Genomic DNA, 46,999 nt, shown 5'->3' on the forward strand with positions numbered 1-46,999 from the left:
GTCGAATCCTTCAACGGCCGGCTACGCGACGAATGCCTCAACGAACACTGGTTCCCAACGCTGCTGCATGCGCGCACCGAGATCGAACGCTGGCGCCGCGAATACAACGAACACCGCCCCAAAAAACAATCGGCGGAATGACGCCGGCGGCCTATGCCCAGCAGTTGGCCAATAGCGAGATCATCAACCCCGGACTCTAAACCCGACTGCTACTCAGGATGGGGGGACGTCGCGCTTGCGGGCTTGCTCCAGAATCGGGCGAATTTGCTCGAACCGCTCACGGCTCACGTCACTTGGATCGTTCTTCTCGCGCATTCGTGGAGTTTGCACGGGTTGAATAAGATCGTGAACAGGTTCTCAGGGCCAGAACGCATCAACAGGCCGCCCGGCAACTCCAGCTTGTCTGCGTGCCCAGCCAGGAGGTTGGCCCAGGCGGCATCGATCGGGGAGCGCCCGTGTGTCATAGCGGCTCGGGCAGCACCGTGTCGGGCTTCAACTTGGGCATGTTCAGCAGCTTGGCCTGGTAGGTCACGAGGTCTTCGTCGGGGATGTCGAAGCGTCGCAGCCATTGCGCGGTGCCGACCACGCCCAGGAAGGGCTCCCCGCCCAGGGTGGCGCCGTGGAAGTCCTTGAGGGTGGTGCTGCGGAAGCGCTTGAGCAGGTGATTGACCAGCACGTAGGTGGCGGGCATGGGGTCGTCGTCGACGCTGGCGATCTGCGGCACGGGGCCGGCCTGGATGACGGTGCCGGCGCCATAGTCGTAGTAGGCGAACCAGTCGCCGGGCAGCTCGTTGCGCAGCGCGTCCAGGCCGGTACCGCCGTCGAGTTGCTGCAACATCGAATGATTGATGGCGGTGAGCCAAGAGACGGTTTTGATGCCGTCTAGGACTTTGCGCGCAATACTCGTCGGGTCGCCGACGTCTGCGCCGTGTAGTTTCTGCGACATGTACGCCTCGGTCGGCGCATCCGCGTCTCCCATAAGTGAGAGTACAAACCCGTAGCCGCCATGCCCATGCTCGGCCCTGAGGCGACGGGCAAAGTCGACGAAAAGATGTTGGAAAGTCGAAGGATGCTGCGCTATAAATTTCAGCGGCACTGAAAAACGCAGGGCATTGAGCCCCCAGCTGCGCTGTTCTTGCCACTGCCGTAAGTTTCCAGTGTAAAACTCGAATGCGCTCGCGTCCTCAGGCTTATTGCCGCCGGTATAGGCGAAGAGCGGTGAGTCGTCTGGGTCCAGTTTAAGCAACCAATCGCGCAAGGGCTTGGAGCGATTGAATTGCACCGGCTTTGTCTCATCCTTGATCAACCAGCGTAACTGGTCGCCAATGGTCGCCACATACTGATCGAAGCAGGCGCAGATCGCCTCACGCACCTGGGTGGTATAGCCGCCCTTGTAGTAAAGCGTGCCAGTGATCGCCAGCACCGTGCCCACGTAATCCCTTGGGCCAGAACGCATCAACAGGCCGCCCGGCAGCTCCAGCTTGCCTTCGTGCTCGGTGAGGAGGTTGGCCCAGGCGGCATCGATCAGGGAGCGCCCGTGCGTCATAGCCGCTCGGGCAGCACCGTGTCGGGCTTCAACTTGGGCATGTTCAGCAGCTTGGCCTGGTAGGTCATGAGCTCTTCGTCGGGGATGTCGAAGCGTCGCAGCCATTGCGCGGTGCCGACCACGCCCAGGAAGGGTTCCCCGCCCAGGGTGGCGCCGTGGAAGTCCTTGAGGGTGGTGCTGCGGAAGCGCTTGAGCAGGTGATTGACCAGCAAGTAGGTGGCGGGCATGGGGTCGTCGTCGACGCTGGCGATCTCCGGCACGGGGCCGGCCTGGATGACGGTGCCGGCGCCATAGTCGTAGTAGGCGAACCAGTTGCCGGGCAGTTCGTTGCGCAGCGCGTCCAGGCCGGTACCGCCGTCGAGTTGCTGCAACATGGCGTGGTTGATGGCGGTGAGCCAGGAGACGGTTTTGATGCCGTCTAGGATCTGTCGGGCAACGCCGCTGGGTCGGCCAACGTCGGCGCCACGTAACTTTTGGGACATATATGCTTCGGTAGGTGCATCCAAATGATTATTCAACAGTGAAAGCACGAAGCCATGTCCTCCGTGTCCGTGTTCGGCCTTTAGCCTGCCCGCGAAATCCACGAAGAGTCGCTGGAATGCAGACGGGTGATCTAGGGCAAATTTCAGCGGCACAGAGAAGCGTAAGGCGTTAAGTCCCCAGCTACGCATTTCCTGCCATTGACGAAGGTTGGCGTCGTAGAACTGGTACGCGCTTGCGTCCTCTGGCTTGTCGCCAGCGGTGTAGCCAAAGATCGCCGAGTCGTCCGGGTCGAGTTTCAGTAGCCAGTCGCGCAAGGGCTTTGCGCGTTTGAACTGCACCGGCTTGGTTTCGTCCTTGATCAGCCAGCGTAACTCGTCGCCGATGGTCGCCACGTACTGATCGAAGCAGGCGCAGATCGCCTCACGCACCGGGGTGGTATAGCCGCCCTTGTAGTAAAGCGTGCCAGTGATCGCCAGCACCGTGCCCACGTAATCCCTGGGGCCAGAACGCATCAACAGGCCGCCCGGCAGCGATAGTTTGCCTTCGTGTTCGGCTAGAAGTTTTGTCCATTCGTCATTGCTCATGAATTGCTTACCTTGCGGGGATTGGGCTGCGGCCGCCGGAAGCCAGGAAGGCTAGCCAGGCAGCTAGAGTTGCCACTGGCGCCAATTGCTCGATCTCTACCGGAGCAACGTGCTTTTGCGGCTGCTCTTGCTTGCTGCATTTGCACTCCGATGACTCAAGCAGTATCGGATCCTTACCCGCGATGCGCCTGTAGTCTTCTCGCTGAGCGTCACTCATCTCATCCCCCGGAAACTTTATCTCGATCACGTCCTCCAGATTGTCCTGGGTCGGTGGCCGGGTGGGGTCGATGACGGTCACCACGTCCGGGCGGCGGATCAGCCCGGCGCGCGGGCGGAACGGTGGACGGTCCTTGCCCGGCTCGTCCCAATACTTGTCGATCCAGCCCTTGAGCCAGTCGTGCGCCTTGGTGGCCAGGCCGCTGTCCATGATCGGCGCGGGCGGCTGCTGGGTCATGTCGTAGTTGACCTCGGGCTTGTAGCGGGACAGGTGGTTCCAGTCCAGGCTGCGCAGTTTGCTGGAGACGCACAGTTGATAGAGCTTCTGCCCGGCCACGCCGGTCAGCGGGTCGTGCAGGCAGCTGCAGATGATCGGGCACAGCACGGCCATGTCCTGCGGCTTGGCGCGGCCGACGCCGGCTTGGTTGGTGCGGCCATCGACGGCCAGGCTGCCCTGGTCCTGCGGTAGTGCGGGCTCGTTGCTCATGGCGCGATGTCCTCGTCGGCATCCAGCAACTGGAACATCAGTGGCTCGTCGATGTCGCTGGCCAGCCAGTCGGTCATGCCGTGTGCGTCGGTCACGCAGTCCAGCTGCTTGCCGCTGGGCGTGCTCAGGCGCACGCGCCGGCCGGCGACCGGTTGCCGGCTGGCTTGGTCCAGCAGTTCGAAGCGGCCGGAGAACGGCGGGGCGCTGTCATGGCGTTGCAGCGCGTTGGCGAGCAGGCCGGCGCCGATCGCGCTGCCGGCCTGCTGCAGGCCGGAGGCCGCCGCGGCCGCGCCTCCGGCGTGTGGTGCGGTGGGGGTGACATCGAAGCTGGCGCCCAGCGTGCTCAGGGCATGGCAGCCGCAGGCCAGCCGGTGCCCCTGCAGCACGATGCCCAGGTCGTTGAAGGTGCTGCTGTCGTCGGCTTCGACAAAGTGGTGTGCGCGCAACAGTAGCCCAGGGCGTCGCCCACCGACAACCGCGTGTCGCGCCGGCAGGCTCCCAGCGCTGCGAGCGATATGCCTGATCAGGCAGTGCTAACCGCTGGGCATTTCCCCCAGGTGCGCCGTCGTGTGCGCCAGCGACTGCATGCGGCGCCTGGCCTGCAGATGGTTTGCCGCGCAGGCCAACGCTGGCGGTGGTGGCGATGCGATCACGCCGCCTTTGGACGGACGCAGCCAGCGGGTGCGTCCAGCCTGACATCGCGCACCGTGCGGCACGAAAAACCCCAGCCGTCCCCGGCTGGGGTTTCTTTAGTTCTACTGCGTACGTCCGACGCTCAGGCTTCGGCATCTTCCTTATACGCATCCACCGGGATCTTATACGCATCCACCGGGATGCACGCGCACATCACGTTCTTGTCGCCATACACGTTGTCCACGCGCGCCACCGGCGGCCAGTACTTCTGCTGCTTGAGGCTGGGCAGCGGGAAGGCGGCCAGTTCGCGCGGGTAAGCGTGGGTCCACTCGCTGGCCGACACCTGCGTTGCGGTATGCGGTGCGTGCTTGAGCGGGTTGTCCTCGCGGTCCAGACGGCCGTCTTCGATGGCGCGGATCTCTTCGCGGATCTGGATCATCGCGTCGATGAAGCGGTCCAGTTCGTGCTGCGATTCGCTTTCGGTCGGTTCCACCATCAGCGTGCCGGCGACCGGGAAGCTCAACGTCGGTGCGTGGAAGCCGAAGTCGATGAGCCGCTTGGCGATGTCTTCGGCGCCGATGCCGCTGGTCTTTTCCAGAGGGCGCACATCGAGAATGCACTCATGCGCCACCAGCCCGTTGCGGCCGGTGTAGAGCGTCTTGTAATGCGGTGCCAGACGCTTGGCGATGTAGTTGGCGTTGAGCAGTGCCACCTGCGTGGCCTTGCGCAGACCGGCGCTGCCCATCATGGTCACGTACATCCAGCTGATCGGCAGGATCGAGGCGGAGCCGTAGGCGGCCGCGCTGACCATGCCGCCGATGCGCGAGGAGTGTCCACTCCCGCTTCCGGAGTTGAATCCGCCGCCATGGATGGCGGCAGTTTGACCTTCGCCGGCATGGAGGCCGGCACGCGGCAGGAACGGCGCCAAATGCGACTTCACCGCACACGGGCCTACGCCCGGGCCGCCGCCGCCGTGCGGGATGCAGAAGGTCTTGTGCAGATTGAGGTGCGATACGTCCGAGCCCCACTTGCCGGGCTTGGCCACGCCAACCAGCGCGTTCATGTTGGCGCCGTCGGTGTAGACCTGGCCGCCATGGGCATGCACCGCTTCGCAGATGGCCACCACGTCTTCTTCGAACACGCCGTGCGTGGAGGGGTAGGTGATCATCAACGCCGCGAGACGGTCGGAATATTTCTCCGCCTTGGCGCGGATGTCATCCACGTCCACGTTGCCGTTGGCGTCGCACTTGGTCACCACCACGGTCATGCCGCACATCTGCGCCGAGGCCGGGTTGGTGCCGTGCGCGGATTCGGGAATCAGGCAGATATCGCGATGCGCTTCACCGCGCGAACGGTGATACGCGCGGATCGCCAGCAGGCCGGCATATTCGCCCTGCGCACCGGAATTGGGTTGCAGGCTCACCGCGTCGTAGCCGGTGCACTCGACCAGCATCGCTTCCAGTTCGTCGATCAGCTGCGCGTAGCCGGCCGATTGTTCTGCCGGTGCGAGCGGATGGATGGCGCCGAACTCGGGCCAGGTCACCGGAATCATTTCAGCGGTGGCATTGAGCTTCATGGTGCAGCTGCCCAGCGGGATCATGGTGCGATCCATCGCCAGATCCTTGTCGGCCAGCGAGCGCATGTAACGCAGCAGTTCGTGTTCGCTGTGGTGGGTGTTGAACACCGGGTGCGTCAGGAAGGCACTGCTGCGCAGCAGGCCTTGGGGCAGGGCATCGGCGGTGGCCGCATCGAGTGCGTCCACATCGGCCATGGCACCGAACAGCTGGGCCAGCGCAACCACGTCGGCGCGCGTAGTGGTTTCATCCAGGCTGATGCCGACCGCTTCGCTGTCGATGGCGCGTAGATTGATACCGGCCGCACGCGCACGGGCGTGGATGGCATCGGCATCGATCGCCTTGACGTGCAGCGTATCGAAGAAATGCTCGCCCACGGTAACGCCAGCGCCACGCAATGCGGCAGCCAGAATGGCGGCCAGGCGATGGGTGCGACGCGCGATGCGGGTCAGCCCATCGGGGCCGTGATACACCGCATACATCGACGCCATCACCGCCAGCAGCACCTGCGCAGTGCAGATGTTGGACGTGGCCTTTTCGCGGCGGATATGTTGCTCGCGGGTCTGCAGGGTCAAGCGATACGCCGGGTTGCCGGCGGCATCGATCGACACGCCGATCAAACGGCCGGGCATCGAGCGCTTGTAGGCGTCGCGGCAGGCCATGAAGGCGGCATGCGGGCCACCGAAACCGAACGGCACGCCGAAGCGCTGCGAGTTGCCGACCACGATGTCCGCACCCCATTGGCCCGGGGCGGCGATCAAGGTCAGCGCCAGCAGATCGGTGGCCACTGCGACCAGTCCGCCTTGTGCGTGCACGGCTTCTGCCAGTGCAGCGTGATCGCCGATGTGACCGAAGCTGTCTGGGTACTGCAGCAACACGCCGAAGCACTCGGCCTGCAGCGCTTCTTCCGGGGTGCCGACGCGCAGCATGATGTCCAGCGGCTCGGCGCGCGTGCGCAGCAGTTCCAGCGTCTGCGGATGCACCGCGTCGTGCACGAAGAAGATGTCGGACCTGGACTTGGCCGAACGCTTGGCCAGCGTCATCGCTTCGGCCGCGGCGGTGGCTTCGTCCAGCAGCGAGGCGTTGGCGATCTGCATGCCGGTGAGGTCGGCGCACAGGGTCTGGAAGTTGATCAGCGCCTCCATGCGGCCTTGCGAGATTTCCGCCTGGTACGGCGTGTAGGCGGTGTACCAGGCGGGGTTTTCCAGGATGTTGCGCAGGATGACCTTCGGCGTGTGGGTGCCGTAGTAGCCCTGGCCGATGAAGTTGCGGTACACGGTGTTCTTGTCGGCGATGGCGCGGATCTTGACCAGTGCTTCTTCTTCGGTGAGCGCCTCGGGCAGCGCCAGTGGTGCGGGCGACTTGATGTTGCCCGGCACGATGGCATCGGTCAGCGCATCCAGCGAGGCGTGGCCGACCACCTCCAGCATCTGCGCGATTTCCGCGTCGTTGGGGCCGATATGGCGTTCGACGAACGCGCTGTGGTGTTCGAGGTCGCGCAGGGAAGAGGGGGTCTGGGACATGGCGGGCATCCGGGGCAGGGGCAGACGAATGGTCGACCCGCACCGCAACTGGCATGACGCGCGCGTGCGCCCCACGACCTGCCGCAGCGACGGTCTTCCTCGCGCCCCTCTGTCCTTTTGCCTGAGAGTTTAAAAACGCGTCAAGGCGCGTGGCCCGCCTGCGTTTCGTGCCCCTTCGGCGCCGGCATCGGCCGGTCTCTCCAGAGTTGTCCTGCGGATGGTATCGGGCCTGAGCGATTACGGGCTGTTGCGCCTTCGGCAGCGGCAATGCCGCTTCTCCCACCGTGTTGCCCGGCTAGTATAGCCAGCGCCCGGCCGCTTGGCGAAACGCGTCGCGGGGTCATGAGCCGCTGGAGGCCGAACCAGTCGCCTGGTCCGGCCTCCAGGGTTTCAGCGCTCGCTGTTCTCCCCGTTACCGGGTGGTCCGGCAACGGCAACGCCCGCTCGCTCGCTCCTGCTAGCGCAGGCGGATCAATGGTGCCCGGGGTTGCGCGGCGGCGGATCGTGCTTGGGATTCGCGCCCGGCGGGGGATAGTCCCCACCGCCGACATGCTTCCACAGACGCTGGTCGAGCGGCTCCGGTCGGCCCTTGGCCCCGGCGGGCCGCTGCAGCGATGCCGCACCCTTGGTGGGCGATTTTTTCGAGTGGTTCATTCTGACGTCCTCGCAGGTTGTGCCCTTCTTACGCACCGTCACAGCGCCTGAAGGGACGGCGGCGTGATCGTCTGGTCCATCTGCCCGGTGGCGGGTGGCCGATGAGACGACAGTGGCCGCTGGAGCGCAGAGCCGGTGGCAGGACCATGGGCTCCAGCCTGCGCGGCTGCCTTTGCGACCCCAGGCCGGCGCACGACGGTGTGTGCGCGGGAACGAACGTCGCATCCGCCAGGTCCGTGCCGGTGCACGGCGATGTGATGCCGGTCACTGCAAGCGCTGCCGACCGCTCAGCCGGATCGCCGGCATTCGCAAAGCGCAGCGCTTTTGCGCAGTGTGTCCGCGTGTGCTGTGGCGCACGATGCACGCTTGGCTGGCGATGCGTCCCGCCGGCATGCCGCCGCCGACCAGCATCGGACAGGGGAGGCGCGACGTGGACTACCATTTCATTTCCGGGCTGCCGCGTGCGGGCTCGTCCCTGCTGGCCGCGTTGCTGCGGCAGAATCCGCAGCTGCACGCCGATGTCACCTCGCCGGTTGCGCGACTCTACGCGGCGATGCTGATGGGCATGAGCGAGGAACATCCCTTGTCACCTCGCCGGTTGCGCGACTCTACGCGGCGATGCTGATGGGCATGAGCGAGGAACATCCCTCCAACGTGCAGATCGACGACGCACAGCGCGTGCGGCTGCTGCGTGCGGTATTCGACGCCTACTACCAGAATCGCCAGGAGCTGGGCACGGTGTTCGACACCAACCGTGCCTGGTGCAGTCGCCTGACGGGACTGGCGAGGCTGTTTCCGCGCAGCCGCATGATTTGTTGCGTACGCGATGTTGGTTGGATCGTCGATAGCTTCGAGCGCCTGGCGCAGAGCCAGCCGTTCCGTTTGTCGGCGCTGTTCGGCTACGACCCGGAGGATTCAGTGTCGATGCACGCGGATCTGCTGACCGCGCCGCGGGGCGTGGTGGGCTATGCGCTGGACGGGCTGCGCCAGGCGTTCTACGGCGACCATGCTGATCGCCTGTTGCTGCTGCGCTACGACACCTTGGCGCAGCGGCCGGCGCAGGCGATGGAGCAGGTCTACGCCTTCCTGCAATTGCCGGCGTTCGCGCACGACTATGCCGGTGTCCAGGCCGAGGCAGAACGTTTCGATGCCGCGCTGCAGATGCCAGGCCTGCATCGCGTGCGTCGCGGGGTGCATTACGTACCACGTCGCAGCGTGTTGCCGCCGGCGCTGTTCGATCAGCTGCAGGAGCTGGCCTTCTGGGAAAGCGCGCCTTCGCATGGAGCGCTGCTGGTATGAGCAGGCGCGCGCAGTACAGCACCGGTGGACAGCACGCCGGGGCGTCGGCGGCCGCCGGCCGATGACGCGCTTGTTTCGGCGCGAGGTGATGGATGCGCAGCAGCGCAGTCGGCTGGGGCCAGTGGTGCTTCGCCAGCGTGGCGCGCTGGGTTGGTGCGTGGGCGTGCTGATGGCAACGGTGATCCTGCTGCTGGTGGGATTTTTCTGCCTGGGGTTCGCGCGTCGCCAGACCTTGTATGGCGCTGTCGTCCCGGCTGACGGAATGATCGCCATCACCACCCCGCAATCGGGCGTGGTGGCAAACGTCGGCGTCGTGCAGGGCCAGAGGGTTGCCGCTGGTCAGGTGCTGTTCGTGTTGGCGGCCGAGCATCGGGATGATCGCGGGCGGCCAAGCCAGCAGGCCGCTGCCGTGCTCGCCGAGCAGCAGCGCCTGACTGCCGAAGCGATGGTCCAACTGCGCGCCCAGGGCCGCTTGCAGCAGCAAGCGGCCGCGCGGGCGCTGGCCGGCCTGCGCAACCGCCTGGAGCAGGTCGACGCCGAGCTTGGCGTGCTGCGCCATCGGCAGCAGCTGACCCAATCCATCGAGCAGCGTTACCGCACCGCCTTGACGCGTGGCCTGGTCAGTCAGCAATTCGTCGATGAGAAGCAGGCCGACGTGCTCGACCAACGCGCGCATGCATTGGAACTGCAGCGCGAGCGCTTGACCTTGGCCGATGCCCTGGCGCAGGCCCAGGCCGAGTTGCAGCAACTGCCGGTGAGCTTGCGCCAACAATTGGCGCTGGCCGGTGCCAGCCTGCAGGCGGACCGGCGTACGGCGATCGAGCAGGCAGCCGCCTCGCGTTGGGAAGTGCGCGCTCCGCGTGCAGGGCGTGTGGCGTTGCGACCGCTGCAGCGTGGGCAGGCGGTCGGGCAGGGGCAGCGGCTGGCCGATCTGCTGCCGACCTCGACGGCGACCGAAGTGGTGTTGTACGCACCCTCCCGGGCGGCAGGGCTGATCGGCCCCGGCATCCCGGTGCAACTGCGCTTCGATGCCTTGCCCTACCAGCACTATGGCCAATTTGCCGGGCGTGTGGTCGAGATCGCCGCCGTGCCCGAACCGCCGCGTGCCGACGCGCCGTTGGCGAGCGAACCGTTGTACCGCATGCGGGTGCGCCTGGCCGGGGATGCCGCCCTGCGTGCAGGACATGCTGCGGTGCTGCGACCGGGCATGCGCGTGCAGGGCACGCTGGCATTGGAATGGCGGCGCTTCTCGCAGTGGGCCTTCGAGCCGCTGTCCAGCCTGCACGGCACGCTGCGATGAGCCGCTGGTTGGCGCAGCTGCGCAGAGCGTCCGGCGAACGCGCGCTGCCGATGATCTTGCAGGGGCAGGTCGGCGAATGCGGATTGGCGGCCATGGCCATGATCGCCCACTACCACGGTTGCCAGATTGGTCTGGCCGAACTGCGTCGTCGTTTCCTGCTGTCGCGCCAGGGAACCAACCTGGCCAATCTGGTCGCGATCGCGCAGGCGCTCGGTTTGCAGGCGCGCGCGCTAAGGCTGGAGATGGACGGGGTGCCGGATCTGCAACTGCCCTGCATCGTGCATTGGGATCTGAATCATTTCGTGGTGCTCAAGCGGGCGGGTGCCCGCCGTCTGCAGATCCACGATCCGGCCAGCGGGCCACGTGTGCTCACGCCGGGTGAATTCGCTCGGCATTTTTCCGGGATCGCGCTGGAACTCAGCCCGACCGCCGATTTCCGTGCGCAAGCTGCGGCACCGCCAGTGGCATTGTCCTCGTTGATCGGTCGCGTCCACGGGCTTGGACGGGCGGTCTGGCAGGTGCTGGCGTTGGCATTCGCGCTGGAGGTGCTCAGCCTGGGCATGCCGTTCCAACTGCAGTGGATCGTCGATCAGGCGGTGCCGTCGGCCGACATCGGGCTGATCCATGTCCTCGGTGCCTGGTTCCTGCTGGTGGTGGTGCTGCAGTCCTGCATCGGTCTGCTGCGTGGATGGTTGATCGCCAGCGTTTCGGCGCAGTTGGGCTTTCAATGGATGGGGCAGGTCTTCGCGCACCTGCTCGCGCTGCCGTTGGCGTATTTCGAGAAGCGTCACCTCGGCGGCATCCAGTCGCGTTTCGCCTCGATCACGCAGGTACAGCGCACCTTGACGACCGGATTCACCCAGACGTTGGTCGATGGTGTGCTGGTGGTCGGCACCCTGGGCCTGATGCTGGTGTACAGCGCTGGCCTCAGCGCGATCACGCTGGTGGCGGTGGCGCTGTATGCGGCGACGCGTCTGCTGTGGCTGAGCCGGATGCGCGAGGCGACAGCCGAGCAGCTGCTGTGGGACGCGCGCCAGCACACCCACTTGCTGGAAAGCGTGCGCTGCATCCAGGGCGTGCGGCTGTTCGGTCGCCAGCAGGTGCGGCGCATGGATTGGACCCATCTGCTGGCCGAACAGACCAATGCGCAACTGCGCCTGGCGCAGGGTGAGGTCTGGCAGTCGGCGATCAAGCTCTTGCTGTTTGGGGGCGAGCGCGTGCTGGTGATCTGGCTTGCCGCGTTCGCGATCCTGCGCGCGGAGCTATCGCTGGGCATGCTGCTGGCGTTCATGGCCTATCGCGAGCAATTCGCCATGCGCTTGTCCGCGCTGATTGACCGGCTGGTGGAGTTCCGCCTGCTGCGCGTCCATCTGGAGCGGGTGGCCGACATCGTCCATCAGCCGCGCGAAGATGCCGATCAGCGGGTTGATGCGCCAGACTGGAGCGACACCACCATCGAAGTGTGTGGCATCGGTTTTCGCTACGCTGACGATGCCCCTGCGGTGCTCGAAGAGGTCAACATACGGATTGGCAGCGGCGAATGCGTGGCTATTACCGGCCCGTCAGGATGCGGCAAGACCACCCTGGTGAAAGTGATCCTCGGGCTGCTGCAACCCAGTACCGGGCAAGTGAAGATCGGCGGGCGTCCGCTGACCCGCGCAGCGCTGGCGCACTATCGGGGCATCGTCGGCACGGTGATGCAGGACGATCTGCTGTTCACCGGTTCTGTGAGCGAGAACATCAGTTTTTTCGACCCGGAGCCGGACCAGGGGCAGATCGAACGCTGCGCGCGCATCGCTGGCGTACACCAGGAGGTGGAGCAGATGCCGCTTGGCTACGCGTCGTTGTTGAGCGAGGCCGGCACCGGCTTGTCTGGCGGGCAGCGGCAACGCGTCTTGCTGGCGCGCGCCCTGTACAGGGCGCCGCGCATCCTGGTGCTGGACGAGGCGACCAGCCATCTGGACGTCATCAATGAGCACCGCGTCAATCACGCCATCCAGGCGATGCAGGTGACCCGGATCATCGTGGCGCATCGGCGCGAAACGGTCAGCATGGCCGCGCGGGTCATCACCCTGGAACGGGGACGGGTGACGAGCGATCAGCCCATCGCCGCATGGCAGCGCCTGCAGGAGCACTCCGCCGCCGCTGCCGACTGATCGGTGTGGCGCTTGGCACTGCGGGCCTCGTCGCTGCCTGCACGCGCGCGGGCTCGGCTGGTCGGGACGATGATGCACTGAAACGCAGCGGGCGCGACAGCGGCTGGCGTTCTGCATGCCGCGCACCCGATCCACATCGCGGGCGCACCCGGTGGCCATTGGCGTGAAGTGTCCACCTCCGCTGCCCGCGCGCGCCGCAGCGGTCGTTGGCCTGCGCCGCTGTCGGTGCCTGCGCGTTGGCAGCCCTCCGGGTGCCGTTGCGCATGACGTCTGCTGCTTCCCTCCACCCATCGCATGGCGCTGCTGTTTGCCTGGCTGGCGATGTTCGGCCCGTTTTCGATCGACCCCATCTTCCCGGCGTTCTCGCAGCTCAGCCGCAGCCCGGCGGTGGACCAGGTGGCGATCCAGCAGACAATCAGCGTCTATCTGCTGGCCTACGGCCTGATGAGCATCGCGCATGGGCCGCTCTCCGATGTGTGGGGCCGAGCGGATGATCCTGGGCGGGCTGGCGTTGTTCATCGCTGGCTCGATCGGGTGTGCGCTGTCGCAAGACTTGCCCAGGTTGCTGGCGTTCCGCGCGCTGCAGGGCCTGTCGGCTGGCGTGGGTATGATCGTCGGGCGGGCGATGATCCGCGACCTGTTCAATGGACCGGATGCGCAGCGGCTGATGCGCCATGTGTCGATGATTTTCGGCATTGCACCAGCCATCGCGCCGATCATCGGCGGCTGGATCCTGCTCAGTGGCGCCGGCTGGCCGTTGATCTTCCGTTTTCTGGTGGTGTTCGGCCTGGTGCTGCTGGTCGCAACCATTCATGCAGCATCTGAAGCTGGGCGAAGGCGACTTCGCCTGGCGATGCATTCCTGCCATCGGCGGCATGACCCTGGGTGCGTTCTTGTCCGGGTGCATGGAGCCGATGCGGCAGATCCGCATCGGCTCCATCTGCTGCGGGGTGGCGGCGCTGGTCGATCTGGCCTACACCTTTGCTGTAGCGCAGATCGCCTTGCCGTGGGCAGTGCTGGCGATCTTCCTGACGGGCCTCGGCATGGCGCTGATCTTCCCGATCCTGGCGCTGGCGGACATGTACCCGCAGCAGCGCGGCCTGGCCTCCTTGCTGCAGGCCTTCACCCAGTTGATGACCAATACGGTGGTGGCCGGGGTGCTGTCGCCGCTGCTGAGTGAACACCCACGGGACCTGGCGATCGGCATGACCGGTTTTTTCTTGCTTGGCTGGCTATTCTTGCGTTGGGAACGCCGCAGCGGCCGCCGGTTACGGCACCGCCAGGCCACCAAGGCAGTGCCTTTGGAGCCGGCCGACCACCTCTGACCTCACAGGAGCCTGCATGTCCACCGATTCCAAGTTGCGCCGTGATGCCCGCAAGCGCGCCGCCGAGCGCCAGCGCAACCAAGCCGCTGCCAATCCCGCGCCGGTCTCTCCGATCGAACCGCATGCCGAACTCCGCGACCAGCAACGTACGCTATTGGCTGGCATCGTCCGCCGCGACGGCGAATGGGTGCTGGGCATGGATGGCCGCATTGCCGGCGAAAGCACCAGCGCCGCCCAGGTGCTTGCGCTGATCATGCGCGCCGCCGAGTTGCACGAGCGCCAGGGCACGCCGGTGCGGCTGACTTACTCGGACGCCCTCAAGGACGCCGCCCACGCCGAAGCCCGTGCCGACGGCATGGAGTTCGAGCAATTCAAGACCAAATTGAGCGAACGGTTGCAGGGGGGCGCCAAGCTCAATTGAGCTTGTTGCAGAAGTGCGTTGAGCGACAACAGGTTATGTTGTTGCGCGAGCCGGCAGTGACATAACGGTGAGCACCGTGTGTCAGCGCGGCGCAGCAGGCGCAGTTGTCGTGCTAGCTGGAGCGGCAGCCGCTGCCTGCCACCCACACATCTGCCCCTGATTCTGCTGCTTCAGCCATTCGCTCATTGGCGCGAAATATTCCAGCATCGGGCCGGCATCGAGTTTGTCGTTGCCGGTGAGTTCCTTCAGTGTGGTTTGCCAGGGTTGGCTGGAACCACGTTGCAGCATCGACCAGAACTTCTGCCCGGCATCCTTGTTGCCGTAGAAGCTGCATTCGTAAAGCGGGCCCTGATGGCCAGCGGCCTGGCACAGGCTTTTGTAGAACTGGAATTGCAGGATATGCGCCAGAAAATAGCGCGTGTACGGCGTGTTGCCCGGCACGTGGTACTTGGCGCCAGGGTCGAAGAAGTCTTCGCCGCGCGCGCTCACCGGCGCCACGCCCTGGTACTTTGCTTTCAGTTCCCACCAGGCCTGGTTGTAATGCTCGGGCGTGATGGAGCCATCGAACACGCCCCAGCGCCAGCGGTCGATCATCAAACCGAACGGCAGGAACGCCACCTTGCTCAGCGCCATGCGCATCTGCCAATTGATCAACGCCTCGCGGCCGGTCCGTTGCTCGCCCACCATGCCGATCGACTGCAGGTACTTGGGCGTCATCGCCAGCACGATGGTGTCGCCGATCGCCTCGTGAAACCCATCGTTGGCGCCGTTCTGAAACAGCGGCGGCAAGGGCTTGTAGGCCAGGTCGTAATAGAGGTGGCCGAGCTCGTGGTAGATGGTGGTGAAGTCTTCTTCGGTCGGTTGGATGCACATCTTGGTGCGCACGTCCGCGCCGATGTTCTGGTTCGCCTCGCCACCCATGTTCATATCCCAGGCGCTGGCGTGGCACACCACATCGCGGTCCAGCGGCTTGATGAACTGCGAGCGCTGCCAATAGGTGTCCGGCAGCTTGGGCATGCCCAGCGATGTGTAGAACTCCTGCGCGCGCTCGGTCATCTGCTTGGCGGTGCGCAGCTGCGCTTCGTGCTCGGCGTTGAAGCGTGCGGTCGCGCCACCAACGCCACCGGTGTTGCGTGCCAGCACTGCGGTGAGGTTGCCCTGGTACTGTTTTTCCAGCGCGGAGGTAATGTCCAGATCGCCGGCCCCGGGGTAGGGCTGCAGCAGATCCCACAGATTGCTCCAGTCCTGCTGCCACATATTGCCCATCAGATGTGCAGGCAGCAGACCGCCAGGCACCTCGCCCTTGTCCTTGCCGTATTGCGTATCGAGTTTGCCGCGCGCATAGCACTGCAACTGCACGTACAGCGTTTTGACCTGTTCCCACAGGCGGTCGGTTTCGCTGGCCAGTTGCGCCGGCGGCATGTCGTAGCCACTGCGCCACAACACCCCGACGTCGGCGAAGCCGAATCCGCGCGCGCCTTCGTTGGCGAGCTCGACGAAGCGTTGGTAATCCTTGCGCATCGGCCGTGCGGTGCTGTGCCAGCCCTGCCAGGCGTCGAGTTGTTCGTTGTAGTCGCGGCTGCTGGCCAATACTTGTTCCAGTTCGCCGAGCTGGCGGCAGCGGCGCTGTTCGCCTTCGCCCACGCAGTAACTGCCGGCGCCGTAGTCGCCTTCCATCTTGGCGGCGATGCGGGTGAGTTCGGCGAGTTTGGCCGCATCGCGCGGTGCGGGCAGGGCGCTCATCAATTTCAGCAACTGCAGCGCGCGCGCGCTGTCGGCTGACATCGGTGTGCCGGCGTACTGCTTGGATTGTTCGATCCAGCGATCCAGCTGCGCCAGCGAGCGCTCGTTGGCCTTGGCCGCGAGCAATTGCGAATCGCCGTTGATATAGGTCGACGACAGCCACTGCGCGGCGGTGGTTTCCGGATAGGCCGCCTTGTATTGGGCGCTGATGCGCGCAACGAACTGGTCGGCGCTCTCCGCCGGCGCGGTCTTGGTCGCGACGGGTTTGGCCGGCGGTGCCGCATCCCGGCGGCAGGCCGACAAGCTCAGGGTGCCGACAGCCACAGCCAACGCCAGCAACAGCAAACGAGGATTCACGGGTGGTCCTTGCAGTGAAGTCCGGCGAAGGCTAGAGCGCACCGGGTTTCAGGGCAAGGGGCAGCACCCGCCACGCATCCACTGTGGCGGTCTAGCTGCAGGCGCTGCCGATCAGCGCAGCGTCGTCGTGCCTGTGCACTTGGCGAACAGATCGCGCTCGGACGCGTAGACGCTGGTCTTGACCTGCATCAACCCCAGTACCGACGAGAACAGCGCGTCCTGATCGGTGTATTGCCCTGCACGATGGCGCAGGCAGGCTTCATCCAGGCCGCGATCGCGCGCGAACTCCGGCGAGAACCACATCACCATCGGCACATGGGTCTGCTCCTTGGGCGCAATGGCATACGGCACGCCATGCAGATACAGGCCTTTTTCGCCGAGCGATTCGCCGTGATCGGAGAGATAGATCATCGCTGTGTCGTAGTCCTGCAGACCGCGCAGGGTGTAGATGGCCTGATTGAGGAAATGGTCGGTGTACAGGAGCGAATTGTCGTAGGCGTTGACGATGTCCTGGCGGCTGCAGCTGCCCAGATCTGCGGTCTTGCAGACGGGCTTGAAGCGTTCGAACTGCGCCGGGTAACGTTCGAAGTAACTCGGCCCGTGGCTACCCAGTTGATGCAGCACCACCACGCGGTCGCCAGGCTTGGCGCGCACCTGCGCGGCCAGGTCGCTCAGCAAAATCTCGTCCATGCAGCGGCCATCGGCGCACAGACCCGGTGTGGTCGCATCGTCCAGCGTCTGGAGCTCCAACCCGTCGCACACGCCCTTGCAGCCGGACTGGTTGTCGCGCCATAGCGTCGAAATACCGGCGTGTTCCAGCACGTGCAGGAACGACTGATGGCTGCGAATCATGTCCTCGTTGTAATCGCGACGCCCGTACGGCGAGAACATGCAGGGCACCGAGACCTCGGTGCTGGTGCCGCACGAATGCATGTCCGGGAAGTTGATCACCCCGGTCTGCGCCAGCTCCGGCGTGGTCTGGCGGGCATAGCCGTTGAGGCCCCAGTTCTGCGCGCGTGCGGTTTCACCCAGCACCACCAGCAACAGACGCGGGCGGCTGCCCGGCGCACGCGGAGTGGCCGTGGCGTCGTGTTCGATCGGCTGCTTGGGCGCGCGCTTCATCGGCGAATCGGATTTGAGATTCTGCCGCAGTGCCACGATGTAATTGATCGGCGTGGCCAGGTAGCGCACTTCGCGATGGTTGCGCATCAATGCGGAAATATCCTGCGATGACAGCATGGTGCCCGCAGCACCTACCAGCGCCACGACCAGCAGAAAACCTGCCCGCACTAGGAACGCCTTGCCCACGCTGCGCGCGCGCAGACGCGTGCGCCATAGCAGCGCGCTCGGGATCAGGAAGTAGCACAGCAGCGGCAGGATCAGGCCCGGCGTGAGCAGCTCACGCGATTCCTTGTGATCGGTATGCAGCACGTTGCGCAGCATGTCCGCATCCAGATAGACGTTGTAGCTGTCCATGTAGTGCGCGGCCAGGGCGGTGGTAAACAGCAACAGCGTCAGCAGCGGCTTTGCATTCCAGCGCCACACCACGATGCCCAACAGCAGCGCATGCACGGCCACCAGCAACGCCATCAACGAGATGCCAAATCCAATGCTGCCCGGATGCGTGGCCATGGCCGTGCGCCAGAAGAGCTGATTGCAGACGAATGCAAAAAATAAACTCGACAGCAGTACCAGCGCTTCGGTCGACACTGTCGGCCGCGTACTCCACGTCAGCGCCCGCAGGCCACTGCGCCTGCGCGGTTCCGGTAACCAGGTACTCATGCTGCGTTCCCCGTTAGCAACATCAAGCCAAGTACGCGACGCGGCCGTTGCAGCATCACGCAGTACAGTGCAAGTGCGCTCACCCAACACACTGCCAACGACCACAGGTCGTGCGAGAGAAAATGCGCGCCGCGCAGTTGTTGTGCAACACCGAAAATGAGACCTGCGGCCAACCCTATGAACAAACCTGCAAACCGCCATGCAGGACGGAGCGCGAGCGCGCAAAAATACAGCGCCACCCACGCATAGCCGGCACTGGCATGACCGGCGGGAAAGCAACCGGAGGCGGCAATACCGTGACGCGATTCAAACAGACCGATCATCGCTTGCGTACCGCCGTAGCGGCTCAGGTCCCACGGGCAATCCATCGCCGTCCACGACTTGAGCATCGACACCAGCGAGGTCGACAGTGCGACCGATGCGGCCAGGTAGGTCAGCGGCCAGCGCAGCACCTTCAGGCGTGGCCTGCACCAGGCGACAATGGCCAGGACCAGCACGCCGACGCCGGCAGCCGTGCTCAACCATTTACCAACGCGGTGGATCACGCCACTGGTGAACCAATGGTCCTTGAGCAGCCAGTGGCCGCCTTCCACCCGATACAGCACATCGGCAATCCATTGGTCGCCACCGGCGCCCATCAACAGTGCACTCGCCAGCAGCACGCAGGCCAGCGGCAGCCACAGATGGCGCACAAAGAAGTGCGCCTCCAGACCGCTGGCGGTATGCGCCACGGTTGGCACGTGGCTGGGAAGCGTTGTCATCGAGATGTCGGCCTGTGTCAATGTACGACATCTTCGAAACCCGGATGTCGGAAAGCGGTCGGACCGGAGTTGCTCGGCCGTTAATCTTACAACAAGCGTTCAGTCAGCATCGCCTTCGCTACCGGTTGGTTCGGCGTCGGACGCAGTGGAGATGCAACCGGCATGCCATGCCGTGCCCGGCAGCAATTCCCATTGATTGCGATTGGACTCGCCGATCGCGATGCGTTGCGCCGGATCGATGCATGCCGGTACCGCCTGCTTGAGCACGAACAGCCAGCGGGTGTGCGGCGATTGCGCGAGCCATGGGCCGGCCTTGGTCCATTGCTCCTCCCAGCTCGCCTTGAAGCCGAAGTCGGTCACCGGGCGATCGGCCTGCAGCAGGTTCTGTTCGCGCCAGGCCAGCATGCCCAGCTCTGCGTCCGGGCCGATGCGCTGGCCCACGCGCTGCATCAACCGTGCGGACGAGCTATACGGATCCAGCGCCGGCATTAGACCCAGGCCGTACACCGTCCACAGCGCGGTGGTCATCACCACCAACGCGATCCCCGCGCGTCTGCCACGCGACCATGTCGTCGCGGCCACGCCGACCACGCCCAGGCCGATCAACCAGAAGCCAACCCACTGCAGCGAGGCGAGCTCCATGCCGCGCTTGACTGCGGTGTTTTCGGCCCAGTGCAGATGCAGCGCAATGCCGCCGCCCAGCACCAGGCCAGCGACGGCAAGCAGCAGCACATACCCGGTCAGCAGCATCCGCACGCCGCGCTGGCGCAACAGCCCGGCCAGCAAGGGCGCCGCGGCAATGCACAGCGCCGGCAGCATCGGGAAGATGTAAACCTCGCGCTTGCCCGGGCTGGCGCTGAAGAACAGCAGCACCAACACGCTCCAGGCCAGCAGCAGCACATAGCGTGGGTCGCCGCGCCGTAGTCGCCGCCACCAGGCTGGCAGCAAGCACGGCAACAACAGGCAGCCTGGCAGCCACAACGTGGCGATCACCTGCAGGTAGTACCAGAACGGTTTGACGTGATGCCAGGCATGCGCGTAGCGCGTACCGGTCTGCTTGAACAACAGTTCGTGTGCATAGGCGTGCAACTGCGGGTCGTCGCTGTGCAGCAGCGCAATGCACAGCGGACCCAACCACACTGCAGTGCCCGCCACGAAGGCCGGCAGCACCAGCAACCAGCTACGTCCTGCCTGCGCACGCGCCGGCAACACGCTCACATGTGTGCGTCGCAGCGCCATCCACGGCAGCAACAGCAGCAGCGGCAGAAAGCCGACGCCCTTGGTCACCGTGCCGACACCGGCGGCAAACAGGCCCAGCGTCCATGCGCGCCAGTCCGGCCCGCGCAGCAGGTGGCGCAACATTCCCCACAACGACAGGGTGGTCAGTGCCACCAGCACCATGTCGATCTGCGCACGCTTGGCCATCAGGCCGAACTGCAGCACGGTGAACAAGGCCAGCACTGCATAGGCCGCCACGCGCCGATTCCACAGCCGGCGCGCGATATCCCAGGTCAGCCACAACGTGGCCAGCGCGGCCAGCAGCGACGGCAGCAGGAAGGCCACCGGCCAGTGCGGTATCGCCGCGTAGGTCGCTGCCTGCAACCACATGAACACCGGTGGTTTTTCGGCGTACAACTCGCTGCCACGGTGCGGCAACAGCCACTGACCGGTCTGGACCATGGCGCGTGCAGCCAGCACGAAGCGCGGTTCGTCCGGCGGGTTGGGCTGGCGCATGCCCAGACCGGCCAGCAGGCTGACAACGATCAACAGCACTGCCGCCAGCAGCGCGCGCTGGCGGGATGGCGAGGCAGCGATGGCAGGCGACACGCGCACGCCCTGAGTAAATGCGGGAACACACTATCTTGCAAGTGGGTCGGAAATTTGTCGAAGCAGAGCGCGCCGCATGCAGGGTGGCAGCGCAGGCATCGCAGTTGCGCGGGGGATTCGAGCGCAACCGATGGGAAGGCCGTACCGGCGATACCGGCCGTGTTTGGTTGGCCTCGGTTAGGATGCGCACACCGTGCCTGCTGGGCCGCCCCGGAACCCCGCTCATGCGGCTGCTGGTCATTGAAGACAACCGCAATATGGTTGCCAACCTGTTCGACTACTTCGAAGCGCGCGGGTATACCCTGGACGCTGCGCCCGACGGCATCACCGGCCTGCACCTGGCCACCACCCACCACTACGACGCCCTGATCCTTGACTGGATGATGCCGCGCATGGATGGGCCGGAAGTGCTGCGCCGGCTGCGCGAACAGCACCAATCCGAGCTGCCGGTGATCATGCTCACCGCGCGCGACGAACTGCCGGACAAGATCGCCGGCTTCCGCGCCGGCGCCGACGACTACCTGACCAAACCCTTTGCACTGCCCGAGCTGGAAGTGCGTATCGAAGCCTTGCTGGCCCGCGCGCATGGCCGTCGTCGCGGCAAGCTGCTGCAAGTGGCCGACCTGCGGCTGGACCTGGCCACCCTGGAGGCCACCCGCGCCGGCCAGGTGCTGCATCTGTATCCGGCGTGCCGCAAGTTGCTCGAAGTGCTGATGCAGGCCAGCCCGGCGGCGGTGACGCGGCAACGCCTGGAGCAGTCGCTGTGGGACGACGACCCGCCCGACGGCGACATGCTGCGCTCGCATATCTACGAGCTACGCCGCAGCGTGGACGGCCCGTTCGCAGAAAAACTGATCCACACCTTGCCGCGACTCGGCTACCGGCTGGCGCAGCTGTATGCGGCCGAGGCGCCTGGCGCGGGCGACAGCAGCGATGTCTAAACAGCGCCCCTTGGGTCTCCGCGTGCTGGTGTGGTTGTTCGGCTACACGCTGTTGATGACGCTGGCGGTGTTCGGCACTGCGCAGTACCTGCACGAACGCGCCGAACACGGCGTGTGGCGCTCGTTGCTGAATTCCGAGCTCGACAGCATTCTCGAGCGCAGCGTGCAGAACCCGGATTACCACTGGCAGGACTCGGACACCTTGCGGCTGTATCACATCGACGACGTCGCGCGCGCACCACCGGTCTTGCGCACCCTGCCTCCGGGCTTGCACGACGGCCTGGAAATCGCCGGCCGCCAGAGTGCAGTGATGGTGCGCGACACCGCGCATGCCGGCCGCCTGGCGCTGGTGCTGGACATCACCGATTTCGAAGCGCTGGAAAAATTCCTGACCCGCTGGATGCTGGCCGCGGGCATCGCGTTGATCGGCATCACCTTGCTGATGGGCACTTATGCGATGGCTCGGCTGGTGCGCCCGCTGGTTGAACTGGCGCGCGATATCGGCGGCTTGCGTCCGGAGCAGCGCGCGCAGCAGATTGCGGTCGGGGCGCAAGGCAGTGCCGAGCTGTACGTGATTGCCGATGCGCTCAACGATTATCTTGAGCGCAACAGCCAGTTCGTGGACCGCGAACGCGCCTTCATCGACAGCGCCAGCCACGAATTGCGCACGCCCATCGCAGTGATCGGCAATGCGGTGGAGTTGGCGCTGGATCAACCCGGCACGCCGCCGGCGGTACGCCATCAACTGCAGCGCATCGCGCAGACCAGTGCCTCGGTCGAACAGTTGATCACCTTGCTGCTGGTGCTGGCCAAGGACCCGGGCCGGCTCGTGCGCAGCGGCGATTCGTTGCGGCTGGACAAACTGCTGCCGGATATCGTGGCCGACCACACGCATCTGTGCGCCGACAAGGATCTGCAACTGGTCCTGGAGGAGCCGCTGCCGCCGTGCAGCTTGGTCGCGCCGGTCGCCATCGTGCAGACCGCCATCGGTAACCTGCTGCGCAACGCCATCGAAAACAGTGATCGCGGCATCATCCGCATCTCGCTATCGGCGCCCGGTGTCGTCCGCATCGCTGACCCGGGCCACGGCATGACGCCGGAAGAGATCAGCGCCATCTACATGCGTCTGGCACGCGGCAACGCACGCCAGGGCAGTGGCATCGGGCTGGAATTGATCGGGCGGTTATGCGAACACCTGGGCTGGCATCTGCAACTGGATTCCAACGCAGGGCAGGGCACGGTGGCGACGCTGGATATGTCCGGCGCTACTGCCACGGCTCGCTAAAAGCGTCGATGAACCAACTGCGCTCGCTGCCTGGCCGCGGGCTTGGTGCTGCATGTAGCACGCGTCCACCAGGATTCTTGCGCGCTTCATCCACGCATGCCTGACGACTGCCCGCCACGGTTCGGTTGCCGCTCAAACGCTCAGCGCAGGATCACGCAGGCAACAAGCCGCGTGCGTCCAGCCAGCTGCGCGCATTCTCCGCGTCCTGCTCGAACCAGGCGCGCGTGGAGCCCAGTCGATACGTATAGCCCCAGCTGTCCATGTCGGCCATCAGGCGCGCGCTGCCCACGCCGGGCAACTGCTGGGCCAGCAGGATCTGCAGGTAACAGGTCGCGTCTTCTTCATCCACCGAATCGGTGGCGTCCGTATGCACCGCGGCGCGTTTTTCCGGGGGCAGCACGATTAGATGTCCTGCTTCGTGCAGGAGCGAATGCACCGGCGTGTCGTCGCGCACATACACATCGCAGCCGATGATGCCGGCTTCCGGTTCGCCCCAGAAACTGCCGGGAATCGCTGCGCCAGCGTCCACACGACGCAGGCGCAAGCCATAGCGCGCGAGCAGGGCAGCAGGTGCGTCCAGGCCGATATCGGCCACGCACAGAACATCGCTAGAAGTGGGTGTAGCACTAGGGGCGGTGGTCACACACAATCGCTCGCGGTCGGGTCACAGGCAACAACGGCACCGTGCGAACGCGGTGCCGTTGTTGGCGCTTACTTGTCGCCGTCTTCCGGCAAGGCGACCGAGATATCCAGCACGTCGTGTTCGCCATCCTTGACCAGATCCACACGGACCGCATCTGCATCGATGTTGACGTACTTCTTGATCACTTCCAGCAATTCGCGCTGCATCAGCGGCAGATAGTCCGGCCCGCCGCGGTGGTTGCGCTCCTGCGCAATGATGATCTGCAGGCGGTTCTTGGCAGTCTCGGCGGTGTTCTTCTTGCTCTTGAGAAAATCGAGCAGGCCCATGCTTAGCCTCCGAACAGCTTGCTGAAGAAGCCTTTCTTCTCCACGGATGTGAATCGCATCGGGCGCTCCTCGCCCATGATGCGGGCGACTGCGTCGTCATACGCCTGGCCGGCCGGGGATTCGGCATCCAGGATCACCGGCTCGCCCTTGTTGGAGGCGTTGAGCACGTCGCCGGATTCGGGAATGACGCCGATCGCCTTCAGGCCCAGCACTTCTTCCACGTCGGTGATGCTGAGCATCTCGCCGCCTTCCACGCGGCCCGGGCTGTAGCGGGTCAGTAGCAGGAACGCCGGCACGGCCTTGCCTTCCTCGGCCTTGCGGGTCTTGGAATCGAGCAGGCCGATGATGCGATCGGAGTCGCGCACCGACGACACTTCCGGGTTCACCACCACCACCGCGCGGTCGGCGAAATACATCGCCAGGAACGCGCCTTTTTCGATACCGGCCGGCGAATCGCAGACGATGTAGTCGAAGCCGTCGGCAGCCAGGTCCTTGAGCACCTTTTCCACGCCTTCCTGGGTCAGCGCGTCCTTGTCGCGGGTCTGCGAGGCCGCCAGCACGTACAGGTTGTCGAACCGCTTGTCCTTGATCAGCGACTGCTTGAGGGTTGCTTCGCCGTGCACGACATTGACGAAGTCGTACACCACGCGCCGCTCGCAGCCCATGATCAGGTCCAGGTTGCGCAGGCCGACGTCGAAGTCGATGACCGCAACTTTCTTGCCGCGCTTTGCCAGCCCGCAGGCCAGGCTTGCGCTGGTGGTGGTCTTGCCGACGCCGCCCTTGCCGGAGGTGACTACGATGATTTCAGCCAAAGGATTTCTCCGAATATTTCTGTGGTTGGGCCGCGTCAATCAAGCGCAGCGATCTTGATCTGATCCTGCTCCAGCCAGACCTGGACGGCCTTGCCACGCAGGTCCATGGGAACATCGTCCAGCACCTTGTAGTTGCCAGCGATGGCAACCAGTTCGGCGTGGAAGTCGCGGCAGAAGATGCGCGCGTCGGGGTTGCCCTGCGCGCCGGCCAGAGCGCGGCCACGCAGGGTACCGTAGATATGGATGCTGCCGTCGGCGATGACCTCGGCCCCGGCACCGACCGTACTGAGTACGGTCAGGTCGCAGTTCTCCGCATACAACTGCTGGCCCGAACGCACCGCGGTGCGTTGCATCCGGCCCGGGGCCGGTCGCGCGGCAGGCGGTGCCGGTTCGGCACGTGCGGGCGGCGGCGGTGGCGGGCTCACCCCCGCCGACTCGTACTGGGCGCGGAATTTGGCCAGCAACGGCACACCCAACTGCTGGGACAGCAGGTCGATCTCGCTGGTGCCGTAGGCCAGCGCTACCGGCAGCACACCGGCTTCGTGCAGGCCGTCCAGCAGCGCCTTGGCGGTGGCCAGGTCCGGCACCTGCGACAGTCCGCCGAAATCCAGAATCACCGCGGCACGGCCGAACAACTTGGGTGCGCGGGTCACGCGCTCACGCATTTCCTGCACCAGCCGCGGCACGTCCAGCGTGCGCACGCGCAGGTTGGCGATGCCCACCTGGCCGATCTTGAGTTCGCCGGCCTGTTCAAAATCCACATTCACACTTGCCACTACTTCAGCTCCGCGTCGATGGGTTGGCGGTGGCGGCATGACGCGGCCGGCCCACCCAAGGCAAGTCTTCGGGCAACTTGCCGCCATAGGTCTCTTTGATCCAGGGATAGCTGCACATGTCCTTCATCAGCATGCTGGCGCGCACTTCCACATCGACCATGGTGTTCTGGCCAACCGCGCGGAAGCCGAAGCTGCCATGGAACAGCAAGGCCGCATCGGCGCCGTGGTCCAGGAACACCTCGCAGGCCAGCTGCGGGTAACGCAGCTCGGTATAGCTCTGCACATCGGCATATAACGCGCGACCGACACCGCCGCCGCGGCGGCGGCTGGCGACCACAATGCGGTCGATGTAGAAGAATTCCGGGTAAAGGTCCCGGAACCAGGCGAAATTGCTGCTGTCGTGGGCACTGCCGCTGCCGAATCCGACCAGAAACCCGGCCAGGTTGCCGTCGCGCTCGGCGACGCGGAAATATTCGGCCTGCTCGTAGAAACGTTGCAGTTTGGTTGAATCCAGCGGCAGGATCGCCAGTCCGGCATTGTTGTTCAGGGCCAGGACGGAATCGAGCTCGTGCTCGCGCACATCGCGGATGACGATCGACATTGGGGCTCCGTGGGGTAACGCGTCGACCCGAAATCGGATCTGCGTTGGATTATTACATGCGGGGCCTGAAGCGGCGACCCAGCGCACGCGATCGGTCCGGCGCGCGGCATGCATCCGTATGCATCGCCGCGCAGCACTCCCGCCTCTGCTGCTACCACAGCCGCTGAGCCCATCCGCGTCCACCTGCCGCATGCATGACTTCCGGCAAGAGGGCAGCGCGGTCGCTTACGCCTAAGATGCGGACATGTTGGGATATCTCAGTCATACGCGCGTCCTGCGCTTCGCCGGCCTGTTCACCTGGGCGATGATCGTCATGCCGTTGGTGTATACGTACTGGCCGCCGGCCGAAGAGGGCGACCACCGCAGCGTGGCCGAGGCGGTGATGATGTCGGCGTTCTTCATTGGCTTCGGTGCCAGCTACTTCTGGCTGACCCGCGGTTTGAACAGCGGCGGTCACGCGCACTGGTACGACCGGCTGATCCTGCTGCTGCTCACCATCTGCGCGCTGGCGGTGAGCTATCTCAGTGGAACCGGGCTTGGCAGCATCCTGATGATGGTGGCGGCCGGGGTGATCCCGTGGCTGCTGCCGCTGCGCGTGGGCGTGCTGTGGCTGGTGCTGAGTCAGTTGGCGGTGCTGCCGGTGTTCTACTACCTGCGCCCGGACTTCACCCTGTTTGCCGCGCTGATGCAGTCGTTGCTGTACGGCGGCTTTTCGATGTTCATCTTCGTCACCAGCCTGGTGGCGCGTCAGCAGACCGATGCGCGCGAAGAACAGCGCCGGCTCAACGCCGAGCTGCGCGCCACCCGCGCGCTGCTGGCCGAAAGCGCACGCATCAACGAGCGCACCCGCATCTCGCGCGAACTGCACGACCTGCTCGGCCATCACCTCACCGCGCTCAGTCTCAATCTGGAAGTGGCCGGCCATATCACCGAGGGCCAGGCGCAGGAACATGTGCGCCAGGCGCATACGCTGGCCAAATTGTTGCTCACCGATGTGCGCGAGGCGGTCAGCCATCTGCGCGACAGCGGCGCGATCGACCTGGAAGCGGCGCTGCGCCCGCTGGTCACCCAGGTGCCGTCGCTGGATATCCATCTGGATATCGCCCAGCCGCTGACCCTGGACGACCCCGAGCGCGCCCACGTGTTGCTGCGCTGTACCCAGGAAATCATCACCAATGCGGTGCGCCATGCCGGCGCGCGCAACTTGTGGATTCAGGTGCGCCGCGACGCCGATACGGTGCTGATCGACGCGCGCGACGACGGCCACGGCGCCGATGCGGTCGCCCCCGGCAACGGGCTGCGCGGCATGCACGAGCGGCTGAACCAGTATGGTGGGAAGCTTGAGATCCAAACCCGGCGGGGTGACGGCTTCGGCCTGCGCATCGCTGTTCCAGGCGCGCCGGCCCTGATGCCTGCGGCCGTGACCCAAGGAGTGTTGTGATGATCCGTGTGTGCCTGGTCGACGATCAAACCCTGGTGCGCCAGGGGATCCGCTCGCTGTTGGCGCTGGACGACGGGATCGAAGTGGTGGCCGAGGCCTCCGACGGCAAGCAGGCGGTGGAGCAGATTCCGCAGATCCAGCCGGACGTGGTGCTGATGGACATGCGCATGCCGGTGATGTCCGGCCTGGAAGCGCTGCAGATGCTCTCGCGTAACGGCACGCTGCCGCCGACGATCATCCTGACCACCTTCGACGACGACCAGCTGGTGCTGGCCGGGCTCAAGGCCGGCGCCAAGGGCTATCTGCTCAAGGACGTCTCGCTGGAACAGCTGGTTGGCGCCATTCGTACCGTGGCCGACGGCGGCTCGCTGGTGCAGCCGGCGGTGACCCAGCGCCTGCTGTCGGGCCTGGAACATATGCGCAACGAGTTCGTCAGCCTGGATCGGCCCGATCCGCTCACCGACCGCGAGACCGAGATCCTGCGGTTGATGGCGAGCGGATTTTCCAACAAGGAAATCGCCAACTCGCTGGGCGTGGCCGAGGGCACCATCAAGAACCACGTCTCCAACATTCTCTCCAAGCTCGGCGTACGCGACCGCACTCGCGCGGTGCTGAAGGCGTTCGAGTTGCAGTTGGTGTGAGGTTGGCGCGCCGCCGCTGACCTCGATGTGCGCGTGCCGGCGGCAGGGCGGGGAATCGCATTCAGGGCGCCGCCGCCCCGTTCAAGCCGCGCTATGGGGCCGTGCAATGCCGCACGGCAAATGCGACATCACACACCCGCAGCGCGCGATGTGCATGATAGCGGCGCGCAATCGCTCAAACCCTTGTGCAGGTTGGGATTGCGCATCCCCCACGCGTCGTGTTGCGCGATGAATGACACCGTAAGACCGCGCTACCCGTCGCACAACTGAACATCTTTCTCGAAGCCTGCTAGGATGGTGGCTTCGCTTCACTCAACCCGGCCGTGGGATCGGCCCCGGAGACCTCCTGAATGACCCGTATTATCGAGTTCCTGATCGCCTTGGGGATCGTGGCTGGCTTGTTTGTCGTGGTGGGCTTGGTGTTGCCCTCGGAGCGGCAGATGTCCGAGAGTGTTGAGACCAACCGCAGAATGACGATTGTTTACGACACAGTGAACAGCTTCCGTCGTTTCAAGGATTGGAACCCGCTCGTGCTGCGTGACCCGAAGATCCAGCTGAAGCTGGCCGGCCCGGAAGAGGGCAAGGGTGCACGCGTCGAATACAGCTCCACCGAGGGCTATATCGGTAACGGCAGCTGGGAGATCACCAACAGCGTCAAGAACGAGCGTGTTGAGATCGCGATCGAAGATCCCACCAAGGGCTACGACAAGGTCACCAATTTCACCCTGGTGCCGACCGGCAAGAACAACAAGAACGTCAAGATCACCCAGGACTACAGCGTCAAGTACGGCTGGAACCTGTTCGGGCGTTATGCCGGCCTGTACGTCAGTCGCCACGTGGGCGACGACCTGAAGCTGGGTCTGTCGCGGCTTGCGACCGTACTGGCCACTGTTCCGAACTTCGACTACCGCGCTGAGCTCGACGGCAAGCCGGTGTTGAGCGACCTCAAGATCGTCGATGTGCCAACCGAGGACCTGTTGGTCGTCACCGCGGGCAACATCGATCGTGACAATGAGACGATCAAGAAGTCGATCAAGGACAACCAGGAGTGGATCAAGCGCGTCATGGATTCCAACGGCCTTGAGGCGGCTGGTCCGGTGCGCATCGTGACCACTGACTTTGCCTCCGACAAGTACGCGTTCGACGTCGTGCAGCCGGTGCGCAAGCGCGCTGGTGGCGCTCCGAAGACCGACGCCAAGGCAGACACCGCCAAGGCCGACGCCAAGAAGGACGGCGCTGCTGCCGCTGCACCGGTCGATGCAACGCCAGTGGCTGCAACGGGCGACGAGCTGAAGCTCAACATCCCCTCTGAAGCACCGGTGAAGTACCAGCGCGTTCCGGCGCACCGTTCGGCATTTGCGACCTATGCAGGTCACATGGCCGGTCTGGATGCAGTGCGTAACTCGCTGCGTGCATGGGCTGTCACCAGCGGCATGGATGTGACCGATCGTCCGTACGAAGCCTGGAAGGGTGGTGTGGACAAGTCGTTCACACAGGACGGCACGTACGACGTCTATTGGGCCATCAAGTAATCGTCTCAGCACGATGACCTGATCCAGACCGAAAACGCGCCGCAGCCCTGCGGCGCGTTTTTTTTGCGCTACGGCGCTGCCATGGAAGTTGCCTGCATGTCGTTGCTCGATCGTCGTAAGAAACACGCTTCGCTGCTGGCGTTCTGCGGCGGCCTGTTGGCTGCGACTGCCGTCGGTCTGTCGGCCTACGCCTCGCACGGCGTGGCTGATGCACTGGTGCAGTCGCGACTGCAACTGGCGGCGCTGTATGCATTTGGCCATGGCGCGGTGCTCACCGTGCTGGGTGCTACCGAAACGCGCGCGCTTGGCCAGGTAGGCTTGTACTTGCTATTGCTCGGCACCTTGCTGTTCGCCGGTAGCCTGGTTGGCGGTGCGTTGCTGCATTGGCCGACCAGCCTGGCGCCGATTGGCGGGAGTGGCCTGATGCTGGGCTGGGTGGTGCTGGCCATCGGCGCCTTGAGACACTGAGCATGCCGCGCCACGCCCGCGGATTCGATGTGGAGGCTGCGTTCGCGCATCTTGCTCGGCGTGACCGCGCGTTGGGCGCGTGGATGAAGCGCATCGGCGCGATCGCCCCGCAGCCGGGGTGGCGCAAACCGTTTGATCCGGTGGATGCGCTGGCGCGCGCGATTCTGTTTCAGCAGCTCAGCGGCAAGGCGGCTTCGACCATCGTGGCGCGGGTGAAAGTGGCGATCGGCGCGCAGCGGCTGCATGCCGATACGCTCGGTCGCATCGACGATGCAGCACTGCGTGCCTGCGGCGTTTCCGGTAACAAGGCGCTGGCCCTGCGCGATCTGGTGCGGCGCGAAAGCGCAGGTGAGATACCGTCGCTACGCAGGCTCGCTTTCATGGAGGACAACGCCATCGTCGACGCGCTGGTGCCGGTGCGCGGCATCGGCCGCTGGACGGTGGAGATGATGCTGATGTTCCGCCTGGGCCGCCCGGATCTGCTGCCCATCGACGACCTGGGCGTGCGCAAAGGTGCGCAGCGCGTGGACAAGCAGGAGCATATGCCCACCCCCAAGGAGCTGGCCGTTCGTGGCGAACGCTGGGGCCCATACCGCACCTACGCCGCGTTCTATCTGTGGAAAATCGCCGACTTCAGCGTGGCGACGAACGTGCCGACACCGCGTTCGCAGGAGTAGCGCGCTCGCACGCGGGGCCGACGCGACGGTCGGTTGTGTCGCGTCGCATGAGGTGCCGCCGACTTACGCTGCCGACCAACGCCAGTGCCACGGCTCGTAGACGATGCCATGCGGGTTGTCGCGTGGATAACTCAGGCGGTAGCCGAACGCGTTCGCGTTGTTGCGCAACCAGGCGAATGCAGGCGTGGTTGCGAAGGATTCCTCGGCCGGCGGTTCGCCCGGTGTGCCGATGTCCAGGGCGTCGCCGCTGTGATGTTCGCTGAAACCTGGCGCGGCGTTGACCGCCAGAATCTGCTCAAGGGTGAGCCCGCGCGCGCGCTTGCGCTCGAAGATGCCCAGTTGGTAGTCGTGGCTGCGGTAGCCGGAGATCGCATCGAGCACGATGTCCGCGCGCAGCGCAGCCGCGCGCAGCTGTCGCCATGCACGCGCAGCGCCGGCACTGAGCCACAGCGGACGACCGAAGCGATCGCGCCCGCCAAACTGCAGGGCAACCGGTTCGGCGATCAGTTGCAGACCGGTCTGCTCAGCATAGTCGTTTGCAGCGAGTCCCAGTTGGCTCAGTCGGCGCTGCAATCCGTCGATCGCAAGCACGTCGTCGAGGACTTGGCCGGCGCGGCCACTGGCGGTCTGCAGACGGTCCAACGCGTCATCCAGGCCCGGCTCGCGTGCCAGCCGCGGGATCAACGGCATCATGCCTTGTGGCAGATGCGCCGCCAGATAGCGCCCATCGCGCTTACGTCGCAATAGCCAATCGGCCTGCGCCAGCACGCGCGCATCCGCGTTGCCGCGCGCGCGCAACAGATCGGCCGGCCACAGTTCGATCGTGCTGGTATTGAGGAGCAGACGTGGGCAATTGCGCATCCGCCCAGCTTAGCCGGTGCTGGGTGAGGGCTGCCAGTGCGCAGTGCGGTGAGCGCTTGCATGCGTCCACGGAGAGTTCGACCGAGACTGGAGCAGTCGCCCTTTCGCCATCAATCACGCTTGAACGCATTCAAGGGCCGGAGTCTTTCTCAGCCTGCGGCTTCGGCAGTCGCCCGGCCTTGCGCAGTGCATCCCGCAGCACGTACGCGATCTGTGCATTGAGGCTGCGCAATTCATCGTCGGCCCAGCGCTGCACGGCGGCCAACACATCGGCGTTGATACGCAGCGGGTAGGCCTTTTTTTCGCTCATTCGCCGTCTCTGCCGCTGCCGTGCCGGCGCAGGTGCATCACCATCGACACGATCAGCACGTTGACGCCGATGATCATGCCGATCACCACCGCATAGATGCCGGCGCGATTGTCGCCAGCCAAATACAGGCACGCGGCGCCGACCAGGATCACTAGGCTGATCAGCGCCCAGCGCAGGCCCAGGCCGCGTGCGCGGTCGTCATCGTCCGCGCCGATAGACGCGGCGATCACCAGCGCGGGCACGCCGGAAAGCGCAACCACCAGGGGCACCATGACATTCATCGATTTGCCTCAATACAGCGAGCCGGCGTTGACCACCGGTTGGGTCCCACGATCAGAACACAACACGGTGAGCAGGTTGCTGACCATATGCGCCTTGCGCTCTTGGTCCAACTGCACCACGCCGTTCTTCTGCAGTTCCGATAGCGCCATTTCGACCATGCCCACGGCGCCAGCAACGATGCGCGAGCGTGCGGCAATCACGGCATTGGCTTGCTGACGCTGCAGCATGGCCTGGGCGATTTCCGGTGCGTAGGCAAGGTGGCTGATGCGCGCTTCGATCACGTCCACGCCTGCCTGAGTGAGGCGCTCGTCCAGATGGCGTTTGAGCTGCTCGCTGATCTCGGCCGGATGACTGCGCAGCGAGATCTGGTCGTCCTCGTGCTGGTCGTACGGATAGCTGGCCGCCATCGCGCGCAGCGTCGCCAAGGCCGGCGCCTGCGACGAGAACGACGGGAATGCCGGGTAACGAACCGATCGTCTTCTCTATTCGTGAGGGCGAGTCCTTGTGGAGTTGGAAAACCATATCAATATGATATCAGGCAAGCAGCAGTCGTTCGTCCGGCGTCGGCCTTGGCAGCCGTTAGAATGGCGCCCCCCTTCGTTCTGGACTGCGCCCATGACCACCCTTGGCACCCCGCTGTCGCCTTCCGCCACCCGCGTGCTGCTGCTGGGCTCTGGTGAGCTGGGCAAGGAAGTGGCGATTGAACTGCAGCGTTTCGGCGTGGAAGTGATCGCGGCCGACCGCTACGCCAATGCGCCGGCGATGCAGGTGGCGCATCGCTCGCACGTGCTGGATATGCTCGACCCCGCAGCGCTGCGCGTGCTGATCGCCAGCGAGCGGCCGCATGTGATCGTGCCGGAGATCGAAGCGATCCATACCGAAACACTGGTGGCACTGGAACGCGAGCAGGGCCAGAAAGTCATCCCCGCTGCGCGTGCCGCACGCCTGACCATGGACCGCGAAGGCATCCGTCGGCTGGCTGCCGAAACGCTGGGCCTGCCGACCTCGCCGTATCGCTTCGTCGACACCGCTGCCGACTACCGCGAGGCGATTGCGGCAGTGGGCCTGCCATGCGTGGTCAAGCCGGTGATGTCGTCCTCGGGCAAGGGCCAGAGCACCTTGCGCAGCGAAGCCGATATCGATGCGGCGTGGGAGTACGCGCAGACCGGAGGGCGTGCCGGCGCCGGCCGCTGCATCGTCGAAGGCTTTATCGATTTCGATTACGAAATCACCTTGCTCACCGTGCGCCATGCCGGTGGCACCTCGTACTGCGATCCCATCGGACATTGGCAGCAGGACGGCGACTATCGCGAAAGCTGGCAGCCGCAGCCGATGTCGGCCGCTGCATTGCGCCGCTCGCAGGAGATCGCCAAGGCCATCACCGACGATCTCGGCGGCTGGGGCCTGTTCGGCGTGGAATTGTTCGTCAAGGGCGACGAAGTGTGGTTCAGCGAAGTGTCGCCGCGCCCGCACGACACCGGTCTGGTCACGCTGGTCTCGCAGGAACTGAGCGAATTCGCGCTGCACGCCCGCGCCATTCTTGGCCTGCCGGTGGGCGCAGAAGACGGCGGCGTGATCGGTCAGAGCGGCCCCTCCGCATCCTGCGCGTTGCTGGCGCACGGCAATGGCGTGCCGGTGTTCGACAACGTGGCCGACGCGCTACGCGATCCGAACACCGCATTGCGCCTGTTCGGTAAACCCCGCGTGGATGGTCATCGCCGCGTCGGTGTCACCCTGGCGCGCGCGGACAGCATCGATGCTGCGCGCGAGAAGGCGCGTGTGGCGGCGGCTGCGCTGGGGATACAACTGACTGCCTGAGCTTGCGGCCGACTCGCACTGGTGCAGCGGCAGGATTGCTGCATTGACCATTTAGGGCACCTCGAAGAACCAGGTCGGAGCCGATGCAGCGCATGCATGGCGCTGACTATAGCTTTCGAAATATCAGCAATCTGCCATGTTCGGCCATGCTCTCAGCTTGCCGATGCAACGCGCGATGCGCTCTTCCGGTTTGCGGCATTCATCCCGGCCGCATCCCGGCCTGCTGCAATCGCGCCAGACGCAGCAGGTGATGGCCGGCAACCTTCAACCCGATCACCCCCTTCGCACGTGCCAAGCCGAGCGTGCGTAGGCACTTGCCACCTTGGTGCATCAGTCGCGCGAACGCGTGCTCGACAAACACCCGATCTTTGGCGATGCGCTGATTGCGACGCTGCTGCGCCCGGCTCAATGGGTTGCCGCGTGTACCGTTGTGCTGGATATCCACGCGATATCCCTCTTCCTTCAAGCGAGCTTTAGGGTCTCGATCGGCATAAGCGCCATCGACACGAATCGTGCGGGCGGTATTACCCGCATCCAGCAACCGCTCGAAGTGCCGCCTGTCATGCACGATCGCGCCGCTGACATCGTGTACGCGCATGCCGCCGAACTTGCTGCGCCACAGGGAGTACGAGGCCTCACTGAAGCCATGCCGATGGCAGAGATCCTTGATCGGCATGCCGGCCTCGGCTTCGCGCAGGAAGCCGATGATCTGCTCTTCGGAAAAACGCTTCTTCACGTCCAATCTCCTCGGGATAGGGAATTGGACTCCAAACTGAGGTGCTACTCAAACTCGGGCGGACGTCGGGCACACGGTGGAGTACCGCTAAGACCTGCGCGACCAGGTGGTCGAGGTGACGATCAACGACGACGCGCCCATCGCCATCGAGCGCGACGCGCTGGGCCGGCGCGTGTTCAAGCGCAACCCGACCCATACTACTTCGCGTGGCGGCGCCAGATAGTGCAGCGACGTGGCGCCCATGGCCGCAATGGCGAGGAATCGCTTGCGATGCGCCGCGTCAGTGCGCCGGGCAGGCCGGATCTTTGCCGGTGAGCGCTGCGCAGATATTTTTGCGGCACTCCAGGCCAGCCATCGTGTTGGCGTCGGGACATTGACGCAGTTGGCTCTGCACGTTGGAGCTGGTCGACGCCGAGCGCGAGCCGATTGCGTCGAATGCCGCGTCGGTCTCGGTCGCGTTCTTACTGTCATTGGCCTGGATCTTCGCGATCAGCGAATCAATCGAGTCTTGTTTTGCCGTCGGCTTTTCGTCGCGCTTGATGATGCCCATCAGTGTGGCCAGCAGGTCGCTGCTGTCGTCCTGTACGTGCTTGCCGCTGGCCGGCGCAGCGCGTGGTTTGCGCTGCGAGGCGGCCGCAGCCGGCTTGGCTGGCGCAGTCGCGGCGCTGGTGGTGCTGGCGGATGCGGCGCGGGGCAATCCGTCGACGGCGTGGGTCGGATCGCTGACGGCGTTGTCGTCTACGATCATTGCGCCGCCCGGCGCCGGTGTTGTGGCGGTGGTGCCGGTGCCGGCGGCCGTTGCGGGATTGGCCGGAGAGACGGTGTCGGTTGCCGGTACGGTGGTGTAGGCGTCGAACTCGGCGTCGGCCTCGGCACGTCCGGCATTCCAGCGCAGCGCCGTGAACGCCGCGCCCAGCAGCGCCACTCCGAGGACGGCGATCAGCACCAAGCGGGTGCGGTGGGTCCGCGGCGCCTTGTTGACACGGACGCTGGATGGCGCGCTGGTTGCGCGGCCTTCCATATCGGCCAAAATGCGCCCGGAGCCGAGTGGCTGGGTCTGTCCCCGGCCCGAAAGAAGACTCGGTCGATTTAATCGGCCATTATTCAAGTGCAATCCAGCCCTTGTTCGGCGAGCGCCGGGGATTTGTCTATCTTCATTCTAGTGCTTGGCGCCGGCCCGTCAACCGCACAGGAATCATCAGCATAATCAGGAGGATGTAGTGGCAGTCGTCGTTGCGGGCGTGGTGATCTTCCTGCTGGTGGTGTCTATCGCCTGCTGGCTGCTGTTGTTTCCGGAGGCGCTGGAGCGGGTGCAGGCCTGGTTAGGCGAGCGCCTGCGCGGCCTTCGGCAAGGCGCCGGGCGGGTCGGCCAGCGCGTGGGCCGCAGCGCTGGCGGAGTCGGCGAGGGGGTGCGCGGCGGGATCGGCGGGGTGACGGATTTCTTTCGGCGCCATCGCTGGGTCATCCTGTGCGCGACGCTGCTCTTGCTGTTGCCGCCGAGCGTGATCCTGCTGGTCCGGCAGAACGTGGTGCTGGAGGATTTCCGTGCCGACGACATGAATGAATCCAGCAGCATGGTGGCGCAACTGCTGCGCGGCGAACGCTTGGTGCCGCCGCTGGCGCCGCCGCCGGAGGTATTCACCACCGAGGAGATCCGCCGCACCCGCCCGGAGATCGTCACCGCGGACCGGCGCTGGGAAAGCATCGACGCCGACCTGCAACAGCGCGTGCTCGCGATCTACGAGGTCATGCGTCGCCAGTACGGCTACGAAATGGTGCTAGTGGAGGGCTATCGCAGCCCGGAGCGCCAGGCCGAGTTGATGGGCGGCGGCCGTGCCACCCGCGCCGGCTCTTGGCAGAGCTGCCACCAGTATGGCCTGGCGGTGGACAGCGCGCCGCTGCGCGACGGCAAGCTGCAGTGGGACATGGGCGATCCGTGGACCAGACGCGCCTACTTCCTCTACGGCGAGCTTGCGCAGCAGGCCGGGCTGGAGTGGGGCGGCAGCTGGCGCAGTATCAAGGACTACGTGCATCTGGAGAAGCTGGACGCCTGCCGCAGCGCCCGCGCCGCCAAGCGCGCTGAATTGGCCCAAGGGTGAGCCGTGGCTGAACTCCTGCTATCTTCTCCTGCGTGGCGGCGATCGCGTCCCACGGGGGGGATGGCGGCGACGGACCGGCCCCGGCACAAAGACCATGGAGGCAATACTTATGTCACGACCTTTTATTGTTGTAGGCGATCAGCTCGATCATGGCGGGCGCGTGGTCACAGGTTCGGCCGAAACCGATGTGGACGGCAAGCCGGTGGCGCGTATCGGCGACAAGGTGGTGTGCAACGTGCACGGTCAGACCGAGATCGCCAGCGGGGACGCCACGGTGATGATCGACGGCAAGCCGGTGGCTCGGCACGGCGACAAGACCGCCTGCGGGGGTATACTTATCTCCACTCAGGGAACGACTGGCATCGGATGACGACGCGAGGTAATTCGGCTCCCGTCGATGCCTAATCCACTCATGGAACGAGGATGCTAATGTCCGGAATTTTTCGGAACCTGTTGTCGGCCGCCGCGTTTTTCGGTGTGGCGTGGGGCGGTTCGATCTTCTATTGGCGCAGCAGCGGCACCGCGCCCAACGGCATGCAGATGCTGATGTATCTGGGCATCCTGCCAGCCGGCCTGCTGGGCGGCAGCTGGCTGCTGCGCGATATGGGGTGGCGCGCGCTGGCGCGCGCCGGCGACAGCGCTGCGGCCAAGGCCACCGAACCCAACGATTCCAAGGCGGCCGCGGTGAGTTCGTCTTCGGCGCCTGAGGCGCTGGCGCCGACTGCCGGCGCCGCGCCGGCAGTGCTTGCCGGTGCGCTGAACCTGGCCTTGGGCCAGCAACCGCAAGCCATCCTCGCGCTGCGCGGCAATCTGCCGTGGCCTGGGTTGCACAAGCAGTTCCGCGACCGGGACGGGCTGCCGGTCTTCGTCGTGCAGGTGCCGGAACTGGATGCGCCCGCTGCGACCGCGGCGATGCTCGCCTCGGTCGCAGCGGGCGCCGACGCCAACGAAGGCCCGTTGGAGCATCACAAGCGTGCCATCGCTCTGCTCGAACCGGTCGCCGAGGCGCTGTTGCTGGAGGCTGCGCAGGCGCTGCCGCCGCTGTCCGAGCCCCAGGACCGCGTGGTGGCCGGGCTGCGTCACCGGGTCGAGGCGCAGGTGCAGAACGTGCTGCGCATCGAGCTGTGGTTGCCCGCGGACTGGCCCGCTTCGCTGCACAAGGCAGTGGGCGACTGGGTGCTGGCGTCCGCCAGCGAACATGGCCTGGATCCGCGACGTTTCGCCGTGGAGGTGATCCCGATGGCGGGTGCCGACGATGCATGGTCGCGGCTGCAACACCTGGCGCGCGGCGCGCAGTCGCCGGTGGATGGCTGGCAGCTGGTCATGGCCTGCCATTCGGCGATCGACCAGACACAGCTCGAGCACATGCTCGAAAGCGGGCGGCTGATGACGCGCCGTTCGCCTGATGGACGCGTACCTGGCGAGGGCGCCAGTGGGGTCTTGCTGGCCAGCGGACCGGGCGCTTCCGGCGACGTGGTGCTGCATCCGCTGCAGCGCGCCCGGGTGCCGCTGGACGGCAGCGTCAAGGCCAGTGCGCGGCTGAGCGGCGAACTGGCGGCGCAGACCCTGCAGCGCGCCGCGCTCGCGCCCACCCACGTGGACTTGGTGCTCAGCGACGCCGACCACCGCGCCGTCCTGGCGGCCGAGGTCGCCGCCGCTGCCGCGCTGGTCTGCCCCGATCTGGATACCGCCTTGCAGTGCCTGCCGCTGGCCACCGCCACCGGCGATCTGGCCGCGGTGCAACCGCTGGCGATGCTCGCGCTTGCCCATGCCCATGTCGCCGCCGAGCAACATGCGGCACTGATGCTGAGTGTGGATCAGGCAGGTCTGCGCATCGCTACACTCATCAGTCCCCGTGTTTCCCCCCAGCCAGATACCGACGTCGGCGCCTTGCCTGCGTCCGCCGCCTAACCGGAACAGCACCCGATGTTCAGCAATCTCAGGTATTACCTTCGCGATTACCGTCTCTGGATGATTCTCGGCTTGCTCGCCGCCGCCGCAGTCGCCTACTTCGGCACCGAGGGCTTGCGCGAAATTGGCCTGTGGGCGGCGGCGGTGCTGGTGGTCTGTCTGACGATATGGCTGCTGGTGTGGATCGTGCGCCGGATCATCGCGCGCCGCGCTGCGCGCAGCCTGGATGCGATGGTGCAAGGCGAAGCCGATCGCGCGGTCGCCGCCGCGCAGCCGGCCAACCGCGCCGACACCGAAGCGCTGCGCTCGCGCATGTTAGAGGCGGTCAAGGCGATCAAGTCCTCGCGCCTGGGCGTGCTCAAGGGCAAGGCGGCGCTGTACGAACTGCCGTGGTACGTGATCATTGGCAATCCTGCGGCTGGCAAGAGCACCGCGATCCTCAATTCCGGGTTGCAGTTCCCGTTCGAGGACAATCGCGGCAACGTGATCCAGGGCATCGGTGGCACGCGCAATTGCGATTGGTACTTCACCATGACCGGTATCGTGCTTGATACCGCCGGTCGGTATTCGGTCAGTGTCGAAGACCGCCTGGAATGGCTCACCTTTCTCGCGCTGCTGAAAAAGCACCGGCCGCGCGCGCCGATCAACGGCATCATCATCGCCGCCAGCATCGCCGAACTGTCCGGTAGCAAGCCCGAGTTCGCGATCGAGCTGGCCAAGAACCTGCGCCAGCGCGTGCAGGAAATCACCCAGCGCCTGGAAGTGTTCGCGCCGGTGTACGTGGTGTTTACCAAGGCCGACCTGATCGCCGGCTTCTCCGAATTCTTCCACAATCTGGATCCGTCCGAGCGCGAGAACGTGTGGGGTGCGACCCTGCCCTACGATCCGACCGCCAATACCGATGCGCTGGCCGCCTTCGACACTCATTTCGACGAACTGGCCGAAGGCCTCAAGGAAATGAGCCTGGCGCACATGGCGATGCAGCGTGGGCGTCAGGTGTCGCCGGGCCTGCTGACACTGCCGCTGGAGTTCGTCGGCATCAAACCGGCGCTGCGCACCTTCATCGCCACGCTGTTCGAAGAAAACCCCTATCAGTTCAAGCCGGTGTTCCGCGGTTTCTACTTCAGCAGCGCGTTGCAGGAAGGCCATTCCGTGCACCACGCCTCCGAGCGGGTGAGCCGCCAGTTCGCGCTGCAGGCGCGTGCGCAATCCGGCGAAGCGGTGCCGTCGGGACAGACCGCTTACTTCCTGAAAGACCTGTTCCGCAAGGTCATCTTCACCGACAAACAGCTCGTCCGGCAGTACTCCAGCCCGCACCAGAACCGCCTGCGCTACGGTGTCTTCCTCGGTGGCGTCGCCGTGCTGGCGTTGGCGCTGGGTCTGTGGACCTGGTCGTACACCACCAACGTGCAACTGGTGAACAACGCCACCAAGGATCTGGATCAGGCCGTGCGCGTGCAGGCCAACCGGGTCGACTTGCAATCGCGCATCGACGCGCTGCTGCTGTTGCAGGATCGGCTCGAGCAGCTGGACCGCTACAAGCAAAAGGGCGGCATCACCTCCGGGCTGGGCCTGTACCAGGGCGGCAACATCCGCAAGAAGCTGCTGGCCGAGTACTACAACGGCATGCGCCAGGTGATGCTTGAGCCGACCACCGCCAATCTGGAGTCGTTCCTGGGGCAAGTGGTCAGCGAGCGCGACAGGCTCGGCAAGGCGGCCGGCCCGCAGCAGGCCGCGCAGCAAGACAGCGTGCTGTATCAGGACGCGTCGCCGACCGATACCAACGACGCCTACAACGCGCTGAAGACCTACCTGATGCTGGGCAACCGCAAGCACGTGGAGAGCGCGCACCTGACGCAGCAGCTGACCCTGTTCTGGCGCGGCTGGCTGGACGCCAATCGCGGCCAGATGACCCGCGAGGAGATGACCCGCGCGGCCGAGAAGCTGATGACGTTCTACGTCGCCCAGGCCGAAGATGCGCAGTGGCCGCAGGTGCAGACCAAGGTCACCCTGGTCAACGACAGCCGCGAGGCGCTGACCCGGGTGATGAAGGGCCAGCCGGCGATGCAACGCGTATTCGCGCAGATCAAGGCGCGCGCGGCGGCGCGCTTCCCCACGGTGACGGTCAACGCGCTGATCGGCGAGGAAGCCAACAGCGGCGCGATCACCGGCAGCTATGCCATTTCCGGGGCGTTCTCGCGCGAGGCGTGGGAAGAATACGTCAAGGACGCGATCAAGGAAGCGGCCAATACGCAGCTCAGCACCACCGACTGGGTCCTGGACACGAGCGAGCAGAGCGACCTGTCGCTGGCCGGCAGCCCTGAGCACGTCGCGCGCGAACTGGTGACGGCGTACAAGCAGGAATACGCCAAGGAGTGGCGCAAGTTCATCCAGGGGATCAGCGTGGCGCCGTTCCATGGCTTCGACCAGGCGCTGTCGCGGATGAATCGCATCGGCGATCCGGCCAACTCGCCGTTGCGCAAGCTGCTGGAAAAGATCGACGAGCAGACCATCTGGGACAACCCGATGGCCGACGCCTTATCGAAGAAGGCGTCCGGCGGGGTCGTCGCCTGGTTCCAGCGGGTGATCCTGCGCCGCGATCCGGCCGAAGCCGGCAAAGCTGAGCAGCAGCCGGTCGGCCCGATCGGCAAGACCTTCGAGGGCCTGGCGCGGCTGATGACCAAGCGCACGGACCAGCCGGCGGTCATTGATGCCTACTTCGACAAGTTGGCCAAGTTGCGCACGCGCATGAACGCGATCAAGAACCAGGGCCAGATCGGCGTCGGCGCGCGCAAGCTGATGCAGGACACCTTCAGCAACGAAGGCTCCGAACTCAGCGCCGCGCTGACCCTGGTGGACGAGCAGATGCTGACCGGGCTGGATGAAACCCAGCGCGACGCGATGCGTCCGCTGTTGCTGCGTCCGTTGACCCAGACCTTCGCCGCGCTGGTGCCGCCGACTGAGAACGAGATCAACCGGGTGTGGGCGGCGCAGGTCTACGAACCGTTCCGTAACGGCATCGGCCAGCGCTATCCGTTCAACCTCAACACGGACGTGGATGCCGCCCCCGGCGACGTGGCTGCGATCTTCGGCGCCAGCGGCGCGATCGCCGCGTTCAACAAGGACGCACTCGGCACCTTGGTGATCCAGCGCGGCAACCTGCTCGAATCGCGGCGTTGGGCGGGCATCGGCATCACCTTGTCCAGCGAACTGGTGGCCAACTACGGCAACTGGGTCAGCGGCCAGTCCGGCGCGGTGGCCAAGGACGTCAGCATCTTCGAGCTCCTGCCGATGCCGGCGGTAGGCGCGATCGAATACACCATCGACATCTCTGGCCAGACGCTGCGCTACCGCAACACCCCGCCGCAGTGGATGACCATGCAGTGGCCGAACGCCGGTGCGGTGCCCGGTGCCAAGATCACCGCGGTCACCAGCGACGGGCGCAGCGTCGAGATGTTCAATGCGCCTGGCGACAATGGCCTTGGCCGCTTGATCAAGGCAGCCGCCCAGGAACCCGTGGACGATGCCACCCGTCGCTTCACCTGGAGCGACCAAGGCGTGTCCATCAGCGTGCAGATGCGCATCGTGCAGAGTGCCGGCAAGGCTACCGGGGGGGGCGACTGGCAGCGTGGCCTGCAACTTCCGGCGACGGTGGCCGGTAGCCCGACAACCGTCGGTGCCGATGCGCCAGCGGCCGCTGCGCCGCCCGGTTCGGTTCCGGCGGGTGCGTCCGCACAAGAAGGTGGCCAATGAGTCGCGAAGTCAGTGTAGGCGTCTCCTACTTCGGCAAGGTACCTTCCCGCGGCGATTTCGTGCGCGCGGCCGACAACCATCAACTGCTCGGCTGGCTCGACCGCTGGGCGGGTCTGAGCGTGGATCTGCTGAGCCAGAACCCGGACTGGAAGCGGCTCTACGACGAAGCGCCCGACATCCACTACGCGTTCCTGGGCTCGCGCAGCAAGATGGTGCTGTGCGGGCATTTCCAGCCCAGTCGCGATGCGTCGCAGCGCCGCTTCCCGTTGCTGTCGGCGGTCCGTCTGGAGGCCAGCGAGCCGCTGTCGTTCATCGCCCGCAGTCCGCTTGCGATGTCCAAGGTCTGGTCCGGGCTGTCGCGGATGGCCAAGCAGGCGATGGTCGCGGACGATGCCGGCCCGGCGCTCACCGCGCTCGCCGACACCCGCTACACGCTGAGCACCGACGCGTCGGCGTACAACGCCACCTTCAACGACTTCCTCGATATCCAGACGGTCGGCTCGATCGAGGCTTTGCTGCGCACGGCCGGCCATCCCGACGTGTCGTTGAAGAAACTGCTGCCGGCACTGGGCCTGCTGCTGCAGCCGATCCTCGCCGGCGGCAACGTGTCGGTGGACAAGGCGCTGGAGCTTCCGCTGGTGCAGGACGCGCTGTACCGGCCGCTGCTGGCCGCGTTCTGGCTGGACATCGTCGCCTGCTTCGTTGCGCGCGGCGATTTCGAACTGGCGGTGCTGATCCGCAACGATGCTGCACCGCGCATGCTGATCGGCTTCAACGGTGCCGACCACCAGGCGCTGCGCGCAGCGCTGGACCCACGCGAGGCCGGTGATTTCCTGATCCGCGTCCAGGACGCCGATTGGGTCGAGGACTACATGCACAGCGATTACAACCTCAACAAGCTAGCCAGCTATCTGGATCGGGACGACCTGGCGTTGAAGACGGCCCGCAAGTTGTTCGGCGAGATTTTCCTGGGGACATGAATATGCGACACCTGAGTGCCAGAACCCTCGCCCTGAGTGGCCTGATAACCGCGTTCGCCGCCTCCGCCCAGGTCGCCGCGCCTGCCGCCACGCCTGCCGCCACGCCTGCCACGGGCGGTGTCGGCGAACGCCCGGTGATCGTGGAGGGCGTGGTGCCGGATCAGGCCACCAAGGTCCGCATCCTGAATAACCTGCGTGACACCTACGGCAGTGCCCGCATCGTCGATCGGGTGCAGGTCGAGTCGATTCCCTCGCCGCCGAACTGGGGCGAGTACGTCGCCAAGATGGTGTCGCCAGGACTCAAGCGCGTGGCTGCAGGCAAGCTCGAGGTCAACGGCCAGGCGGTGCGGATCAGCGGGCAGGTAGTCAACGAAGCGCAGCGGCAACAGGTCGCCAGTGACCTTAGCCTGGCCAGCAACACCTCCTACACGGTGACCAACAGCCTCAAGCTCGGCGGCTCGGAACAGGGCGTGCTGGACCAGACGCTGGGCAACCGCATCATCGAGTTCCAGAGTGGCAGCTCGCGGCTGACGCCGCTGGGCATGCGCATCCTCGACGAGATGGTGGAAAAGATGTCGCAGATGAAGGACGCGCGCTTCCTGATCATCGGCCACACCGACAATGTCGGCCAACGCGAGAGCAACCTCGCGCTGAGCCAGGCGCGCGCGCAGGCGGTGAAGGACTACATAGTGCAGAAGGGCATCGACGGTGCGCGCATGAACGTGCAGGGCAAGGGCCCCGACCAACCGGTGGCCGATAACGCCAGCCCGGACGGGCGTGCGCGCAACCGGCGTATCCAGTTCAAGATCCAGTAGGCGCCTGTGAGGCCGTCCCGCGCGACGCGCGGGGACGGGGCGGGTTCGTAACCTACTGCTCCAGGTTCTGGTTGACGTCCAGCATCTCTTCCATCTGGTTGAGGACGCTGCCGTCTTTGATAACCCGCTTCAACCACACGTGCAGCGGCATCTCGCCCCAGCGCGCGGCTTTTTCGGCCAAGTAGGCGACGGGGCTGTGCGGTTCGGTACGCCGGAAGAATTCGGCGACCTGACGCAGCTGCGCCAACGCTTCCTTGCGGGTGGTCGGTGCGCCGCCCGGCTCGCGTGGCGCCGGCGGCGGCGCCGACGGCGCGTCCTTGTTCGCGGCCGGGCCGAACCCGATGCCCGGCATGTCGTGCGGGCCGGCTTCGGCCTCGCCATCCAGCAGTAGCCCAGCATCGCGGGCGAACCGCGCCACGGTGCGCTGCAGGTGTTCCACCTGCTCGCGCACCGCGCTGAAGCTGGGTCCGTCGATGCCTAGGCGATCGTCCACCGCCGCCTGTAGCGACTGCAGCGCTTCGGCGCAATTGAGTAGCGCATCGACCAACTGCCGGTAGAAATCGTGAGGCGTATCGCGCCGTACGGCCTCGAGCAGGTCCAGGCTGGGCTGGCCTTCGTCGTCGCCGGATCCGGCATTGGCGCTGCGGGTATGCGCGGCCTCGAAAGCGTTGAGACCGAAACGGCCCTGCGGTCCCGAGGCGATCGGCACCGCGCGCAACCAATGCAGCGAATTGGTCAGCAGCCAGCTCAGGTTGCCGATGCGCTCTTCGTGGTCGCCATCGACGACCAGCGGGTGCACCTCGTCCCAGTACCGGTCGCATAGCCCGGCGATCAGCCGGTAACCCAGCGCCAGCCCGGCGAAGCCGTCGATCTGGGTGGTCGCCTCGGTCATCCAGCCGGCCAGGCGTAGGTCCTTGGTACGCGTCTGCAGCAGATCGCCGCACTGGCGGGCGACGCTGGACCAGTCCGCATACTTGATATCGGTCTGCCACTCGCCCTGGTCCAGGGTCGGATCGTCCGAGCGTCTGGCTTCCTGGATGCGATCGAACTCGATGGAGAAAGACAGGTCTTCGCCGGCCGGCTGATGGTCGGAAATCGGCGCCAGCAGGGCATCCAGATCCAGCATGGCAGTTCTCGTCGGTAAGGGGCGTTGGAGATTCTAGCGTGCCTTGATTGGGGCGGCGGGTCAGATTTCCCTGAAAAACCTGGCGGCGATGGAGCTGTCGCGCTACCTGCGGCGCGCGCTGTGCAGCGGCCTGCCGTCGGTTCCGGCGTGACACATGCGGTTGGCGCCGCCACGTCGTCGTCCCTAGGGGGGGAGGGGGGCGAGTCCGCTTGCCGGCGGCGTGGGCGCAAACCCTTGGTCTATATTGCCTTTGCGCAAGGAGCGACGCGCCGGTGCCAGCGCTGACCCTGTCATCGAAGATCCCCGGGCCGGCAAGCACGCGTGGACCACGCTGCCATCCTGGTCTATTGTTCGTGCCGTCCGGCGACTTTGCGCTGCCGTATACCGGGGGGAATTCCCACAGCGCGACCCGACGGATGCCACGGGGCGTTTTCGAATTGCAAATGCTGACAATGCAGACGGCGCAAGTGTGTCAAGGAAGCGGACTTCTTCATTTTTCCAAGGAGAGTGATCATGCGAACGCGTATTGCCAACTATTCGTCCGTGGCCTTCGTCGGCGCGTTGTGGGTGGCGCTGCTGCTGTTCGGCGTATTCGCGGCGGTATCGGTACATGAAGAGCGTGCGCGATCGCGTCGACGGCATCGGCGTGACGGCGATCCACCATGGAGAGGCCGGGTGTTCAGTCGCCGCCGCGCTGTCGCTGCTGACCGTCGGTTTGTGCAACGCGACGCCGTCTCTGCGCGCAAAAGGCGTCTGCGCGAAAGAACAGGCGCGGCAATGCCGGTACGTCGGCCGAGCCGCCAGGATTGCCCAAGCAGCACCGAACTGAGGGTGTGCCGCAGACGGGGGACCGTCATGCCCGCCGCAGCATTCGTCTGTTAAATTCGCCGTCCAGGGCCAGGAAACGATGTTGCCCGGGGCGCGATGGCCCGAGGACAGAGGTATTGTGATGGAAGCACTGAATGCATTGATGTTTCAGGGGGCCTTGCTGTCCGACAGCGGTCGCCTATACCGCTTGCAGCTGCCTGGCGGGGATGTCCAGGTGGTGGAGCGCTGGAGCGGGTCGGAACGGCTGAGCGGCGGTTTTGAGTGGTGGGTGGACGTGCTGAGCACGCAGGCGGGCTTGCCGCTGGAGGCGTGGCTGGGGCGGCGCGCGACGCTGTACAGCCGGCTGGCCGATGGCGATGAAAGCCCGCGCACGGGGCTGATCCACGACGCGTACGCACTGGGCAGCGACGGCGGGCTGGCGCGCTACCGGGTAGGCTTGGTGCCGTGGACGTGGTGGTTGTCGCAGGGCCGGCACAGCCGGGTATTCCAGGAACGCACGCTGGTGCAGATCGTGGAAGCGGTGTTCGCCGACTATGCGCCGATGGCAAGCTGGCAGTGGAGCGAGGAGACGAGCGCGTTCCTGGCCCAGGCGCGGCCGCGCAGCTACTGCGTGCAGTACCGCGAGAGCGACCTGGATTTCGTGCAGCGGCTGCTGGCCGAGGAAGG

Annotated in this window: 40 protein-coding genes, 6 pseudogenes and 1 riboswitch; of the genes and pseudogenes, 22 read left to right on the forward strand and 24 right to left on the reverse strand. The window is 65.3% G+C overall.

What is annotated here, in order from left to right; translation table 11 throughout:
* Positions 1 to 200, forward strand: a pseudogene (locus WJW29_RS19010) (transposase); the annotation flags it as partial.
* Between the two features lie 31 nt (positions 201 to 231).
* Here the strand turns inward: WJW29_RS19010 and WJW29_RS19015 are convergent.
* The 7 genes and pseudogenes from WJW29_RS19015 to raxX form a co-directional block, all read right to left on the reverse strand.
* Positions 232 to 315, reverse strand: a pseudogene (locus WJW29_RS19015) (IS5/IS1182 family transposase); the annotation flags it as partial.
* A gap of 145 nt (positions 316 to 460) precedes the next feature.
* Complete coding sequence (locus tag WJW29_RS19020) at positions 461 to 1,546, reverse strand: type VI immunity family protein (RefSeq protein WP_011409252.1); 1,086 nt, start codon at positions 1,544 to 1,546, stop codon at positions 461 to 463.
* Complete coding sequence (locus WJW29_RS19025) at positions 1,543 to 2,613, reverse strand: type VI immunity family protein (RefSeq protein ID WP_011409251.1); 1,071 nt, start codon at positions 2,611 to 2,613, stop codon at positions 1,543 to 1,545. The genes WJW29_RS19020 and WJW29_RS19025 overlap by 4 nt, the downstream gene beginning before the upstream one ends.
* Before the next feature lie 7 nt (positions 2,614 to 2,620).
* Positions 2,621 to 3,316, reverse strand: coding sequence for a VRR-NUC domain-containing protein (locus WJW29_RS19030; protein ID WP_011260011.1), 696 nt, complete (start codon positions 3,314 to 3,316; stop codon positions 2,621 to 2,623).
* Positions 3,313 to 3,762 carry a hypothetical protein gene (locus tag WJW29_RS19035; protein ID WP_011260010.1) on the reverse strand — a complete coding sequence of 150 codons (450 nt, stop codon included), beginning with the start codon at positions 3,760 to 3,762 and terminating at the stop codon, positions 3,313 to 3,315. The genes WJW29_RS19030 and WJW29_RS19035 overlap by 4 nt, the downstream gene beginning before the upstream one ends.
* A 329-nt stretch (positions 3,763 to 4,091) precedes the next feature.
* A complete protein-coding gene (gene gcvP / locus WJW29_RS19040; RefSeq protein WP_178383675.1) occupies positions 4,092 to 7,055 on the reverse strand; it encodes an aminomethyl-transferring glycine dehydrogenase in 2,964 nt (987 codons plus the stop codon).
* A gap of 90 nt (positions 7,056 to 7,145) precedes the next feature.
* A riboswitch (glycine riboswitch) is annotated at positions 7,146 to 7,260 on the reverse strand.
* 257 nt (positions 7,261 to 7,517) lie between these two features.
* Positions 7,518 to 7,700 (reverse strand): RaxX family RiPP, encoded by a 183-nt coding sequence (gene raxX / locus WJW29_RS19045; RefSeq protein ID WP_027703308.1) that lies wholly within the window; start codon positions 7,698 to 7,700, stop codon positions 7,518 to 7,520.
* 430 nt (positions 7,701 to 8,130) lie between these two features.
* Here raxX and raxST point away from each other — a divergent pair.
* The 5 genes and pseudogenes from raxST (at position 8,131) to WJW29_RS19070 (ending at position 14,201) form a co-directional block, all read left to right on the forward strand.
* A pseudogene (gene raxST, locus WJW29_RS19050) lies at positions 8,131 to 8,999 on the forward strand (RiPP modification sulfotransferase RaxST).
* A 61-nt stretch (positions 9,000 to 9,060) separates the two neighbouring features.
* The gene (locus WJW29_RS19055; protein WP_011409246.1) at positions 9,061 to 10,299 is read left to right on the forward strand and encodes an HlyD family efflux transporter periplasmic adaptor subunit; all 1,239 of its coding nucleotides are present in this window, start codon (positions 9,061 to 9,063) and stop codon (positions 10,297 to 10,299) included.
* Entirely contained in the window at positions 10,296 to 12,455 is a 2,160-nt protein-coding gene (raxB, locus tag WJW29_RS19060; protein WP_041182251.1) for a peptidase domain-containing ABC transporter RaxB, read from the forward strand. Before WJW29_RS19055 ends, raxB begins: the two co-directional genes overlap by 4 nt.
* Before the next feature lie 294 nt (positions 12,456 to 12,749).
* Positions 12,750 to 13,780, forward strand: a pseudogene (locus WJW29_RS19065) (MFS transporter).
* 16 nt (positions 13,781 to 13,796) lie between these two features.
* Positions 13,797 to 14,201: a hypothetical protein gene (locus tag WJW29_RS19070; protein WP_011260005.1), complete on the forward strand. Its 405-nt coding sequence runs from the start codon at positions 13,797 to 13,799 to the stop codon at positions 14,199 to 14,201.
* Positions 14,202 to 14,282: 81 nt separating this feature from the next.
* On the opposite strand, the gene WJW29_RS19075 is transcribed toward WJW29_RS19070, so the two are convergent.
* From WJW29_RS19075 to WJW29_RS19090, 4 genes are all read right to left on the reverse strand, one after another.
* Entirely contained in the window at positions 14,283 to 16,301 is a 2,019-nt protein-coding gene (locus WJW29_RS19075; protein ID WP_011409243.1) for a M2 family metallopeptidase, read from the reverse strand.
* 111 nt (positions 16,302 to 16,412) lie between these two features.
* On the reverse strand, positions 16,413 to 18,083 hold the full coding sequence (locus WJW29_RS19080; protein ID WP_011260003.1) for a phosphoethanolamine--lipid A transferase: 1,671 nt from the start codon (positions 18,081 to 18,083) through the stop codon (positions 16,413 to 16,415).
* Positions 18,080 to 18,844, reverse strand: a complete 765-nt coding sequence (locus tag WJW29_RS19085) for a phosphatase PAP2 family protein (RefSeq protein ID WP_011409241.1) — start codon at positions 18,842 to 18,844, stop codon at positions 18,080 to 18,082. Before WJW29_RS19085 ends, WJW29_RS19080 begins: the two co-directional genes overlap by 4 nt.
* A 99-nt stretch (positions 18,845 to 18,943) precedes the next feature.
* Positions 18,944 to 20,677, reverse strand: a complete 1,734-nt coding sequence (locus WJW29_RS19090) for a glycosyltransferase family 39 protein (protein ID WP_041182250.1) — start codon at positions 20,675 to 20,677, stop codon at positions 18,944 to 18,946.
* A 218-nt stretch (positions 20,678 to 20,895) separates the two neighbouring features.
* Between WJW29_RS19090 and WJW29_RS19095 the strand changes: the two genes are divergently transcribed.
* A complete protein-coding gene (locus WJW29_RS19095) occupies positions 20,896 to 21,612 on the forward strand; it encodes a response regulator transcription factor (RefSeq protein WP_011409239.1) in 717 nt (238 codons plus the stop codon).
* The gene (locus WJW29_RS19100) at positions 21,605 to 22,897 is read left to right on the forward strand and encodes a HAMP domain-containing sensor histidine kinase (protein WP_027703305.1); all 1,293 of its coding nucleotides are present in this window, start codon (positions 21,605 to 21,607) and stop codon (positions 22,895 to 22,897) included. The genes WJW29_RS19095 and WJW29_RS19100 overlap by 8 nt, the downstream gene beginning before the upstream one ends.
* 151 nt (positions 22,898 to 23,048) lie before the next feature.
* On the opposite strand, the gene WJW29_RS19105 is transcribed toward WJW29_RS19100, so the two are convergent.
* From WJW29_RS19105 to WJW29_RS19125, 5 genes are all read right to left on the reverse strand, one after another.
* Positions 23,049 to 23,540 (reverse strand): hypothetical protein, encoded by a 492-nt coding sequence (locus WJW29_RS19105; protein ID WP_027703304.1) that lies wholly within the window; start codon positions 23,538 to 23,540, stop codon positions 23,049 to 23,051.
* Positions 23,541 to 23,608: 68 nt separating this feature from the next.
* A complete protein-coding gene (minE, locus tag WJW29_RS19110; protein WP_003484370.1) occupies positions 23,609 to 23,866 on the reverse strand; it encodes a cell division topological specificity factor MinE in 258 nt (85 codons plus the stop codon).
* A 2-nt stretch (positions 23,867 to 23,868) separates the two neighbouring features.
* Positions 23,869 to 24,678 (reverse strand): septum site-determining protein MinD, encoded by an 810-nt coding sequence (gene minD / locus WJW29_RS19115; protein WP_012444318.1) that lies wholly within the window; start codon positions 24,676 to 24,678, stop codon positions 23,869 to 23,871.
* A 35-nt stretch (positions 24,679 to 24,713) separates the two neighbouring features.
* Entirely contained in the window at positions 24,714 to 25,454 is a 741-nt protein-coding gene (gene minC, locus WJW29_RS19120; RefSeq protein ID WP_027703303.1) for a septum site-determining protein MinC, read from the reverse strand.
* A gap of 4 nt (positions 25,455 to 25,458) precedes the next feature.
* Positions 25,459 to 26,055, reverse strand: a complete 597-nt coding sequence (locus WJW29_RS19125; RefSeq protein ID WP_011259995.1) for a GNAT family N-acetyltransferase — start codon at positions 26,053 to 26,055, stop codon at positions 25,459 to 25,461.
* 244 nt (positions 26,056 to 26,299) lie between these two features.
* On the opposite strand from WJW29_RS19125, the gene WJW29_RS19130 reads away from it, so the two are divergent.
* The 5 genes from WJW29_RS19130 to WJW29_RS19150 all read left to right on the forward strand — a co-directional run bounded on the left by WJW29_RS19130 (position 26,300) and on the right by WJW29_RS19150 (position 30,814).
* Positions 26,300 to 27,496 carry a sensor histidine kinase gene (locus tag WJW29_RS19130; RefSeq protein WP_011259994.1) on the forward strand — a complete coding sequence of 399 codons (1,197 nt, stop codon included), beginning with the start codon at positions 26,300 to 26,302 and terminating at the stop codon, positions 27,494 to 27,496.
* Positions 27,496 to 28,137 carry a response regulator transcription factor gene (locus tag WJW29_RS19135; protein ID WP_010371538.1) on the forward strand — a complete coding sequence of 214 codons (642 nt, stop codon included), beginning with the start codon at positions 27,496 to 27,498 and terminating at the stop codon, positions 28,135 to 28,137. The genes WJW29_RS19130 and WJW29_RS19135 overlap by 1 nt, the downstream gene beginning before the upstream one ends.
* Before the next feature lie 350 nt (positions 28,138 to 28,487).
* Positions 28,488 to 29,669, forward strand: a complete 1,182-nt coding sequence (locus WJW29_RS19140; protein ID WP_011259992.1) for an SRPBCC family protein — start codon at positions 28,488 to 28,490, stop codon at positions 29,667 to 29,669.
* 81 nt (positions 29,670 to 29,750) lie between these two features.
* Positions 29,751 to 30,137: a DUF423 domain-containing protein gene (locus tag WJW29_RS19145; RefSeq protein ID WP_027703302.1), complete on the forward strand. Its 387-nt coding sequence runs from the start codon at positions 29,751 to 29,753 to the stop codon at positions 30,135 to 30,137.
* 2 nt (positions 30,138 to 30,139) lie between these two features.
* Entirely contained in the window at positions 30,140 to 30,814 is a 675-nt protein-coding gene (locus WJW29_RS19150) for a DNA-3-methyladenine glycosylase (protein ID WP_011259990.1), read from the forward strand.
* A gap of 63 nt (positions 30,815 to 30,877) precedes the next feature.
* Here the strand turns inward: WJW29_RS19150 and WJW29_RS19155 are convergent, their stop codons facing one another.
* From WJW29_RS19155 to WJW29_RS19170, 4 genes and pseudogenes are all read right to left on the reverse strand, one after another.
* A complete protein-coding gene (locus tag WJW29_RS19155; protein WP_011259989.1) occupies positions 30,878 to 31,675 on the reverse strand; it encodes a M15 family metallopeptidase in 798 nt (265 codons plus the stop codon).
* Positions 31,676 to 31,805: 130 nt separating this feature from the next.
* Entirely contained in the window at positions 31,806 to 31,985 is a 180-nt protein-coding gene (locus tag WJW29_RS19160) for an Arc family DNA-binding protein (protein ID WP_011259988.1), read from the reverse strand.
* Entirely contained in the window at positions 31,982 to 32,266 is a 285-nt protein-coding gene (locus tag WJW29_RS19165) for a hypothetical protein (RefSeq protein ID WP_011259987.1), read from the reverse strand. Before WJW29_RS19165 ends, WJW29_RS19160 begins: the two co-directional genes overlap by 4 nt.
* 9 nt (positions 32,267 to 32,275) lie before the next feature.
* Positions 32,276 to 32,683 (reverse strand): annotated as a pseudogene (locus WJW29_RS19170) (SPFH domain-containing protein); the annotation flags it as partial.
* A gap of 199 nt (positions 32,684 to 32,882) precedes the next feature.
* Between WJW29_RS19170 and purT the strand changes: the two are divergent.
* A complete protein-coding gene (gene purT, locus WJW29_RS19175) occupies positions 32,883 to 34,085 on the forward strand; it encodes a formate-dependent phosphoribosylglycinamide formyltransferase (protein WP_011409230.1) in 1,203 nt (400 codons plus the stop codon).
* A 199-nt stretch (positions 34,086 to 34,284) separates the two neighbouring features.
* Here the strand turns inward: purT and WJW29_RS19180 are convergent, their stop codons facing one another.
* The 3 genes and pseudogenes from WJW29_RS19180 to WJW29_RS19190 form a co-directional block, all read right to left on the reverse strand.
* The gene (locus WJW29_RS19180; protein WP_143704877.1) at positions 34,285 to 34,683 is read right to left on the reverse strand and encodes a transposase; all 399 of its coding nucleotides are present in this window, start codon (positions 34,681 to 34,683) and stop codon (positions 34,285 to 34,287) included.
* Positions 34,669 to 34,839, reverse strand: a pseudogene (locus tag WJW29_RS19185) (transposase); the annotation flags it as partial. The gene WJW29_RS19180 and the pseudogene WJW29_RS19185, both read right to left, overlap by 15 nt.
* Positions 34,840 to 35,101: 262 nt before the next feature.
* On the reverse strand, positions 35,102 to 35,767 hold the full coding sequence (locus tag WJW29_RS19190) for a hypothetical protein (protein WP_228329761.1): 666 nt from the start codon (positions 35,765 to 35,767) through the stop codon (positions 35,102 to 35,104).
* 274 nt (positions 35,768 to 36,041) lie between these two features.
* On the opposite strand from WJW29_RS19190, the gene WJW29_RS19195 reads away from it, so the two are divergent.
* The 6 genes from WJW29_RS19195 (at position 36,042) to WJW29_RS19220 (ending at position 44,379) form a co-directional block, all read left to right on the forward strand.
* Complete coding sequence (locus WJW29_RS19195; protein WP_011259982.1) at positions 36,042 to 36,920, forward strand: M15 family metallopeptidase; 879 nt, start codon at positions 36,042 to 36,044, stop codon at positions 36,918 to 36,920.
* Between the two features lie 109 nt (positions 36,921 to 37,029).
* The gene (locus WJW29_RS19200) at positions 37,030 to 37,290 is read left to right on the forward strand and encodes a PAAR domain-containing protein (protein WP_011409228.1); all 261 of its coding nucleotides are present in this window, start codon (positions 37,030 to 37,032) and stop codon (positions 37,288 to 37,290) included.
* 59 nt (positions 37,291 to 37,349) lie between these two features.
* Positions 37,350 to 38,831 carry a hypothetical protein gene (locus WJW29_RS19205; protein ID WP_011259981.1) on the forward strand — a complete coding sequence of 494 codons (1,482 nt, stop codon included), beginning with the start codon at positions 37,350 to 37,352 and terminating at the stop codon, positions 38,829 to 38,831.
* A 15-nt stretch (positions 38,832 to 38,846) separates the two neighbouring features.
* Positions 38,847 to 42,584 carry a type VI secretion system membrane subunit TssM gene (tssM, locus tag WJW29_RS19210; protein ID WP_011259980.1) on the forward strand — a complete coding sequence of 1,246 codons (3,738 nt, stop codon included), beginning with the start codon at positions 38,847 to 38,849 and terminating at the stop codon, positions 42,582 to 42,584.
* Positions 42,581 to 43,564 carry a type VI secretion system-associated protein TagF gene (gene tagF, locus WJW29_RS19215; protein WP_113084380.1) on the forward strand — a complete coding sequence of 328 codons (984 nt, stop codon included), beginning with the start codon at positions 42,581 to 42,583 and terminating at the stop codon, positions 43,562 to 43,564. The genes tssM and tagF overlap by 4 nt, the downstream gene beginning before the upstream one ends.
* On the forward strand, positions 43,561 to 44,379 hold the full coding sequence (locus WJW29_RS19220; protein ID WP_041182249.1) for an OmpA family protein: 819 nt from the start codon (positions 43,561 to 43,563) through the stop codon (positions 44,377 to 44,379). The genes tagF and WJW29_RS19220 overlap by 4 nt, the downstream gene beginning before the upstream one ends.
* 52 nt (positions 44,380 to 44,431) lie before the next feature.
* Here WJW29_RS19220 and tssA read toward each other — a convergent pair whose 3' ends face one another.
* Complete coding sequence (gene tssA, locus WJW29_RS19225) at positions 44,432 to 45,505, reverse strand: type VI secretion system protein TssA (protein ID WP_011409224.1); 1,074 nt, start codon at positions 45,503 to 45,505, stop codon at positions 44,432 to 44,434.
* 610 nt (positions 45,506 to 46,115) lie between these two features.
* Here tssA and WJW29_RS19230 point away from each other — a divergent pair.
* Together WJW29_RS19230 and WJW29_RS19235 are read left to right on the forward strand one after the other, a co-directional pair.
* Positions 46,116 to 46,334, forward strand: a complete 219-nt coding sequence (locus WJW29_RS19230; RefSeq protein WP_228329634.1) for a hypothetical protein — start codon at positions 46,116 to 46,118, stop codon at positions 46,332 to 46,334.
* 120 nt (positions 46,335 to 46,454) lie between these two features.
* On the forward strand, positions 46,455 to 46,999 hold a 545-nt coding region (locus tag WJW29_RS19235; protein WP_146767481.1), incomplete at its 3' end, for a type VI secretion system Vgr family protein.

This window comes from Xanthomonas sp. JL1 (assembly GCF_038405005.1).

Excerpts from the sequence above, each read along its gene's own strand:
- WJW29_RS19020 (WP_011409252.1), bottom strand. The coding sequence starts at position 1,546 with ATGACGCACGGGCGCTCCCTGATCGATGCCGCCTGGGCCAACCTCCTC.
- WJW29_RS19025 (WP_011409251.1), bottom strand. The coding sequence starts at position 2,613 with ATGAGCAATGACGAATGGACAAAACTTCTAGCCGAACACGAAGGCAAA.
- WJW29_RS19030 (WP_011260011.1), bottom strand. The coding sequence starts at position 3,316 with ATGAGCAACGAGCCCGCACTACCGCAGGACCAGGGCAGCCTGGCCGTC.
- gcvP (WP_178383675.1), bottom strand. The coding sequence starts at position 7,055 with ATGCCCGCCATGTCCCAGACCCCCTCTTCCCTGCGCGACCTCGAACAC.
- raxX (WP_027703308.1), bottom strand. The coding sequence starts at position 7,700 with ATGAACCACTCGAAAAAATCGCCCACCAAGGGTGCGGCATCGCTGCAG.
- WJW29_RS19055 (WP_011409246.1), top strand. The coding sequence starts at position 9,061 with ATGACGCGCTTGTTTCGGCGCGAGGTGATGGATGCGCAGCAGCGCAGT.
- raxB (WP_041182251.1), top strand. The coding sequence starts at position 10,296 with ATGAGCCGCTGGTTGGCGCAGCTGCGCAGAGCGTCCGGCGAACGCGCG.
- WJW29_RS19070 (WP_011260005.1), top strand. The coding sequence starts at position 13,797 with ATGTCCACCGATTCCAAGTTGCGCCGTGATGCCCGCAAGCGCGCCGCC.
- WJW29_RS19080 (WP_011260003.1), bottom strand. The coding sequence starts at position 18,083 with ATGAGTACCTGGTTACCGGAACCGCGCAGGCGCAGTGGCCTGCGGGCG.
- WJW29_RS19085 (WP_011409241.1), bottom strand. The coding sequence starts at position 18,844 with ATGACAACGCTTCCCAGCCACGTGCCAACCGTGGCGCATACCGCCAGC.
- WJW29_RS19095 (WP_011409239.1), top strand. The coding sequence starts at position 20,896 with ATGCGGCTGCTGGTCATTGAAGACAACCGCAATATGGTTGCCAACCTG.
- WJW29_RS19100 (WP_027703305.1), top strand. The coding sequence starts at position 21,605 with ATGTCTAAACAGCGCCCCTTGGGTCTCCGCGTGCTGGTGTGGTTGTTC.
- minE (WP_003484370.1), bottom strand. The coding sequence starts at position 23,866 with ATGGGCCTGCTCGATTTTCTCAAGAGCAAGAAGAACACCGCCGAGACT.
- WJW29_RS19125 (WP_011259995.1), bottom strand. The coding sequence starts at position 26,055 with ATGTCGATCGTCATCCGCGATGTGCGCGAGCACGAGCTCGATTCCGTC.
- WJW29_RS19130 (WP_011259994.1), top strand. The coding sequence starts at position 26,300 with ATGTTGGGATATCTCAGTCATACGCGCGTCCTGCGCTTCGCCGGCCTG.
- WJW29_RS19135 (WP_010371538.1), top strand. The coding sequence starts at position 27,496 with ATGATCCGTGTGTGCCTGGTCGACGATCAAACCCTGGTGCGCCAGGGG.
- WJW29_RS19140 (WP_011259992.1), top strand. The coding sequence starts at position 28,488 with ATGACCCGTATTATCGAGTTCCTGATCGCCTTGGGGATCGTGGCTGGC.
- WJW29_RS19145 (WP_027703302.1), top strand. The coding sequence starts at position 29,751 with ATGGAAGTTGCCTGCATGTCGTTGCTCGATCGTCGTAAGAAACACGCT.
- WJW29_RS19150 (WP_011259990.1), top strand. The coding sequence starts at position 30,140 with ATGCCGCGCCACGCCCGCGGATTCGATGTGGAGGCTGCGTTCGCGCAT.
- WJW29_RS19155 (WP_011259989.1), bottom strand. The coding sequence starts at position 31,675 with ATGCGCAATTGCCCACGTCTGCTCCTCAATACCAGCACGATCGAACTG.
- WJW29_RS19160 (WP_011259988.1), bottom strand. The coding sequence starts at position 31,985 with ATGAGCGAAAAAAAGGCCTACCCGCTGCGTATCAACGCCGATGTGTTG.
- WJW29_RS19165 (WP_011259987.1), bottom strand. The coding sequence starts at position 32,266 with ATGAATGTCATGGTGCCCCTGGTGGTTGCGCTTTCCGGCGTGCCCGCG.
- purT (WP_011409230.1), top strand. The coding sequence starts at position 32,883 with ATGACCACCCTTGGCACCCCGCTGTCGCCTTCCGCCACCCGCGTGCTG.
- WJW29_RS19180 (WP_143704877.1), bottom strand. The coding sequence starts at position 34,683 with ATGCGCGTACACGATGTCAGCGGCGCGATCGTGCATGACAGGCGGCAC.
- WJW29_RS19200 (WP_011409228.1), top strand. The coding sequence starts at position 37,030 with ATGTCACGACCTTTTATTGTTGTAGGCGATCAGCTCGATCATGGCGGG.
- WJW29_RS19205 (WP_011259981.1), top strand. The coding sequence starts at position 37,350 with ATGTCCGGAATTTTTCGGAACCTGTTGTCGGCCGCCGCGTTTTTCGGT.
- tssM (WP_011259980.1), top strand. The coding sequence starts at position 38,847 with ATGTTCAGCAATCTCAGGTATTACCTTCGCGATTACCGTCTCTGGATG.
- tagF (WP_113084380.1), top strand. The coding sequence starts at position 42,581 with ATGAGTCGCGAAGTCAGTGTAGGCGTCTCCTACTTCGGCAAGGTACCT.
- WJW29_RS19220 (WP_041182249.1), top strand. The coding sequence starts at position 43,561 with ATGAATATGCGACACCTGAGTGCCAGAACCCTCGCCCTGAGTGGCCTG.
- tssA (WP_011409224.1), bottom strand. The coding sequence starts at position 45,505 with ATGCTGGATCTGGATGCCCTGCTGGCGCCGATTTCCGACCATCAGCCG.
- WJW29_RS19230 (WP_228329634.1), top strand. The coding sequence starts at position 46,116 with ATGAAGAGCGTGCGCGATCGCGTCGACGGCATCGGCGTGACGGCGATC.